Source organism: Pseudomonas sp. GW823-FHT06B06 (assembly GCF_058795195.1).
Window position 1 is genome coordinate 1 of record NZ_JBXAHO010000031.1, and the last position, 57,671, is coordinate 57,671.

Sequence of the window (57,671 nt, forward strand, 5' to 3'; positions counted from 1 at the left end):
CCAAGGAGTTTTCCGTTTCGACTGCGCCGGAAGTGGGGCGAATTATAGGCTTCCAGAATCTGCCGTCAAGCATTGATCTGGTTTTTCTATCGAGAACACAAAAACAGCGCTTATATATAGACGCGCCTGCACCGATTGCGCAGTATATTGCCCAATACCAAGCACAACACTCAAGTTCCATACCTCGGACGGTGCCTCCCAATGAACGATCAGCCGCGCAGCCTTGCCTCGACCCTGTTTTCGGTCGGCCTGCTATTAATAGCCATGGCATCGATTCAGTCGGGAGCCTCGCTGGCCAAAAGCATGTTCCCCATTATCGGCGCCCAGGGCACCACCACCTTGCGATTGACCTTTGCCAGCGTGATCATGGTGTTGCTGCTGCGCCCATGGCGAGCGAAGCTCACCGCAAAATCACTGCGCACCGTCATTGTCTACGGCATGGCACTGGGCGGCATGAACTTCCTCTTCTACATGTCCCTGCGCTCTGTTCCCCTGGGTATCGCGGTCGCGCTGGAGTTCACCGGGCCATTGGCCGTTGCCATCTATGCTTCGCGCCGCGCCATCGACTTTTTGTGGATTGCCCTGGCCGCTGTCGGCCTGCTGCTATTGATACCGACGGGGGCCACGGCACAAGGGATTGATCTACTGGGGGCCGGTTACGCGTTGGGTGCAGGTGTCTGCTGGGCGCTGTACATTCTCTTCGGGCAGAAGGCTGGTGCCGACAACGGTGTACAGACCGCCGCCCTGGGGGTGGTGATTGCCGCCCTGTTCGTCGCCCCCATCGGCATCGTTCATGCGGGTGCAGCGCTGTTGACCCCGTCATTGATTCCGATCGCCATCGGTGTTGCCATCCTGTCCACGGCCCTTCCCTATACGCTGGAGATGGTTGCCCTCACGCGCATGCCGGCCAAGACCTTCGGCACATTAATGAGCATCGAACCGGCGGTGGGTGCCTTGTCCGGTTTGTTGTTCCTGCATGAATTCCTGTCTTTGTCACAGTGGATGGCCATCCTGTGCATCATCCTGGCTTCCGTCGGTGCCACCATGACGATGGGCAGTGCCGCCAAGCCCGCCGTTGCAGCCGATTGACGACCGGTTTTACACAGACTCTGGTATTTACCGCTCAATTAGGCCATGTTTAGGCCCGCAACCCAGTGCCAGAAATGGACTTTTTCAGGACAGGGACCTCAAAACGCTTCATGCGCAAGCGAATACTGCCAGACCGGGCGATAGATCCGGGAACGCTACAAGGATAGCAATGAAACGAATTTTGATACTGATCGCCGTTCTTGCAGTTGCGGGCTGCGCGGCGACCGCCAAACCCCAGATCAAACACGGAAAGAAAGGGATTCATATCAACTGTTCGGGGCTGTCGTCCTCGTGGGAACAGTGCTACACCAGCGCCGCCAACTCGTGCGCCCCCAAGAACTACAAGGTCATCGCCAAATCCGGCGATGCCGTGGAAGAGCCGGGTGATTATCCGTTCGGACTCAACCCCGCGGGCTATGCCAGCCGCAGCATGATCGTCATCTGTAAATGATCTGAGCCGTTGTCAGGTCCTGGGGCCTGCCAACTGGCGGCCGATCTCCTCATGGCTGGACTTCAGCACCCTGCGCTGCAGATCCGGCGTGATGAGCATTCGCGCCACCACCAGTGCACCGATGCATTGCGACAGAATCGCCCAAGCAAGACTGTCGCTCTCCAGCACCCGCGCCCAACTTTCCTGAAGCTGGCAGATCCAGTGCTCAGCCTGCTGTCGAATCAGCGGATCGGAGCGGGCGATCTCAGCCCCCAACGCCGGTAATGCACAACCTGTTTCCGGGTGCTCGACGTGGGACATGCTCAAGTAGAGCTTGAGGCAACGCTCGAATTTGTCGCGCCCCTGATCAGCCCCCAGCCGCTCCAGGCTCTGACGCAACTCACGCTCGACTATGGAAGCGAACAACGCGTCCTTCGACGCGAAGTGGCTGTAGAACGCGCCACCACTCAAGCCGATGGCTTTCATCAAACCGTCGACCCCCACCGTGGAAAACCCGGATTGCTTGGCCGACAGCGCGCTGCTTTGCAGCAGTTTCTCTCGGGTTTCCAGCTTGTGACTGGCTGAATAACGCATGGCCCTTCCCTCAGGTTCCGTGATCTTGACGCCTGTCGAATCGTAGCATAACGTTCGTTTAGTTAACGATCGTTTACTAAAGAGGTCCAGGCAATGAATAATAAGAAGGTCGTGCTGGTTGTCGGTGCGGGAGATGCCACGGGTGGCGCCATTGCCAAGCGGTTTGCTCAAGAGGGATTCGTTGCCTGCGTGACCCGTCGCAGCGCGGACAAACTCCAGCCACTGGTCGATGCCATCAGGGCTGGCGGCGGCGAAGCCCACGGCTTCGCCTGCGATGCCCGCAAAGAAGACGATGTGATTGCGTTGGTCGAGCAAATCGAAAGCGACATCGGCCCGATCGAAGCGTTCGTGTTTAACATCGGCGCCAACGTGCCTTGCAGCATTCTTGAAGAAACCGCCCGCAAGTATTTCAAGATCTGGGAAATGGCCTGTTTCTCAGGCTTTCTCAATGGTCGGGAAGTGGCCAAGCGCATGGCCAAGCGGCAACGGGGCACCATCCTGTTCACCGGCGCCACCGCCGGCTTGCGCGGCGCAGCAGGCTTTGCCGCGTTTGCCGGAGCCAAGCACGGGATTCGTGCGCTGGCACAAAGCATGGCTCGCGAACTGGGACCGATGAATATTCATGTCGCCCACGTCGTGGTCGACGGCGCGATCGATACTGACTTTATCCGTGAGAGCTTCCCCGAGAAGTACGCCACCAAGGATCAGGATGGCATTCTCGACCCCGAGCACATCGCCGAGAACTATTGGTACCTGCACAGCCAGCCCCGCGACGCCTGGACCTTCGAACTGGACCTGCGCCCCTGGAGCGAACGCTGGTGATCCGCCCCACCCTACGACAACAAGAAGAGTGCATCGACCATGAGCAAAACCGTGGAGTTTTATTTCGATCTGGGCAGCCCCGCCACCTACCTGGCCTATACCCAGCTACCGAAGATCTGTGAACAGACCGACAGCCAACTGGTCTACGTGCCAATCCTGCTCGGCGGAGTGTTCAAAGCCACCGGCAACGCCTCCCCGGCCACCGTCCCTGCAAAGGGCCGCTACATGTTCATAGACCTGGATCGGTACGCTAAACGCTACGGTGTCCCGTTGAAAATCAACCCGCACTTCCCGATCAACACACTGGTGCTCATGCGTGCCGTAACAGGTATGCAGATGCGCCACCCTGAGCGCTTTGCCGCGTTCGTCGATTGCCTGTTCAAGGCACTGTGGATCGAAGGTCGCAACCTCAATGATCCGGCCACCGTCGGGGCAGTACTGAGCGAAAACGGTTTCGACCCGGAAGAGATCCTGGCCCTGAGCGCCGACGAGGATGTCAAAAGCGCCCTCAAGGACACCACCGAAAAAGCCGTGCAACGCGGCGTATTCGGTGCACCGAGCATGTTCGTCGGCGAGCAACTGTTCTTCGGCCAGGATCGACTGGACTTTGTCAGCGAAGCCCTAAGTTAAAAACCTAGGGCCCAGTCGACAATATGAGCCCGGACGCTGGAGACAGCGCCCGGGCCAAAGTCGGTCAAACGGCCGCAGTTCGCGTGTTCAACCACTCCAGCGCAGCACCCTCGAGCAACGGGCTCAAGCGTTCGCGCACTTCGGCGTGGTAGGCGTTGAACCACTGTTTTTCCTCTTCGCTCAGCAGCGAGGTTTCAAGACAGCGCGTATCGATCGGGCACAGGGTCAGGGTTTCGAACTTGAGGAATTCACCGAATTCACTGCTGCCTGCCTCGCGGTTCATGGCCAGGTTCTCGATTCGCACACCCCAGCGTCCTGGACGGTAGGTGCCCGGTTCGATCGACGTGATCATGCCTGGCAGCATGGCGGTTTGCGGCGCGGGGGCGGCCTGGTAGGCAATCACCTGCGGACCTTCGTGGACGTTGAGGAAATAGCCGACGCCGTGACCGGTGCCGTGACCATAGTCGACGCTTTCGGCCCAGATCGGCGCCCGGGCAATGGCGTCCAGCAGTGGCGACAGAATGCCCTTGGGGAATTGCGCACGGGACAAGGCAATCACGCCCTTTAGCACGCGGGTGCAATCGCGTTTCTGTTCTGCCGTTGGTGTGCCGACCGCGACCATCCGCGTGATGTCGGTAGTACCACCCAGGTACTGGCCGCCGGAATCGATCAGCAACAAGCCGTCACCTTCGATCACCGCGTGCTCTTCTTCGGTGGCGTGGTAATGGGGCATGGCACCGTTGGCGTTGAATGCGGCAATGGTGTTGAAGCTCAGCGACACGTAACCCGGCCGGCGTTTACGTGCCGCGGTCAGTTTTTCGTCGATGGTCAATTCGGTAATGCGCTCACGGCCCCAGGCCGATTCGAGCCAGGTGAAGAATTCGCACAGTGCTGCGCCGTCCTGCTCCATGGCCTGGCGGATGTGTTCGGCGTCTGCCAGGCTCTTCTGGGACTTGGCCAGGGTAGTCGGGTTCAGGCCTTCGATCAGCTTGACAGCGCTATCGAGGTTACCCAGCAGGCCCGCCGTTACCCGCGCCGGATCGACCAGCAGGCTTGCACCCGCCGGTATGGCGCGCAAGGCGTCGGCCACTTCGCTGTAGTCGCGCAAGGTCACGCCGTCCTGCTCCAGGACCGCACGCAGCTGCGCATCGACCTTGCCTAGCGCGACAAACAGCGTCGCCTGCTGCTGGCTGATCAAGGCGAAAGAGATGAACACCGGATTGAATGACACATCGCCGCCACGCAGGTTGAACAGCCAGGCGATGTCATCCAGGGTGGCAATGAAATGCCAGTCGGCAACACGTGCCTGCAAAGTCTCGCGCAGCTTGGCGAGTTTTTCGCCGCGGCTGACGGTCGCTTGCGGCGGCAAGTGCTGATAGATCGGTTCGTTCGGCAGGCTCGGGCGGTCACTCCAGACTTGGCTCAACAGGTCGATGTCGGTGCGCAGGCGTGCGCCCCGCTCCTCAAGCTTGCTGCCCAACGTGCGTGCGGAAGCCACCGCCATCACCGCGCCATCGACTGCGACCACTCCACCCTGTGGGGTTTGCTCGGCCAGCCAGTCCAACGGCCCGGGTTGCCCAGGTTGCAGCTTGACCAGCTCAATGCCACTGCCCTTGAGTTCCTTGCTCGCTTGTTCCCAATAGCGGCTGTCGGCCCAGACGCCTGCGAAATCCGCGGTAACGATCAGGGTGCCAACGGAACCGTGGAAACCCGACAGCCATTGGCGCCCTTGCCAGTAACCCGGCAGGTATTCGGACAGGTGGGGATCGGCCGACGGCACCAGCAAGGCATGGATACCCTCCCGGCTCATCAGCTCGCGGGTTTGCGCCAGGCGCTGGGGCACTGACCCGGTGATCGTAAACTGCGTATTCATCGTGACTCCTGCTAACCACTTGTCATTATTGTTCAGTGCCGATCAGGGTCGGCGCCTGGTTGCCCTATTGCCAGAATGCCGGAGCACTGGCGCAGGCGCTTTTAATCAGCTGTACCGCTTGATCGATATCCTGCTCGGTGGTGAACCGCCCCAGGCTCAAGCGAATGGTGCGACTCGCCGTGCGGGCATCATGCCCCAAGGCCAGCAGCACATGGGATGGCGCATTACTGGCGGAATTACAGGCCGAGGTCGCGGAAAACGCCATCGAGGCGAGCAATGCCGCGGAGTTGAACTCGCCTTCACTGAAGGTCAGGCTCAGGGTATGCGGGATGCGCCGGGTGAGGCTGCCATTGAGCCGCACACCCGGAATGCTCAGCAATTGCTCAAGCAGGCGTTCACGCAGGCGCACGATCAAGGCTTTTTCTTCATGGAACGAGGCCGCCGCCAGGGCAAAGGCCGCGCCCATCGCGGCAATCTGGTGGGTCGCCAGGGTACCGGAACGCAAGCCGCCTTCGTGACCGCCGCCGTGGATCTGCGCCAGCAAGCGCTGGTGCGCACGCGGGCCGACATACAGCGCACCGATGCCTTTGGGGCCATAGAGCTTGTGCGCCGAGAAGGACATGAGGTCCACCGGCCACTGCGCCAGGTCGATCGCAACCTTGCCCGCGCCTTGCGCCGCGTCGACATGAAACAATGCATTGCGCTCGCGCACCACCTGGCCGATGGCCGGGATGTCGTTGACCGTGCCCAGTTCATTGTTGACCAGCATCAGCGACACCAGGAAGGTGTCCTCGCGCATGGCGTCGCTGACCGCTTGCGCGGTGATCAGGCCATCGGCATCCGGCACCAGGTACGTCACCGCCACGCCGCTGTCCTGCAACTGCCTGGCGGTATCGAGGATGGCCTTGTGTTCGATCTGGCTGGTGATGAGGTGGCCGCAGGCCGAGCCGCGCGCCTGGGCCACACCCTTGAGGGCAAGGTTGTTGGATTCGGTGGCACCCGAGGTCCAGACGATCTGTTCTGGCGTGGCGCCAACCAGTTCGGCAACCTGGCGCCGCGCCTGCTCTACCGATTGCCGGGCCTGTTGGCCAAAGGCATGGGAGCTGGAGGCCGGATTGCCGAAATTACCGTCAAAGCCCAGACACTCGACCATGATCTTGATGACTCGCTCATCCACCGGCGTGGTGGCGGCATAGTCGAAATACAGCGGACGTTTATTCATAAAAGACTCGCAGAGCGTGTTCCGGGATCAGGAAGCTCATGACTGCAAACGGCGAAACGCAGCCTTATGAGCTGCGTGCGGTTTTCAGAAGGTTACCAATACCTGATCGGATGCCGTTAAAGAAGAACAACTTCATTTAAAAGTGCGTCGGAACGCTCCTGATGAGCCAGCTTAACAGGCATCGGGCGAGCGGTTGAAGCAATGCGTCAGCTAAAGCTATCGAGCAAGATCGGATACAGCGACGCCACCAGCAGCGCGGCCATGCCCCAATTGAACAGGCGCAACCAGCGCCGGTCCTTGAGGACATTGCGCAGCAGCGTGCCGCAAGCGGCCCAGACACCGACGCTCGGCAGGTTGATCAGGGCGAACACCGCGGCAATCACAACCACGTTGGTGAAATAGCCCTGCATCGGTGTGTAAGTGCTGATGGCACCGATGGCCATGATCCAGGCCTTGGGATTGACCCACTGGAATGCGGCGGCGCCCAGGTAGCTGATCGGCTTGGGCTCGCCTTTGCCGCTGTCCGAGACAGGCCCGGAGTGCGCGATTTTCCACGCCAGGTACAGCAAATACGCCGCACCGACGTAACGCAGCACGGTGTAGAGCAGCGGATACGCCTGGAACACCGCGCCGAGCCCAAACCCCACTGCCACTACCAGCACGAAGAATCCGCAGGTGATGCCCAACATATGGGGAATGGTCCGCTGAAACCCGAAGTTCACCCCCGACGCCAGCAACATGGTGTTGTTCGGACCCGGTGTGATCGAGGTAACGAGGGCAAACAGGGCAAAGCCCAGCAGCAGATCGAGCGAGAGTGTCATGGGTGGCAGTCCATCGGGGTCAGTCAGGTATTGACCCTATCGCGAACGCCCGGGGAAACCCATGGACAGTTAGGCGAAAGTTCCAGCAGTACAGTTTTGGCTCAGCTCTGGCGACCGTGCAGCTGTACAGCTCGTTCGGCGTTCATCTCGCCCTGCTTGTCGAAACCAAAGGTTTTCCGTGGCTCGCCGAGCAGTTCGGCTTTTTTCGCGTGGTATTCATCGAAGGACAAGCCGCGACGATTCAGGGCTTCCAGCGCCAGCTCTCGGGTTTCTTCAGCAGTGTAAGGGCGCAATTCCGGGGAAACATGGCTGGCACATCCGGCAACTACGGAGACCGCGAGCAGCAAGAAAGTGGCGATTAAAGGTTTCATTTTCGGCGTCCTGGCGTTGTGTTCGGGGCAATGAACACAGGCTACTCGCGCCTTTAGCCGAGCAAAAATCAACGCTCTCGATAGTCGCTATCGGGTTTTTCTAATGCAGCCCGTTTGCAGCCTTTTTATCTCTTAATGATCTATAAATATCGTTTTATTGTATTTTGAGGAATAACAGACAAGCTTTATAACAATTGCCTCCACTGTTGCCCGAACAACTGTTTACCAGGCAACAGTCCTTCAACAAACAGCCCGTGGAAATCAACAGCGCGACCTGCCCGGAGCGCTGAAAGCCCGATAAATCGGGGCTTCAAGGGATTGGTACAGCTCTTGCTCAACCCGGTGACTACCCACTGCTCGCAGAGCTTCTGTTTAAAAAGGAACTGATCATGTCGCGCCCCTTGAAAGTCGTTGCCCTCTCCGGTGGTACCTGGCGTCCTTCGCGCACCCTGGTGCTGACCCAAGCGCTGTTGGCTCAGCTGGCCGAGCAACTGCCGATCGACAGCAAGCTGATCGAGCTAGGTGACATTGCCCGGCCTCTGGGCGCGGCGCTGTCGCGCCAGGAATTGGCAGCGGATATCGAAGCCGAACTGCAAGCGATCGAAAACGCCGACTTGCTGATCGTCGCCGCGCCGGTTTATCGCGGCTCCTATCCGGGTCTGCTCAAACACCTGTTCGACCTGATCGATCTCAATGCCCTGGTCAACACACCGGTCCTGCTGGCCGCCACCGGAGGCAGCGAACGTCACGCGCTGGTGCTCGATCATCAACTGCGGCCGCTGTTCAGTTTCTTCCAGGCCTTGACCTTGCCGATTGGCGTGTATGCCACCGAAGCCGATTTCTCCAATTACCAGATAACCAGTGAGCCCTTGAAGGCTCGCATCCGCCTTGCGGCAGAACGCGCGGCGCCGTTGTTCGGCGTGCACCCCAACCATCTGCTGAAAATCGCTTAAGGATTTGTTCATGGATGTTTTCTGGTTTCTGCCGACCCACGGCGACGGTCATTACCTGGGCACCACTCAAGGGGCACGCCCGGTAACGCTTAATTATCTGAAACAGGTGGCCCAGGCGGCGGACAGCCTCGGTTACCACGGTGTGTTGATCCCGACCGGGCGCTCCTGCGAAGACTCGTGGGTGATCGCTTCGGCGCTGGTGCCGCTGACTGAACGCTTGCGCTACCTGGTGGCTATCCGCCCGGGAATCATTTCGCCAACGGTTTCTGCGCGCATGGCCGCCACCCTGGATCGACTGTCCAATGGCCGCCTGCTGATCAATGTGGTGACGGGAGGCGACCCCGATGAGAACCGTGGCGACGGCAGTTTCCTCGATCACAGCGAACGCTACGAAGTTACCGATGAGTTCCTGAAAATCTGGCGCCGGGTGCTGCAAGGCGAATCTGTGGATTTCGAAGGTAAACACCTGCGGGTACAGAACGCCAAAGCGCTATATCCGCCGGTACAGAAACCCTATCCGCCGCTGTACTTCGGCGGTTCCTCCGATGCCGCCCATGACCTGGCGGCCGAACAGGTCGATGTCTACCTGACCTGGGGCGAGCCACCGGCGGCCGTGGCGCAGAAACTCGCCGATGTGCGTGAGCGGGCCGCGCGCAACGGGCGCACCGTGAAGTTCGGGATCCGATTGCATGTGATCGTGCGGGAAACCGCCGAAGACGCATGGAAAGCCGCTGACAAATTGATCGAACACATCAGCGACGAGACGATCGCCGCCGCACAGAAGTCGTTCTCGCGCTTCGACTCCGAAGGTCAACGGCGCATGGCTGCGCTGCATGACGGACGTCGCGACAACCTGGAGATCTCGCCCAACCTGTGGGCCGGTGTCGGGCTGGTGCGCGGCGGTGCCGGGACGGCACTGGTGGGCGATCCACAGCAGGTGGCCGCGCGGATCAAGGAGTATGCGGACCTGGGTATCGAGAGTTTCATCTTCTCCGGCTACCCGCACCTCGAGGAGGCCTATCGTTTTGCCGAACTGGTGTTCCCGCTGTTGCCCGAGCCGTATGCCAGCCTGGCCGGTCGCGGTGTCACCAACCTCACCGGACCGTTTGGCGAAATGATCGCCAATGATGTGTTGCCGGCCAAAGCCTGACGTCACCCGTCCTGTAGGAGCTGCCGCAGGCTGCGATCTTTTGATTTCAAAGATCAAGATCAAAAGATCGCAGCCTGCGGCAGCTCCTACAGGACCCACAAGAAAAGGATCCCCGCGTGACCGCCAAACCGCAAAGCGCCCTGATATCCCCGTTGCAGACCGCCCGCCAATTGGCCGCCGGGTTTGCCTTGACCGCCGTTGAGCGCGACGAGCGTGGCGGTACGCCCAAGACTGAACGCGATGCGTTGCGCCACAGCGGCCTGCTGGCGTTGAGCATTCCCAGACAGTTCGGCGGCCTGGGTGCGAGCTGGAGTGAAACCTTGGCCATCGTGCGCGAGTTCGCCAAGGTCGACAGCTCGATTGCCCATGTGTTCGGCTTCCATCACCTGATGCTCGCCACCGTGCGCCTGTTCGCCCGGCCCGAACAATGGCAGCCGTGGTTTGAACAAACCGCCCGCAAGAACTGGTTCTGGGGTAATGCCCTCAACCCCCTGGACACCCGCACCGTGGTGAAAAACCTTGGCGGCTGGCGTGAGTTTTCCGGCAAGAAAAGTTTTTGCTCCGGCGCCAGTGATTCAGAAATGCTGATCGCCTCGGCAGTGGATGAAAACGCCGGTGGCAAGCTGTTGATCGCCGCCATTCCCAGCGGCCGTAGCGGCATTACCCTGCACAGCGACTGGAACAACATCGGTCAGCGTCAAACCGACAGTGGCAGCGCGACCTTCGAACGGGTACGGGTCGAAGAGTCGGAACTGCTGCTCGATCCGGGTCCGTTGAGTACGCCGTTCGCCTGCCTGCGCCCGCTGATCGCCCAGCTCACGTTTACTCACCTGTTCCTCGGCATCGCCGAAGGCGCCTTCGAAGAGGCGCGGCAATACACACTGACCGAAACCCGGCCATGGCATAAATCCACTGCCAAGGAAGTGAGCCAGGACCCCTATGTGCTCGGTCACTACGGTGAATTCTGGGTGGCCCTCGAAGGCGTGCGTTTGCTGGTGGAGCGTGCCGCCGACTTGCTCGACAAGGCCTGGGCCAAAGGTCCTAGCCTCAGTGCCGAGGAGCGCGGATATCTCGCCACCGCCATCGCCGCGGCCAAGGTCGCGGCAACGCGCAATGGCCTGGAGTTGTGCAGCCGCTTGTTCGAGGTGACCGGCGCGCGTTCGACCCATGCCTCGCTGCGCCTGGACCGTCATTGGCGCAACCTGCGCACGCAAACCCTGCACGACCCGGTGGATTACAAACTCCAGGAACTGGGTGACTGGGCGCTGAACCAGGCCCTGCCGATTCCGACTTTCTATTCATAGCTTGCCCATCAAGGAGCGTGCCCCCATGCAACTGCTGACCTTACCGCCCTCGCCCGCTCTGGCCACGTCGATACGCGCCACGGCGCAGGTCTTCGAAGATCCGAAATCCCAGGCCTTGCTGGCGCATTTGCAACAAGTCGCACCCAGTGATGCCAGCGTGCTGATCATTGGTGAAACCGGCACCGGAAAAGAGTTGGTGGCGCGTCATATCCACAATCTCAGCGCCCGGCGTAACCGGCCATTCGTAGCGGTGAACTGCGGTGCGTTCTCTGAATCCCTGGTCGAAGCCGAATTGTTCGGTCATGAAAAAGGTGCATTTACCGGTGCCCTGAGCGCCAAGGCCGGCTGGTTCGAGGAAGCCAACGGGGGCACGTTGTTCCTCGATGAAATCGGCGACTTGCCGATGGCGATCCAGGTCAAGTTGTTGCGCGTGCTGCAGGAGCGAGAAGTGGTACGCCTGGGGTCGCGCAAGAGTATTCCCATTGATGTGCGCGTGCTCGCGGCCACCAACGTGCAACTGGAAAAAGCCATCAACGCCGGGCACTTTCGCGAAGACCTGTATTACCGGCTCGACGTCGTCAGCCTGGAACTGAGCCCGCTGCGCGATCGCCCGGGCGACATCCTGCCGCTGACGCGTCACTTCATCAATGCCTATAGTCAGCGCCTGGGTTACGGCGACATCACCATCAGCAAAGAGGCCGAACTGAAACTGCGCAGCTACAGTTGGCCGGGCAATATCCGCGAACTGGAAAACGTGATTCACCACACCCTGTTGATTTGCCGTAACGGCGTGATCGAACGCGATGACCTGCGCCTGTCGAACATGCGCATCGAGCGTCAGGACGACTATCACAGCCAGGTCGACGACTGCGCCGAAGCCCTGCTCGACCGGGCCTTCCAGAAACTCTTCGACCAACAGGCCGGCGCGCTGCATGAGAAAGTCGAAGATGCCTTGATGCGCGCCGCCTATCGTTTCAGCCATTACAACCAGGTGCACACCGCCGCCCTGCTGGGGCTGAGCCGCAATGTGACCCGCACGCGCCTGATCAAGATGGGTGAACTGGCGGTGAACAAACGCCGGCCCGCAGAAAACATTCAGGGTGAGCGCTTGGTGCAACTGTCGATCTAACCCACCAGCGTGCAGTGCAACCCGTGGTCGGGGCTGCGTTCCAGGCTGTGCAGCACCTGGAACGAGCCGAAGGTCACGGTCTTCGCCTGATGAGCGCGAATCAGTTGCCAGAAATCCTGTTCCCCGCTTTCGAACGCCTGAAACGCCGCCTCCCCCGCCTCGCGGGTTTGCCATTGCAGGTAGTTGAGCACCCGTCGCCCGTCTTCGCTGGCCTGGATGCTGGCACTCAGAAAGCCGCTGTGGTGCTGGGCCAGACGCTCGGTCTGCCGCGACAGCGCTGACACCAGGGCCGATTGCTGTTGCGGTTCGATTTCGAATTCGATCAGTTGGGTGAAGCTGCGATGTTTCGCTGGCGCGTGCATGAATAATCCCCCACTCAGGTGCAAGGCGAATCTTGCGATCCGAAGGTGTGCAGGGTAAAACCTCCAGTTAAGTAAAGGTCAAGAGGCATTTTTCAAATGATCACCTTGGAAAACCTGCATAAGGAACTCAGCGTCGGCCAATTGGCCGCCCGTAGCGGCGTCGCAGTCACGGCGCTGCACTTTTATGAATCCAAGGGGTTGATCAGGAGCAATCGCAACCAGGGCAACCAACGACGCTATCCAAGGGAAGTGCTGCGGCGGGTGGCGTTGATCAAGGTGGCCCAGCGGCTGGGCATTCCGTTGGCGGAGATTGGCGAGGCACTCAAGGCACTGCCGGATAACCGTGCACCGACGGCGGCGGATTGGAAGGATATGTCGGCGCAGTGGGGTCGGGATCTGGATGAGCGGATCAATCAGTTGACGTTGTTGCGCGACAAACTCAATGGCTGCATTGGCTGTGGGTGTTTGTCGATGGAGGCCTGTCCGTTGCGTAATTTTGGGGATGTGCTGGGGGAGCAGGGACCAGGGGCGCAACTGCTGGAATCGGGAATCGATCCAAGAATGAGTTGAGCCCTTCGCGAGCAAGCCCGCTCCCACATTCGACTAGGTTCCACCTGAAGAACTCGGTCAAAAGGTGGGAGCGGGCTTGCTCGCGAAGCGGTCTGCCAGGCGACGAAGATTAGAACCCCGGCGCGATCTGGCCTTTGTAACGAGTCAGGATGAAGTGGCGCACCTCATCGGAGTTCAACGCCTTGGCCAGTTTCCGCAGGCCCGGATCGTTGATGTTGTCCGGCCGTGCCACCAGGAACTCGATGTAAAGGCTCTTGCCCTTCTCCACGATCAAGGCACTGTTGGTATCGATCCCGGCCTCCAGGGCGTAGTTGGCGAAGACGAACGCCAGGTCGACCTGACTCACCGAACGCGCCAGCAATGCGCCCTCCAGTTCACGGATTTTCAGGTGCTTGGGGTTTTCAACGATGTCCCGCTGGGTCGCCAGGGTGTTGCCGGGGTCCTTGAGTTTGATCAGACCCGTTTCGTGCAAGAGCACCAAGGCACGACCGGTATTGACCGGGTCGTTGGGGATCGAAACGGTGGCGCCGTCCTTGAGCTCGGCGATGTTTTTGATTTTGGTCGAGTAAGCACCGAACGGCTCGATGTGCACGCCCACCACTGGCACCAGGTGGGTGTGACGGGTCTTGTTGTAGTCATCGAGGAACGGCCGATACTGGTAATAGTTGGCGTCGAGATTCTTCAGCGCCAGCTGCTGGTTGGGCTGGATGAAATCGGTGAACACCTTGATGTCCAGGTCTACGCCTTCCTTGGCCAGCGTCGGTTTGACGAATTCGAGGATTTCCGCGTGCGGCACCGGGGTGGCGCCGACGGTCAGTTTTTCGTTGGCGTGAACGCTCGCGTTCCGCATCTTGCTCCAGCAGGATGGCGGCGACCTGTTCAGCTACCCGCAGCGCTTCGGCTTCGTCGGCGATCCGGTGGGCGGCCGGCGGGTTGATCGGATAAACGGCAGATAGGGACATGCAAGACTCTCGATACCAGTGTTTATCGAAGGTCATTGCAGCTTCCGTGCCTGATGGCGCGGGTCCGTGTTCAAAGGGGGTTCAGGGTATTTTGAAGGTTTCTTCGTGACGAAGTCAGGCAATCTGCTGCTTCACTGTTGGTGGCTGAACAGTGTCGATGAACCCTCAGGTTCGGAGCGCGTCGGGACAATCTTTTTGGAAACTTGAAACATGCTGAAGATCAAAACAAAAGATCGCAGCCTGCGGCAACTCCTACAATTGTTCGGCTGGAGAGCGATCTTCAATCCACAAGAAAAGGGAGAACCATCATGAGCGTTAAACCGATTCCAGAGGGTTATCACAGCATCACCCCATACCTGGGCATTCAAAAAGCCGCCGAAGCCATCGAGTTCTACAAAAAAGCCTTCGGCGCCATCGAGGTCATGCGCCTGGCCATGCCCGATGGCGGCATCGGCCACGCCGAACTGCGCATCGGCGACTGCCCGATCATGCTCGGCACACCCTGCGATCAAGGGCCGCTGAGCAATCCAGACAACTCGCCGTCGGTAGGCTTGCATCTGTACGTGACCGATGTGGACAAGTCCTACAAACAGGCGATCGAGGCTGGCGGCATCGTGGTGTCAGAGGTCAAGGATCAATTTTACGGCGACCGTTCCGGGACCTTGAGGGATCCCTACGGGCACCTGTGGTTCCTGGCCACACGTAAAGAGGATCTGACCCAGGAGCAGATCGAGCAGCGGGCGAAAGAGATGTTTCAGCAAGGCTGACGCACTGTTGGCTTGTAGGAGCCAGGCTTGCCGGCGAACTGTTCGCCGCGGTGCACCTGACGGACCGCATTATCGTTCTTCGCGGGCAAGCCTACCTCCTACGACGAAACACGAAACACGAAACATTTTCTTTCATATCACCCTTCGGGATTTCGGGTGCTCATCCGTCCTATATAGATGCAGTCCTGTCGCGTGGGCAAAAGCCACGACCGGACCGTCCATGGACCTCATCGCTGCGAAGCCCGTAGCAGAGGCCCTTCATCGATATAAGACGCCTCAATCATGTCGAAGAAATCCCGCTCAAAAATCTGGTTCCTGGTCCACAGCTGGCTGGCACTGCCGATCTGGTTTTTCGTGCTGATCGTCTGTGTGACCGGCACGCTGGCGGTGGTCAGCCAGGAGATCGTCTGGCTGGCCAATCCGCAAATGCGTGCCAGCCAACCGGCGGATGACGCGCCACGGCTCAATTACGACCAGATCGTTGCCGCGATCAAGCAAGCCGAACCCGACATCATCGTCGACAGCATCAGCCGCCCCGACGAAGCACATTTCGCGCTGGACGTTCGCGTCAACTACCCCGATGGGCGTGAGTTGACGGTGTACGTCAACCCATACACCGGCGCCATCCAGGGCCCCGCCCCGCAATTCAACTTCCAGGCCTTCACCCGTGCCCTGCACGGCTGGTGGCTGGTGCCGTTCACCAACGGCTACAGTTGGGGCTGGTACTTGGTGTCGTTCCTCAGCCTGCCGATGCTGGCCTCCCTGGTGACAGGCCTGGTGGTGTACAAGCGCTTCTGGAAAGGCTTTTTCCGGCCAACCCTGCGCATTCGCCAAGGCGCACGGATTTTCTGGGGAGATTTCCATCGCCTCAGCGGCATCTGGTCGATCTGGTTCATCGCGGTTATTTCCATCACCAGCACCTGGTTCCTGATCGAAGCGTTCATGTTCGATAACCAGATTTCCATCTCCACCGCGCCGGTGGCGGCCGTGGTCCCGCGTGAAAGCGTGCCGCTCACCACCGATGGATCGCCCACGCCGATGATCAGCCTGGAGGCGGCGATCCGCGAGGCCAAGGCGCGCATCCCGGGGCTCGACGAGAGCTTTGTGAGTATGCCGGCCAACGCCTACAGCTACCTGTCGATGGGCGGGCGCAGTTGGTATCCGCTGATGTTCCAGACAGCCGACATCAATCCCTACACTGGCGAAGTCGCCGCCACGCGCCTGCTGTCGGACCGCTCGAGCCTGGAGTTCGTGACCGAATCCATGCGTCCGCTGCACACCGGTGATTTCGGCGGAATCTGGATCAAGCTGATCTGGTGCTTCTTCGGCCTGCTGTTGAGCATGATGGTGCTCAGCGGCCTGCTGATCTGGACCAAGCGCACCGCCCTGGCCACGGCCAACGCCCTCAAGCGCAGCAACAAACGACCACGCGACGAGGCTGCTACGGCGAGCAGCGCTGGAACCACGGAGATCAGCCAATGAGCCAGGTCCCCACGCACGCAACCCGTTCGACGCTGAGCCGCTTCTGGCACAAATGGCGTTTCCACATCAACGTTCTGCTGCTGCTGGTGCCGCTGGGTTTCATGCCCAAGTACTTCGCCGATGCCGCGCTGTTTCGCGGTGATACGGGCCTGGGCGAGCGGGAAATCGGCGAAGTCCAGGTCGGCCCCTGGAGCCTGCGCCTGGCCGAACTTCGTAATGAAGCACCACGGCCCGATGGCCCGGCCGGCTACATGAAGAGCTTCAACGCCGCGCTATGCGACAGCTGTCGCGAGCAGGTCAAGGCGACTTACCTGCGCATCGGCAAGCCCCGCAGCCTGCGCGCCGCCGGAGTGATTTTCTTCGGCACGCCCTACCGTATGGGCGCCATGCTGCCGGTCCCGGCAAAAACCAAGGCCGACGCCGAACTGTGGATCACCATGGAAGGCTGGGACGGCTCCATGCATCAGGCATCCATTCCTCTGAGCCAGGCCTCCCCCGCCACCCTCGCCTGGCTGTCCACCCAAGGAGGCAAACCATGATCAACCTCATCCGCCCTATGAGCGCCGCGTTGCTGGTACTTAGTGCCGGCTTCAGCGCCAGCGCCCTGGCGCACAACCCGATGTGCGAGTGCAAGGCCATCGACGCCGAGCAGATCAAGTGCACCGGCGGTTTTTCCGACGGCAGCGGTGCACCTGGCGTGACCCTGGACGTGATCGGCTACGACGAAACCATTTTGGTGCCGGGCAAGCTCGGGGCCGACTCGACCTTGACCTTCAAGAAGCCCGGTGCCGAGTTCTATGTGCTGTTCGACGCAGGCCCCGGCCACGTAGTCGAGATCGACCAGGCGGACATCGAAAGCCCATGAGTACGCCAACCACGCACATCGTCCGCCCGGCCGGCGCCGGCCATGAAACCCTCTATGTATTGCTGTTGTGCCTGATGATCCTGGCGGTGGCAGGTTCAGTAGTCGCCTGGCGCGGCGAGTCGCCGCAAGTGAGCAGCGTCAACAGTCATCAACTGGATGCCCGCCGCGATCTGAGCGCTTCCGAACAAGGCATCTACGCCGATTTACGCGTGACGCTGGATGAGATTCACCTGCTGCGCCAGGAACAACACAGCCTGCCGACACCTGAAAGCCTCGCCGATGAAGGATTTGCCCCCTTTGCCCGGGACGCCAGCTCGGTCAGTCGTGGTGGCCATGCCTGGCAATTGCTCGAGGCCGGGGCGTACTTCGGGCAGAGCCAGAGCGTCGACATGGCGGGCTCGTTCCTGATGCGCCTGAGTGCGAACGACGACGCCCCGGACATCTGGCTCAACCGCGCCGCCGACCTCAAGGCCCCTGTCGACCTCAGCGATGCCACGCTTGAAGGCGCCGGCTGGCAACAGGTCGTCGCGCAATTCGATGCCGGCGTGACCCGCCAGCACCGGCACTGAACCTTCGCCTTCATCCGAGAGAAGACCGCTTTCCCATGCCTATTTCATCGCTACGTTCTTTCCTGCGCCTGTCACTGATCGGCCTGCTGGCCTGCCTGTTGACACCCCTGGCCAGCGCCGATGAGGCCAAGCGCCTGCGCATCGGCATCACCCTGCACCCGTATTACAGCTATGTGGCCAACATTGTCGGCGACAAGGCCGAGGTGGTGCCGCTGATTCCCGCCGGCTTCAATCCCCATGCCTACGAACCACGGGCCGAGGATATCAAGCGTATCAGCGGGCTCGACGTGATCGTGCTCAACGGCGTCGGCCATGACGACTTCGCCGACCGTATGATCGCTGCCAGTGAAACGCCGAACGTGCCGGTGATCGAGGCCAACGAAAACGTGCCGTTGCTGGCTGCCACCGGCGTCGCCGCGCGTGGCGCGGGCAAAGTGGTCAACCCGCATACCTTCCTGTCGATCAGCGCCTCGATTGCCCAGGTCAACAATATCGCCCGTGAACTGGGAAAACTCGACCCGGCCAACGCCAGGACCTACACCGAGAACGCCCGCGCCTACGGCAAGCGCCTGCGCAAGATGCGCGCCGACGCCCTCGCCAAATTGACCGCGGCGCCGAACGCCGAGTTGCGCGTGGCCACGGTTCACGCCGCCTACGATTACCTGCTGCGCGAATTCGGCCTGGAAGTGACTGCGGTGGTCGAGCCGGCCCACGGCATCGAACCCAGCCCAAGCCAGCTGAAAAAGACCATCGACCAACTGCGTGAGCTGGACGTTAAAGTGATCTTTTCGGAGATGGATTTCCCCTCCACCTATGTCGACACCATCCAGCGCGAATCCGGGGTGAAGCTGTATCCGCTGTCGCATATCTCCTACGGCGAATACACCGCCGACAAGTACGAAAAGGAAATGACTGGCAACCTCAACACCGTGGTGCGGGCGATTCAGGAGTCCGGGGCATGACATCAAAAGCAACCATCCCGGGCGATGCACAATCCCCTGTGGGAGCGAGCCTGCTCGCGAAGGCGTCCAGCCAGGCGATATCATCATTGAATGACACAGCGCAATCTCGAGCAGACTCACGCCTGCAGGTTTCGGGTCCGACCCTGGATTTCGCCGACATCAGCCTGACCCTCGGTCGCACGACCATCCTCGACCACGTCACGTTTCAAGTGAGGCCCGGTAGTGTGCATGCGCTGGTAGGCCCCAACGGCGGCGGTAAAAGTTCGTTGATCAAGACCCTGCTCGGACAGATGCCGCACCAGGGCCGCTTGAGCCTGCAATGGCCAGGCGAGCCGGGAACGATCGGCTACGTGCCCCAGGCGCTGGAATTCGATCGCGGCCTGCCAATGACCGTTGACGATTTCATGGCCGCGATGTGCCAGCGACGCCCGGCGTTCCTTGGCTTGAGCAAGCACTACGCGAAGGCGATTGGCGACGCGCTGGAGCGGGTCGGCATGCAGGACAAGCGCAAGCGGCGCATGGGCGCGCTGTCGGGAGGCGAGCGTCAGCGGGTGTTGTTGGCGCAAGGACTGATTCCGGCGCCGCAACTGCTGGTGCTCGACGAACCGATGTCGGCCCTTGATGAAGCCGGCATCCGCGTGTTCGAACGCTTGCTGGACGATTGGCGTGCGGCGGGCATCACCGTGCTGTGGATCGAGCACGACCTGGAAGCGGTCGGACGCCTGGCCGATCACGTCACCGGGCTGAATCGCCGCGTGCTGTTCGACGCCACGCCACGACAAGCGCTGACCCCCGATCGCCTGCTCTCCTTGTTTTCGACCCATCCACGGAGCGCTGCCTGATGAGTTACGAAGCCTTTCGATTGATGGTCCAGGGGTGGGCCTCGTCGGGTTATCTGCCTGAGGCGCTGGCCTATGGATTTGTCGTCAACGCCTTGCTCGCCGGCCTGTTGATCGGCCCGGTGCTGGGCGGTCTGGGCACCCTGGTGGTGGTCAAGCGCTTCGCGTTTTTCTCCGAAGCGGTGGGCCACGCGGCACTGACCGGCGTGGCCATCGGCATCCTCCTGGGCGAACCCTACACCGGGCCATACGGCAGCTTGTTCGGCTACTGCCTGCTGTTCGGCATCTTGCTCAACTACCTGCGCAACCGCACGGGCCTGGCGCCGGATACGTTGATCGGTGTGTTTCTGTCCGTGTCGTTGGCGTTGGGTGCCAGTCTGCTGCTGATCCTGGCGGGCAAAATCAACGTGCACATCCTCGAGAACGTACTGTTCGGATCGGTGCTGACGGTCAACGGCAATGACCTGCTGGTGCTGGCCATCGTCGGTTCGCTGGTCATGGCCCTGGCCTTGCCACTGTACAACCGCATCATGCTCGCCAGCTTCAACCCGCAATTGGCGGCAGTGCGCGGGGTGGCGGTGAAGTCCCTGGATTATCTGTTCGTAATTCTGGTAACGCTGATCACTGTCGCCGCCGTGAAAGTCATCGGCGCCATCCTCGTTGGTGCGTTACTGGTGATACCGGCCGCGGCGGCGCGCCTGCTCAGCCAGTCACTGAAGGGCTTCTTCTGGTGCTCGGTACTGATCGCCACCGTGAGCACGCTGTGCGGGATTCTCGCACCGATTGTCTTTGACCTGCCGATCCCGTCCGGTGCGGCGATCATCCTGGTGGCCGGTATCGCCTTTGCCCTGGCCGCCATCGCGCGCGGCGTCGTCCCCAGCCTCAAAGGGAACCTTGGATAAATGTCATTTTCTCTGCGACAACTGACCCTGGCGCTCGCCCTGTGCGGGCTGGCCACAACCGCCATCGGCGCTGACAGCAGCAAACCTTTGCGGGTGCTGGCTTCATTGCCGATCACCTACGGCCTGGGCGAAGTGCTGCTCAGAGGCACCGATGTCAGCCTTGAGCGCGCGGCGCCAGCCAACCTGCCTGGCAGCCGCCAGACCGCCTACTTCACCGGACGTGGCGCTCCGGCGCTGGCCAAGCTGGCGACCGGCGCCGATGCGGTGATCGGCTTGCGCTCGCTGTGGCCGGACGATCCGCTGTACCCGATTTCCCGGCGCAGCAACATCCGCATCATCGAAGTCGACGCCGCGCGTCCAGTGGATGGCGCCCTGCCCGGCATTGCCGTGCAGCCGGGCAGCAAGGTCGATGGCTTGAACAGTCAGCCGTGGCTGGCCAGCAACAACATGGGACGCATGGCCGACGTGATGGCGGCGGACCTGGTGCGCCTGGCCCCCAAGGCCAAACCTGCGATCGAGGCGAACCTGGCGACGCTGAAACAGCGGTTGCTCAAACTCAGCGCCGACAGCGAAGCGCGCCTTGCTGCCACGGACAACCTCAGCGTGATGAGCCTCAGCGATCACCTTGGCTACCTGATCAGCGGACTCAATCTGGAGTTGGTTGGGCTCGATGCACGGCCGGATGCCGAATGGACGCCAGAGGCGCTGAAGGTATTGGAGGCGACGCTCAAGGACAATGATGTGGCGGTGGTGTTGCATCATCGGCAGCCCTCAGACGCGGTGAAAGCGGCGATTACGGAGGCCGGGAGTCGGTTGGTAGTGTTGAGTGTCGACGCCGCTGATCCGGTGGCGGAACTGGAAGGAAATGTGGATCTGCTGATCAAGGGGTTGAGCGGTGCATAGCACCAGATACACCGCTTTATCGTTCTTCCCGGAGGAGCCAGGCTTGCCGGTGAAGAACGATAACGCGGTATGACAGATAATCCGCAGTGTCTGGTTCGCGGGCAAGCCTCGCTCCTACAGGCGAAGAACGATAACTCAGTGTGACAGCTACGCCGCAGCGCCTGGTTCGCGGGCAAGCCTCGCGCCTACAGGCGGAGAACGATAACGCGGTGTGACAGCTACACCGCAGTGTCTGGTTCTCGGGGCCTCATCGCTCGCTCCTACAGAATGAAAAAGCCCGCTGACCAGACCGGCTCAGCGGGCTTTTTGTTTGCAGGCGTTGACTCAGTGCGCCACAGCCACCTGCTCATCCATCTTCTGGCGCAGACTCAGCGGACGCATATCGGTCCAAGTCTCTTCAATATAGGCCAGGCATTCTTTTTTCAGCCCGCTTTTGCCCACGGTACGCCAGCCCTCGGGCACGGCTTTGTAGTCGGGCCAGATCGAGTATTGCTCTTCATGGTTGACCACGACCTGAAAGAGGATGTCCTCGCGGTCGAATACTGACGTCATGCTGTCTCTCCATCGCTGCAGGGTCGGCTGTACGCTGTGTGCAGCCGCTATATGGAAGGAACGTTCCAGGGCTCTGGAAATTTAGAGACTGGCGGTGGCAGCGGCCAATGCCCTGCCGAAAATCTCGGCCACTCGATCAATTTCCGAGGCGGTGATCACCAGCGGTGGCAGAAAGCGAACCACGGCACCCAGGCGGCCGCCCAGTTCAAGGATCAAGCCGCGCTTGAGGCATTCACGCTGCACCAACGGCGCCAGTCGCGCAAACGCCGGAGGATGACCCAGGGCATCCGTCACTCCGGTCGGATCGACCAGCTCCACACCGAGCATCAGGCCTCGACCTCGAATATCACCCAGTTGCGGGAAGTCACGCTGAAGGATGCGCAGGTGCTCGTTCAGGCGTTTGCCCATGGCGGCGGCATGTTCGCAAACCTTGTGTTCGACCAGGTAACGCATCACGGCGGAACCGGCGGCCATCGCCATCTGATTGCCGCGGAAAGTCCCGGCATGGGCGCCCGGCAGCCAGGTGTCGAGCCAGTCGCGATAGACCACCACGGCTAATGGCAAGCTGCCGCCGATTGCCTTGGACATGACTACCACGTCCGGAATGATCCCGGCGTGCTCGAAAGCGAACATCTTGCCGGTACGGGCAAAGCCGCTCTGAATCTCGTCGACGATCAACGCCACGCCGGCTTTTTCGGTAATCCGGCGCAAGCCGCGCAACCAGTCGAGATCGGCCGGGATGACCCCACCCTCCCCCTGCACTACTTCGACGATCACTGCAGCCGGCAGCTGCACGCCGGCCTCGGGATCGTTCAACAGGTTTTCCAGATAGTGGAGGTTGGCCTTCACCCCCTGAGCGCCACCCAGGCCAAACGGGCAACGGTAATCGTAAGGGTACGGCATGAACTGCACGCCGCTACTAAGCAACGCACCCAGGGGCTTCTTCGGCCCAAGGCTGCCCATCAGGCTCAACGCGCCCTGGCTCATGCCGTGGTAACCGCCCTGGAATGACAGCACGGTGCTGCGGCCGGTGGCCGTACGCACCAGTTTCAGCGCGGCTTCCACCGCATCGGTGCCGGTGGGACCGCAAAACTGGATCTTCGCTTGTGCAGCCAAGGCTTTTGGTAACAAGCCGAACAGGTCCTGGACGAATTGATCCTTAACCGGCGTGGTCAGGTCCAGGGTGTGCAGCGGCAGTTCGTCGGCCAGCACGCGCTGGATCGCTTCGATCACCACCGGGTGGTTGTGCCCCAGGGCCAGCGTCCCGGCGCCGGCCAGGCAATCGATGAACGTGCGACCCTCAACATCTTCGACATACAGGCCCTTGGCGCGCTTGAGTGCCAGGGGAATACGGCGCGGATAGCTGCGGGCGTTGGACTCCTGCTGGCTTTGACGCGCCAGCAACGGCGATTCGTTGAACTGATAAAGCGTGTCGGCCGGCACCGGAGTAAACCGGGCCGACTGGTCTTGCACAAGCCTGGTAGCGACGGCCATCTCTCGACCCCTCAATAAGGTTTTCCTGTTCTGGAAACGCACCGGGAGCCCGAGGATTTAGACCACAGCCAACGCTTTGTGCATGGGGATGGCATAGAGACCCGCTACCGCGAACGCCTGGGCGTAGGCCCGATAACCCAGGCGCCGGTAAAAAGCCTCGCCGGTGCGGGTGCTGTTGAGTCGTGAATGCCGCAGCCCCTGACCGATCAACCAACCTTCGAGATCGCGCACCAGCGCTTTCCCGATCCCGCGACGAAACCATTCCGGCAGTACGTAACAGAACGCTACCTTGCCGTTGCTGGAGGCCATGGCGACACCCACGGGTTTGTCCTGCAAGAGCGCGATGTTCAGGTACAACCGCCGGTCGGTGAACCAGGGAAGAATGTGTTCGATGGTCTTGTTATGGGTCCAGTTGGCAACGGTTCGCAGGTTGTTGCGGTGGTCGGGCACGCAACCGACCCGGATGGAGCGCTTTATGATGCGACAAATGATGCCGGCGTCCGCCGGGGTTGCCTGGCAGGTGTGTAGCGAAGCTTCCATGATGCTGTGACCTCAGTCCGTTGAGTCTGAGCAACGATAGTCGTGGAAGGTCCGGGCGGCCAATACCGAGAAGTTACATCTCATGTGCACACAAACCCAATGCAGGAGCAGCCTTCGGCAGCTCCTGCAGGGGTGTTCAGGTCGGCTGCAACGGCATCGTCAGTTCCACCCGCAAGCCATCCGGCCGGCTGTCGAAATGCAGGGTGCAACCACAGCGCTGGACGATCGCCTGGACAATCGCCAGGCCGAGGCCGCACCCGTTGCTCTGGCCGTTGCGCCAGAAGCGTTGGGTCAGGTGTTGCAGGTCGTCATCGGCAATGCCAGGGCCATGGTCCCGCACCACGAACTGCACGCGGTTACCGCTGGTTTGAAGGCTCAGCTCCACCGGCCCCTCGTCGGGTGTATGGCGCAAGGCGTTGTCCAGGAGGTTACGCAGTGCGGCAATCGACAGCACCGCGGGCATTTTCACCGGGGCATGGGAGACCCTGGTCGGCAGCTGGAGCCTGATGCGCTGACGATCACCACCGGCCGCATCCTGTATGGCGAGTTTCGCCACCTGCTCGGCACTGCACTGCACACCATCGTCAAACGACAGGCTGCCCTCGACTCGCGCCAGCAACAGCAGTTGTTCGAGGGTGCGATGCAGACGGTCGGCGCCCTCTTCGGCCCGGGCCAGGGATTGATCCCGTGCCGCGCCTTCGGTCATGCGCGCCACTTGCAGGTGAGTCTTGATGGCGGTCAGCGGGCTGCGCAATTCATGGGCTGCGTCACCGGTCAGCCGACGCTCGCGTTCGATGGTCTTGCCGATGCGCTGGAACAACTGGTTCTGCGTGTCGAGCAAGGGCTGCAGTTCACTGGGCAACGGCTGGACCTGCAAAGGCTCAAGCGAGTCAGGGCTGCGGCGCATCAAGGCGTCGCGCATGCGATTGAGCGGCGCCAGTCCCTGACCGATGCCGAGCCAGAGCAGGCACAGGCAACCGAGCAGTGCCACGCCCACCGGCACAGAAGCGGCCAGCAGGATCGACATGTTCAGCGCCTCGCGTTCGATTTGCCGGTCGGCCGTGGTGATCCGCAGGTCGCCACGGGCCAGGGTGAAGCTGCGCCACGGCGCACCGTCGATGATCTGGTCGTGGAACCCCATTTTCTCGGCTTCCAGGGTTTGCCCCGGATCACTGTGGCTGCGGGCGAGGATTTCACCCCGTAGCGAACTGACCTGACACGCCATGCCGCCGGGAATATTCAGTTGCTCGGCACTGAAATGGGTACCCTCGCCCTTGCTCGGCAACGCCGGCAATTGCTCCATGAGCCCGGCGACCATACGTGCCGAGGCCACCAGGCGCTGGTCGAGGGAAAACATCATCTGGTTGCGCAAATCGCTGAGCATCCAGGCCGCTGCCAGGGCCCAGATCAGGGCAAAAGCGCCGCCGAGCGTCAGGCTCAGGCGCAAACGCAGGCTCATCACTTTTTCAGTTCCCCTGCCCCATCAGCCGGGCCCAGGCGATAACCCAGGCCGCGCACGGTCTCGACGATGCCGTTGCCGAGCTTGCGCCGCAGGTGATGGATATGAACGTTGAGGGCGTTGCTTTCCAGTTCGTCGTTAAAACCATAGACGCTGTCCTTGAGCTGCTCGGTCGACAGCACCCGGCCACGGTTATGCAGCAGCGCCTGCAACAGTGACTGCTCACGGCGCGACAGGTCCACCGGCTGGCCGGCCAGGGTAGTTTCACGACTGCTCGGATCGTATGTCAGCGGGCCATGCTCGATCAAATTGACGCTGCGCCCCGCCACCCGCCGCAACAGTGTGTGCAAGCGGGCGGCCAGTTCACGCAGATCGAAAGGCTTGAGCAGGTAATCATCCGCACCCGCCTGCAAGCCGTCGACACGATCCGTTACCGAGTCGCGGGCGGTGAGGATCAGCACCGGGATCTCCAAGCCGCTGTGGCGCAACTGCTGCAATAGCTTCAGGCCGTCTTCATCGGGTAACCCGAGGTCGAGCACCATCACGTCGAATTCCGCGACCTTGAGCATCGCCCGGGCAGCGGACGCCGTGGCGACGTGCTCCACGGTCAACCCCTGGGCGGTGAGACCGGCAACGATGCCGCTGGCGATCAGCTCATCGTCTTCGCAAACCAGTACGTGCATGGGCGCTCCAGAAATAAAAACCTGAGTGAAACAGCTCAGGATTAAGGCGTAATTATGTCAACTGCGACGACTGACGAACAGCCCGGCTGTCTGTCACCCCCATTCGTTATATTACAAATAGTTTAGTTGCATGACGATACAAACATCACTAAAAACCATTTCCTGCAAAATAAACCAGAGCGATAAACTATTTACCATACGAACACTACAATCCAACCATCAAATCAAAACCACCAATCCCTGAAGACCCTAATCGACAAACGAAAGAGCCTTCACCCGCTGAAAGGAATCAGCCCATGCCAAACTTCAACAACTTCGTCGCTACAGATTGGCGCTCCGGCAAGGACCGCATTTACTTTTTCTTCAAAGATACCAACAAATACACCCGATTTGACCTTGGCGATCGTCAAGTCCCTGACAGCTTTCCTAGAGAAACCACGCAATACGCGTGGCCCGGTTTCCACGAAAATGCCGAGCACCTGCGGTTTGGCTTCACCACCACGGGCCTGGATACCAGAATCGCCGGTGGTTCCGACGACTTTTCCTGGTTTTTTTATTACGACGGCAAGACCCCAATGGTCTGTAAATACGACCAGGATCAAGATAAGACTTTGAACAACTACCGTGTTGAAAACTCAATATGGGCGCCGATATTTCCCTATTTCGAGCGCATTGTAGCGGGCACCTGGTGGCAACTTACAGGTAAAAAATTCCTGTTTCGCTTCCTCCTCAATGACGGACATTACCTGTCTTTCGACTATCAAAAAAAACGACTGACACACGAAGAAATCACCGCCACCTCCATGCCTGGATTAGAGCGTTTTAAACACCGAATCATAACGGCCGCGCAGAATGACAGAACTTTTGCCGATAGTTTTTACTATATTTTTCTAAACCGAGGTCAGTTCCTCATCTACAACATCCAGCAAAACCATCTGCATTCCGGTCCGCACGGGATGAACGATGAGGCGTGGCCCGGCCTGTTCCGAGACTGAGTATTCGTGAAGGCGCGGTTAATCATCGGTTAATCGCCAACCGCCAATGTGCACCTCACTTGCACAGGGACAAGGCTTACCCATGCGTCGACTATTTTTGTTGTTTGTTCTCTTGATCTCGGGTTTGGCCCAGGCAGGGACTAATCCGTTTGAAACCCAACCTGAATTCCTGCCCGTGGACAAGGCGTTCGTCTTCACTTCCGAGCGCCTTGAATCAGGGGAAACACAGCTCTATTGGCAAATCAACGATGGCTACTACCTCTATCAAAAACGCTTGAAATTTGATGGGCTGCCTGCGGATCAACAGCCTTTGTTACCGGAAGGTGAATCCCACAGCGATGAGTTCTTCGGAGAACAGCAGGTCTATCGTCAAGGCCTCGAACTGAAAATTCCCGCGGGCGCCAGCGGTCAGATAAAGGTCGGCTTCCAGGGCTGTGCCGATGCCGGCCTGTGTTATCCGCCACAAACCCAGGTCGTGGATCTGGGCGGGCAATCCCTGACGGGCACGGCAGACGAAGCGCCGGACCAGGCCTTGGCCAGCAATCTGCAGCAACGAGCACTGGGCTGGAGCCTGCTGGTGTTCTTCGGTCTGGGCTTGCTGCTGGCGTTCACCCCGTGTTCGCTGCCGATGCTACCCATACTGGCCGGGTTGATCGTCGGCAGCGGCGCTACGCCCAGGCGCGGCGTGGCCCTCGCCAGCAGCTATGTGGTGAGCATGGCGCTGGTGTATGCGGCAATGGGTGTGTTGGCTGCATCTTTAGGGGCAAACCTGCAAGCCTGGTTGCAGAACCCTTGGCTGCTAGGCACTTTCGCGGCGATCTTCGTGCTGCTGGCGTTACCGATGTTCGGCTTCTTCGAGCTGCAACTGCCGGTTGCCGTGCGGGATCGCCTGGAAAACGTCTCGCGCAATCAGCGCGGTGGCAGCCTGGTCGGCGCTGGAGCGCTAGGCGCGTTGTCCGGCCTGCTGGTCGGCCCGTGCATGACCGCGCCGCTGGCCGGCGCGCTGCTCTACATCGCACAGAGCGGCAACGCACTGCACGGCGGGTTGATCCTGTTTGCCATGGGCATCGGCATCGGTGTGCCGTTGTTGCTGCTGGTGACGGTTGGCAATCGCTTCCTGCCCAAGCCTGGCGCCTGGATGAATCTGCTCAAAGGCATCTTCGGCTTCCTGTTTCTTGCCACGGCGTTGCTGATGCTGCGCCCGGTGCTGGATGAATCGCTGTGGGTCGGCTTGTGTGGTGCATTGCTGCTGGTCGCGGCCTATAGCGCGTGGAAGCAGTCGGATGGGTTTGGACGCATCGCTCATCTGTTCGGTGCCAGCTCGCTCCTGCTGGGTTTATGGGGCAGCCTATTGCTGATCGGCGCGGCGGCGGGCAGTGATGATCTGTTCAAGCCGTTGCAAGTCTTCCGCGCTTCCAGCTCGGCCGTCGCCACTGTGCCAAGCGGCCACGACGCCTTTACCACGATCAAGGACCCTGCGGTCCTGCAACGGGAACTCGATGCCGCGCAAGCGCAGGGCCAGTGGGTGCTTCTGGACTACTATGCCGACTGGTGCGTGTCGTGCAAGGTCATGGAAAAACAGGTGTTCGGCAAGGCGAAAGTGCTGGAGGCCCTTAGCGACGTGCGCTTGCTCCGACTGGATGTCACCGCCGACAATGCCGCCAGCCGCGAACTGCTCGGCCGTTACAAAGTGCCGGGGCCACCAAGCTTGCTGTGGATCGGCACCGACGGTATCGAACGACGCAGCCAGCGCATCACCGGCGAGGTCGATGCCGACACTTTCCTGCAACGCTGGACCACCACCCGAGACGCCCGTTAATGCTGACTTTTACCCTCGGCACCTTTGCCATCGCGCTTAACCATCTGCTGCTGATCAGTGCCTTGGTGTTAGCGACATTCGTCGGCTGGCGGGTGGCCAAGCGTGGTGGCGAGAACCCCGAGTCGGTGCTGTTCGGCCTGTTCCTGATCGGCATGCTCGCGGCGCGAATCGGTTTTGTCGCCGTTTACTGGACGCACTATCGCAGCGACCCCTGGCAAGTCATCGACCTGCGCGACGGCGGTTTCCTCGCCTGGCCTGGGGTCATCGCACTGGTGCTCGCCACACTATACCGTGGCTGGCGTCGCCCGGGACTGCGTCGTCCCTTGGGCTTCGGCGTGGCCAGCGGCCTGGCATTCTGGTTGCTGGCGACCTTTTCGCTGACCATTTTTGAACAGGGCACGCGCCTTCCGGACATCACCCTGCGCAATTCCGCCGGTGAAACCGTGCAATTGGCGGACTACAAGGGTGGCCCGTTGGTGATCAATCTCTGGGCTACCTGGTGCCCGCCCTGCCGCCGGGAAATGCCGGTGCTGGAGCACGCACAGCAACAGCGCCCCGACCTGACCTTCCTGTTCGTAAACCAGGCCGAAAGCATGCAAAGCGTCAGCACGTTCCTGGAAACCCAAGGCCTGAGCCTGTCCAATGTGCTGTTCGACGGCGGCGGTCGCCTGGGCCAGGCCGTCGGCTCCATGGCATTGCCAACTACGCTGTTCTATAGCCCCGAAGGCCGCCTGTTGGGCAGTCATCTGGGTGAACTGTCACAAGCCAGCCTGGCTCGCGCGCTGGAAAACTTCGATTCCGTTCCTGCCACTTCTTCAAGGAAACTGCCATGTCCCGCCTCCGCCACCTGCTGACCCTGAGCCTGGGTGCCGCCCTCCTGCACCTGCCATCGGTGCAGGCCGAAGAGTTGCCCGAGGCGATCAAGAAGATCGAAGCCAAGGGTGCGAAAATTGTTGGTCAATTCGACGCCCCCGACGGCTTGCGCGGCTACGCGGCGCAATACCAGAACCGCGGCATGGCGCTGTACCTAACGCCCGATGGCAAGCACGTTTTGCTCGGCAATCTGTACGACGCCGAAGGCAACGACCTGAGCAGCGCACCGCTGCAGAAACTGGTGTACGCGCCAATGTCCAAGGAAGTCTGGGGCAAGATGGAGGCAAGCAACTGGATTGCCGACGGCAAGAAGGATGCACCTCGGATCGTCTACATGTTCAGTGACCCTAACTGCCCATACTGCAGCATGTTCTGGGAACAGGCGCGGCCATGGGTCAAGGCTGGCAAGGTGCAGTTGCGGCACATCATGGTCGGAATCATTCGTGAGGACAGCCCGGGCAAATCCGCCGCCCTACTCGCTGCCAAAGACCCGCAAAAAGCCCTGTACGACCACGAAGCCGCTGGCAAGGGCAGCACGCTCAAGGCCTTGAAGGATGTTCCGCCAGCGATCCAGGCGAAGCTCGCCGCCAACATGCAATTGATGGAAGAGCTGGAGTTGTCTGCCACCCCAGCGATTTTCTACATGGACAGCAAGGGTGAACTGCAACAGCAACAAGGCGCGCCGTCGCCGGATAAGTTGGTGAAGATACTCGGACCCAAATAATGGAATCGAACGCAATGGCGCACACCGGCCATTGCGACCGCTCAGATCCGCGTGCAGATTCAACTCCTGGGGCCCTGCCCTTTGCTCACAACTAACGCCTCTAATTGCGATTTTTTTACGCTATGAATGCACGTGAGCCAAGAGAACTGGATAGTCCGTAAGACATCCATAAACAATTAACAACAAGCAAATTCCGCACCACAAAAACACACCAAACACTAATACATCTGCTAGTTTACTTACCTAAATATAGGTGAGATAAGTTGTTTCGCATTAGAAAAAATGATTTAAAACCGCCAAGAAACCTTCATAACCATACAGACAATAAATGATTGAAACTTCAGGATGGAAAAATCATGAACATCAAAACCGAAACCAGAAACAACAACGAAGCCCCGATAATTGAAAACCTCAACATTACGTGGAACTCCATCAGCCTGAGTATAACGCCAAATCCGTTTTATCCTGTAACCACCATAACCGAGAATGGTATAGCTAAAGAGTGGTATCGCGGAAACGGAGGTAACGTTACCATTAATAATCTAACAAGAAACAGAATGTACTCCTGGGAGGTAGTCGGGCTAGACCCTATTATTGGCCAGACAAAGTCATTTATGCTGAATTTTTCTACGCTCGACAGAAAAAAACCAACACCTGTGGACTACTTGGATTATTATGATCTTAAACCCAGTAGCGTTTCATTTTTTTGGCACGGCGGCACAGTAGACGGCGGAACTGCTAAATATGAAATAAAACGAGATGCCGTACTACTCGACACACCCCTTAGGCCCCCCTACATCGACACCACTCCAGCAGAAGGGCGTAATCACACTTACTGCATTCGCACCTTTGATGACGAGCTTAGTTTTTCCGACCCTGTGTGCGTAGAAGTATATTTTGAAGACCTCACCAAACCAACCGACCCCACTAATTTAGTAACAAGCTCCCTTGCCCTGACATTAAGCTGGGAGGAGTCTTACGACAGCTCCGGTACAATTCGTTATCTAATCGATCAAGGTATTGGCAACGATCTGGGGACCACGGTCGAAACCCAGTTTGCTGTTGATCACCTGGAAGCAGATAAGCGATATGAGTTCGGTGTGACAGCAGAGGACCCAACGGGTCATAAGTCGAATCGAGTGATTGTGCACTATCCCCCACTGGGCGTTCCTTTCAAAGGAAAACGATAGCCTCTCATCTGTTGATGGCAGGTGCCACGCAATAAAAAAGGCGCTGAGTGGAATATCCACCCAGCGCCCTTTACCGAGATCATGAAGTTCTTAACTCCCCTTTACCTCAACTGGCGTCTTGTTCTGGTCTTCGATCAAATTGTAGCGATAGACGCGACCTGCTTCCTTGTTGAACGTAAAATCATTTCCTGGAATCAGGTGAACCTTTTTCGTCGGCCGGCATTTATCGTCGTTCTTCGCTTCACAGTCCTTGAAGGCGTCGATAACCACTACGCTATTGCCATTGTTTTGCACTTGATAGCGAACAGCGCTGTTATCGACTTTTGTATCAAACCGGGTGTTGGCCGGGCGAACAAAAAATACCATGCCATAACCGGCCATCACGTTAAACCCGGCAGACATCTCCTTTTCATAGGATTCGCGTTCACTGTCGGAGACGGCAAATTTATCTTCCTTTTCAGGTACGACTGGCATAAAACGGACCCGAAAATAACGCTCTATGCTCCGGTCACCGGTGTACAGCAGGCGGGTTCCCTGGGTTCCCTTGGCCGGTACGATAAGCCGGGCCGGGCTGGCGACCAGACCATCACGGGTGCTGCCCTCGACCATCTTCAATGGTTCTTCGCGGGAAGCGCCGTTCTTTTGGTAAAAAATCTCCTTGATCTCGACTTTGACAAACGCCGTCGAGGTACCGCCGTTACGAATGCGTTTTAGATAACTACTTTGGTTACCTCCCATAAAGTCGTAGAACGTACCAATTTGCAGGCTGGGACCGGCATAAGCCCCCATACTGAACAACGATGTGCAGAGCAGTGTATAAATAAATTTCATGATATAAAGCCTCGTGCTAGAAACTAGCCTGAGTAAGCCTCGGGCCGTGCTACTGCCGTTAGATGTCCGCGTCAAATTTAATCGTAACGGTTCCGCGATAACTACTGTCACTTACCATATGTTCGACTTCGCTGGCGGGTACCTCAAAGTGCAATAAGCTGGGGTTTCTATTGGGCACCCCCAAAGATTTTATGTGTGGAATACCGGTATCCGCATTCAGTGAACGCCGTTCTACTGTATTCCCCACATCGTCCACCCAAGGACTTGGCAGGCTCACACTAATATCGACCGGCACCTGATGAGTTCCGTTACTGATCTCACATCTATTACCCGCCAAACGCTCACAACCGAGCTCCATCTTGAAGGGCGTGCTAGACAATATGAAAAACCGCAGATCAGCCAATAACTTCTCGTTTTGTCGACCATGATTGATCCAATCCATCCAGCCGCCCTTGGGGGCCAAACTAACCCTATCGGTGGACATTTCGACCTTGACGTCTTGCTTCACCGCAAGGTTCAAGTCGAACGTCATCATGGATTGGCTCGGATTCAAACTTCCCATGTTGAAGTCGCTCCCTGGGCCGCCTACCGTGTAGTGCACTGAACCCTGATAACCGCCACTTATCAGCCTCTCTGGTCGTACAGCGCGTAACTCATAATGAACGTCGAGCTTCTGCAAAACCAGGCCGGGAATATTGCGATCGGCATCCCTTGGACATGTATCGACGATTTCATTCGTTGCCCAAAATGCTGAAAAACTGCGTCCGTCATGAGCAGCGGTTTGCTCACTGCCAGCGACTTTAGTGCAATTGCCGGTCTTCTCCGACCACGACGGCGTCCAAAGAAAGGCATGAGCATCAAAATCAGAATATCCTGGTTGTCCAATAAGAGTTTGTGCGGTTTGCCCCATGGTATAACGGGTACCCACCCCGCCAATTCGAATTTGGATCTCTGCAGTTTCGCCAGGAATGCTGTTATGGGTAACCGTAAACGTGCGCCATCTTGCGTCAATACCAAAGGGGATTACGTCACTGGTATTGAAACTCCCCGGCCACGTCAGGGTAATGGGAAATTCGTTACTTCGAATTTTTGCGATGTTACATCGCGAACTAAAGATTGGATTCGCGCAATAGCCGGTAATCGGCGTGTTATTTATAATCACTGCGCTTCCAGGATTACTCGGATCGGGTTTTATTTCTGCGTCCACCACCAATGCATTGGCAGAAGCCGTATAAAATCCACAGAGTGTCGATAACAACACCAGGCGGCTCATTAGCTTGTTCATTTGACTTTCCTGTGTACGCCATGTTCTGGCTGCTATTGTATAAGTGCCTATCAACTGGCTTTCTCAGACTTATAAGCAGCTTCGGCCAAAGTGTCTGGATGACACCGCAGATCGCCTACCATCAGCACATCATTCTCTCGCTGGGAGGTTGGATCGAGCCTGAACTGACATAACAACTGACTGTCGTGCCGCACTTCAAGTGTAGGCGATTTTTCACTAAGTTCCATGGAGAAGAACCCATCGACTTCGCTGACGCCACGACTGGCATGGTTGATAACATGATGGCCTTTCAACGGTTTTCCACTGGCATCCACCAGACGGCCCATCACCGTCACGGTCTTGAGGATACGCACCTGGCGATAATCCACGCCGCCCTTATTCAAGTGATAAGTGGTACGCGCAGGGTGAATGGATGCGGCGGGCACGTCTGTACCGTTGAAATCAAAATTCACCGTGCCGTTCTTGTAGGCCGACACCGGAATGAAATTACGTCCTGGACGTAACGTGGTGCTGGTGCCGGACAAATCGTCGGCGCGCATCTGGATATCATCCACCTCGCTTTCGACATCAATGATCATTCCCGCCTGCCTCGTCGAGGCCTGACCGCTGAGAACAGCCTTTTGGCCACTGACTGCCAGGGTGCTGTCCAGATTCAAACCACCGCTGACGTGACCGTTGTAGGAAGAACGTTGTACATGCATGGAGCCGTTGACCTGATCGGTGATGAAATCGGCCGTGCCCGCCAGCCCCGTCCCGTAGACATCCCTACTGGCGGTTGCAGAAACACTTTGCAGTACGTGATCCTTGAGGTCCCGACGATAGGAAACCGATGCGTTGGAATCGCGCCCACCGTCACGCGATGTGCGCTGACCGACGCTACCGGACACTTGGTGACCGTCTGAGCCCAGCGCCAGGCGCAGGCTGATATCGACCCCCCTGTTGCGCTGATCAGCCGTGCCAACTGTCCCCGGCCGGTCAAATACCGCCACGCGCCAGTCGGCGTTATGGCCAAACAGCTGTGCATTACGGGTCCAACTCAGGTCGATGCCCAAGCCCTCGGAGTACCCTTCGCTATGGGAGACTTGCGCGCTGACCGAACTCTTGCTGTTCAGGCGCTGGTTTACCGCCAGCGACGTGTTGCTGGTTTGCCCGTTATAGGTATTGCGCTGGCGAATATGGGTCCCGTCCGGCAGCTGTTCGTAAGTATTGCGCGTGTCCAGCCAACTGCGCTGATGGCGCAATACCAGGCTACCACCGTTGTATTGATGCACAGCTTGCAGCTCCATCCCCGTGCCTTGGCCCTTGGTCTGGGAAACGCTGCTATAGAAAGAGGTCCTGTCGCCCGCCGTCCACTCGGCGGAAGTGCCTAACTGCATTTGCTCCTTGACCTGTCGCGCGGACAAGCCCAGGACAACTCGCGGATGCAATAGAAAGTTGAAGGCTGCGCCCGCGGTCAAATCACCATCATCGCGTTCCTGCCAATTGCTGAGCAACTTGCTTTCGCGACCGGCGAAAAGGTTGTAACGCCAGCGATTTTCCGGGTTGTTCCAGTTCCTGGGCTTGTAGATAAGTTCCCGGTTGCTGGAGATCAACTGGCCGTCTTCGATCAGGCGCACTTCCACCTCGTAGATCCCGCCCGGCAACGGACGCGTGTCCAGCGTCTGAAGTCCGCTGGCTACCTGCTGGCTATTGATCAGCACGCCGTTGCGATAAATTTCGACCATCGCTTGGCGATTGGCGGTCACGGAAATCGGATAGAGGCTGGGTTTAGGGTTATCAATTGCCAGGCTGTCAGAACTGCCATACATCATGCCCAACACCGTATCGGGGCCAGAGCCGATGGTGCGCATTGGCCGAGTCAGGCCTTGCGCGCTGGGTGTAAAGTAACCGGCACGAAAGAAGGTGCCTTCCAGTTCCCGCTGGGTATGCAGTTCGTGGACCGCATGCTTGATGCCCGTGTCGGCACCCGACATACGCGAGAGTTGCGCGTTGAAGGTGTTCGTCCAGTTAGCCAGACTCGCGCTCGCTTCCAGGCCATAACGACCGGCCGGGTTCTGCTCTTGTCCACCACTGATGTTCAGTTGATTGCGCACAATCAGGCCGACGCTGCCGCCTTCCGGCTGATCGTGAAACTGGCGAGCTTGCGGATCGCGTTCGGCGTTGGCCGTTACCAGCGACACCGTGGAGTCTTCAAGGCTGTAGTGAACCGTCAGCAATTCCCGAGGGCAGCCGCTTTTGCACGCGCCCAACGCCACGCCCTGGATCAAGAGAGCGGCCCACTCATCGCGCTCGCTGGAAGTCAGGTCACTGTCTCGTGTGTCGGTAAAGTTGATCAGTGTCACCCGCTCGTCACGGCTTAACAGGATCATTGCTTCGCCTAGAAACTGTTGATCAACTTCCACCCGGACTGCCAATGGAACATCAAAAAAGAATTCATGAAAATCTGCAGGCAAGCCTTCAGCCTGTTGAAGCAAACTAACGGACTGGGCCGCTGGCTTGGTTTCACTGGCAAGCGCGCCCGCGCAAATAATTAGCGCAAGCGCTCCCGCGATAGGAGTCTTCGAAAACATGGAAGTTTATCTCAAGTTAGCGCTTGCTTGTGCAAGTTAGAATGCGGCCGACGAAGCGTGTCGACCACACAGATAGCTTATGGATTGGGAGTATTTATTTAACTATTATGGAGCATCAAATGTAACATTGACGTTGCCGCGATAGTTACCTTCAGGGTAGCCGCCACCTGGTTTAACTGCACTAACTTCCATATCCGCATTCATTTCACTTACCGCGGCATCAGCATCAACGACACTCGTCGGGGCACCATCAACCAATGTTACACCGTTGAATTTCACATTCAGATCGATAGTATTGGCGCCCGAAACCATGTTAGTTGGGCCATTAAGGGTTGCCATGATCGCAGGGCCGGTCGTACCACCAGCTGCACTTTTTGCCTTGAACTTAAGGACCATATCTTTCACTTCAGGAGCCGCCGGATCGGAAGCATCCACAATAAAGCGCTGCGGCAGTGTTACAGTGTCGACTGACACAGGCTGAACATAGAAGTCAGCACTTGGAATATCGGCAATCACTTCAATATCATGAGTTTGGGGAGTAGCCAGTGCGGCCGAAGAAGCAAAAGCCATAGCCAGCACGGAAGTAGACATTGCAATTTTCTTGAACATTAATTTCACCTTTAAGCATCAAAATAATAGTGCAAGCTTCAGCCAAGCGACAAAAGTCCACACCGGATTGTTTATCAAGTTGGTTATAATGCAACACTGCATTCAACGGGGCGCATCTTCGCGCTTTCTGAAGGACCGGTATGCCGGATTTTTCTGTACTTCTTGTAGGACTTATCCTGACGCCTGAAGGACCAACCTGTAAGCTACCTCTATATTGCTGGTAGGAATTTTCGTATGGTATAGCTGATCCCAAGCCTGGCACGATTACGGCCAGGAGCGGTCATCCGACGTTTCAAGAACAGCAGGCCCAAGCTACGAGAACCGGTGCCTGGGACAATAGAAAGATCATGGCATGTGCACATAGCAGTGCGGCTGGGACACAACTGACGCTTGAAGAAAATTCTGAGCCTGAGATCAACCCGTCAACTACCACCCGATTGGCCAGTGCTCCACGGAAAAGGGGACTGCGAATAAAAAAAATCCCGATGCACAGGCATCGGGACTGGGTGAAGCGCATCAAGCCAACTGCGTCAAAAAGTTACTGTTGGTGTTTGAAAGGAAAACCGATCGGAGGGGAACTGTCAAAAGACTCATCCCACTTTAGAATCAAAGTAAGATGCGAAGTTGACAGATTGGCTGGATCAGTGGGCGCGGTAAAGTCATCGAAACACACGGTGACAGTAGTTTTCTCGGAAAGATTGAACTGATCATCCATGGTTAGGCCATTATAAGGGCCTCCAAATGAGGCTGCGGCTTTTCCTGATGGCCACAGATCACCAGCGTGGTCGCTGCATCCAACTCACCCAGTCGCTGCAACAGATCATCCCGGCCAAAAGAAAACCCGCCCCATCAGTACGATACTTTCACGCAAACGATCCTCAGGCAAAACCGCCCAGGAAGCACGGAATCAAAGCCCCTCCAGCTCAGCCATCAGATCATTCAACCGCTCCACCTTCTCCTCGGTAATATCGCTTGTCGCCAACCCGTCGATGTACTCGGCCAGCTCCTCCACCGTGGTGCACTCGAACATCGCCCGCAGCGGCACATCACGCTGCAGGGTTTTCTGCACCCGCGAAGCGATCTGCGTGGCCAGCAACGAATGCCCGCCGAGCTCGAAGAAGTTGTCGCGGATGCCGACTTTCCCGACCTTCAGCACCTCGGCCCAGATAGCCGCCAACGTCTGCTCCAGGTCGTTGCGCGGCGCCTGGTAATCCTGGCTTTGCAACAGGCCGATCTCCAGCGCCGGCAGGGCCTTGCGATCCAGTTTGCCGTTGGCGTTGCGCGGCAGCTTGTCGAGCCACAACCAGTGCAGCGGCACCATGTATTCCGGCAGCTCGGCGCGCAGGCGTTGCTTGATCTGCTCCAGGCAATGAGCAGGATCGAACGTTGAATCCGCCGCCACCAGATAACCCACCAGATGCTTGCCATTGATCCCCTCCTGCACGCCGACTGCCGCGTCGCGCATTTGCGGCTGTTCATGCAGGCGCGCTTCGATTTCACCCAATTCGATACGGTAGCCGCGGATCTTCACCTGATGGTCGATGCGCCCGACGTATTCCAGCATGCCGTCACTGCGACGGCGGGCCAGGTCGCCGGTGCGATACAGGCGCTCGCCTGGGGCACCAAACGCATTGGGCACAAACACCTGGGCCGTGCGCAGCGGATCGCTGACGTAGCCGCGCCCAACCCCGGTGCCCGCCACGCACAACTCGCCCACCGCACCCAGCGGCACCAGCTGCAGCGCACCATCGAGCAGGTACAGGCGGTTATTGTCGGTCGGCGTACCGATCGGCAAATAGCTGCCGCGGGTGGAGGCCATGTCGACGCGAAAGAACGCCACGTCATCCGAGCATTCCGCCGGGCCATAGGCATTCACCAGCCCGATCTCCGGGTAACGCAGCAGCCATTGATGCGCCAGTTCCGGCGGCATCGCCTCCCCCGTCGGCAACATCCAGCGCAGGCCATCGAGGCGCATGCGTTCCTGGGCGAGCATGCCCTGGATCAGCGACGGCACGCTCTCCAGCACCGTGATGCCTTGCGCCGAAACATGCGCCAGCAAACCCTGCGGATCGTGGGCAATGCTGTTCGGCACGATGTCCACCCGCGCGCCGAACAACGGCGCGGCGAGGAACTGCCACACGGAAATATCGAAGCTTTGCGAAGCGGTCTGGGCAATCACGTCAGCCTCGCCGAGGCTCAGGTACGGTACCTTGCTCAACTGGTTGTTGAGCATGCCGCGCTGCTCGACCATCACGCCCTTGGGCAAACCGGTGGAGCCGGAGGTGTAGATCACGTAGGCCAGGTTATCCGGCCCGCTGTGGATGCCCGGATTGGCCACCGATACATGGCTCGCCTGTACCTCTTCCCAGACCAGCAACCGAGGCCGACTGGCGCAACCGAATTCATCCAGCAACGCCAGTGCTTGCGCGTGACAGGCTCGAGTGCACACTAGCAACGGCGTGCGACTCAGGTCGATGATGCGACTCAAGCGCTGGCCCGGTAGCCCCGGATCCAGCGGCAGATAACCCGCCCCCGCCTTGAAACTGCCAATGATCATGCCGAGCAAATCGAGGCTGCGTTCGGCCAACAGCGCCACCGGTTGATCCAGCCCGACGCCAGCGGCAACCAGTGCATGGCCGAGGCGGTTACTGCGCTGGTTCAGTTCCAGATAGTTGTAGTGCTGATCCAGACAACTGGCGGCAATACGCAGCGGGTGGGCAGCCACTTGCGCTTCAAACAAGGCAACGTAGCTCTGCTCCAAGGGGTATGCATGTTCGCTCTGGTTGCAGCCGTGGATCAGGAATTCATGTTCCTCAGTGCCCAGCAACGGCAGGTCCGCCATGTCACCATGGAAACCTTCGACCAACGCCAGCAACAGGCGCTTGAACTCGCCAAGCATGCGCTCGACCGTGGATTCATCGAAATAACGCTGGTCATAGGACAGGTGCAAACCCAGGTCATCACCCGGATAGCACACTGCCGTCAGCGGGAAATTTGTGTGGGTGCGGCCCGAATCCGACGTCGCATTCAGGCTTTGCGCACGGTCGAGCACCGAGACTTCCACCGGGGCGTTTTCGAATACGAACAGGCTGTCGAACAGCGGCTGGCCCTTGGGCAGTTCGCTGTTTTCCTGAATGCTCACCAGCGGCAGGTACTCGTACTCACGCAGTTGCATGTTGCTGTCGAGTAAAGCGCTCAGCCATTGGCGCACACTGCAACGCTGATGGTCGTCAGGGATTTTCACCCGCAGTGCGATGCTGTTGATGAACAGGCCGACGGTGCGTTGCATCTCTGGCATCTCGACCGGACGTCCAGCCACCGTGACCCCGAACAGCACGTCGCGATCTCCACTCAGCCTGCGCAATACCAGGGCCCACGCCGCCTGGGCAAAGGTATTGATGGTCAGCTGATGCGCCTGGGCCAGTTCACGCAGCCGTGCACCGTCACGGGCATCAAGGCGGGTGTAGCGGTCGCCGACGATCATGCCGCCGCTGTCGCCGGCATGTTCGCGCAGGAACGGCCGGTCGCTCGGGATCGGCGTGGTCCGCTCGAACCCTTGCAGGTTGGTTTTCCACCATTGCCGCGCTTGGGCCAGGCTCTGGTGTTGCAGCCAGGCGATGTAGTCGCGGTAACGCGGCGCTACGGCCAACTGCGCTTCCCGGCCTTCGCCGAGGGCGGTGTAGATCTCGAAGAAGTCGTTCATCAGCAGGGAGCGGCACCAGGCATCGATCAGGATGTGGTGGTTGCTCATCATGAACCAGTAACGTGCCGCACCCACCCGGATCAGGCGCAAGTGGAACGGTGCCTGGTTGAGCAGGTCGAACCCGGCCTCGCGCTCGGACTTGAGCAGGGCTTGCAGCTTCGGCTCCTGCTCGGCGGCGGCGATCTTGCTCCAGTCCAGATATTCGATCGGCGTGCTGCCCGGTTTGTGGATAACCTGCAGCATGCCTTCGCCGACGTTCCAGCAGAACGAGGCGCGCAAGGCTTCGTGGCGGGCGATAACCGCCTGCCAGGCCTGGACGAAACGCCGCGCATCGAGCTCGCTGTCGATGCGGTAGCGATCCTGCATGTAGTACAGGCCCGTGCCCGGTTCCAACAGGGTGTGCAGCAGCATGCCTTCCTGCATGGGCGTCAGCGGGTAGACGTCTTCGATCAGCGCTGCAGAAATCGGCAGTGCATCCAGTTGCGCCTGGTTTAGTTTCGCCAGCGGGAAGTCTGACGGCGTCAGGCCGCCCGCGTCATCGCGCAGGCAGTGCTCGATCAGGCTGCTCAACTCACACAAGTAAGCATTGGCCAATTCGCTGATGGTCTGGGGCGCATAGCGTTCGGCGCTGAAGGTCCAGCGCAGCACCAGTTCGCCGCCGTAGACCTGACTGTCGACGCTCAATTCATTCGGCAGCGGCGCCTGCGCATCAAAGGCCGCGCCAACCGCTTCATCCAGCGGATGGAACAGTGCATCGGCCGCAAAGCTCTGGTCGAACTGACCCAGGTAGTTGAAGGTAATCGGCGCCGCCGGCAGCTCGGCCATGCGCTGGCGGGTAGGCTCATCGGCCAGATAACGCAGCACGCCATAGCCCAGCCCTTTGTGCGGTACGGCGCGCAATTGCTCCTTGATCGCCTTGATCGAGGCGCCCTGCCCGGCCACCTCCTCGATGTTCGCGGGTGTCAGGCGCAGCGGGTAGGCGCTGGTGAACCAGCCGACGGTGCGGGTCAGGTCGATGTCGTCGAACAGCGCCTCGCGACCATGGCCTTCAAGTTGAATCAGCGCCGACGCGTGACCGCTCCATCGGCACAACACACGGGCCAATGCAGTCAGCAGCAGGTCGTTGACCTGGGTGCGATATGCACTCGGCGCCTGTTGCAGTAATTGCCGGGTGCGCTCGCTGTCGAGGCGCACGCTGACGGTTTGCGCATGGCGATGCTGGCGACCACCCTGCGGTCGATCGCAGGGCAACTCGGCGCTCGGCCCGGCCAATTGCGCCTGCCACCAGCCCAGTTCTTCACGCAGGGATTCGCTGCCGGCATAGGCCTGCAAGCGGGCGGCCCAGTCCTTGAAGGCACTGGTCTTGGCCGGCATTTGCACCGGCTGTTGTGCGTCAAGTTGGCGATAGACGCTCTGCAGATCTTCCAGCAGCACGCGCCATGAAACGCCGTCGGTTACCAGGTGGTGAATCGCGATGAACAAGCGCTGCTGACCTTCGGGACCGTCGACCAGCAACACCCGCAGCAACGGCCCCTCTTCGAGATCGAGGCTGCGCTGGGCGTCGGCGAACAGGGCGGCGCATTGGTCCATGGACGCGACGCGCACTTGCCACAGCACCGGCACATCGGACATCGCCTGGTGCCGGGCTTGCCACTGACCGCCCACCTGGCGGAAGCGCAAGCGCAACGCATCGTGCTGTTCAATCACCGCCAGCAAAGCTTGCTCCAGGCGATGGGGTTCCAGGGCCTCGCTCGGTTGCAGCAGCAACGCCTGGTTCCAGTGTTGGCGCTGGGCAATGGCGGTGTCGAAGAACCAGTGCTGGATCGGCGTCAGGCGCGACTCGCCGCTGAGCAAGCCTTGCTCGGCGGTGACCTGCCCGGTGCGGGTCGCCACGGCGGCAAGGGTCTGCACGGTCTGGTGCTGGAACAGGTCGCGGGGGCTGAAGTAAATGCCCTGCTGGCGCGCGCGGCTGACCACCTGGATCGACAGGATCGAGTCGCCACCAAGCTCAAAGAAGTTATCGTTGCGCCCGACCTGTTTGATGTTCAGCACTTCGCACCAGATCTGCGCCAACGTCAGCTCCAGCGCGTTGCTGGGTGCCACATAGTGCTGGCGATTAAGCTCCGTGTCTGGTGCAGGCAGTGCGCGACGGTCGAGTTTGCCGTTGGCGGTCAGCGGCATGCTCGCCATCAGGATCAGGTGCGTGGGCACCATGTAATCCGGCAGCTGGGACTTGAGGTGCGACTTGAGTGATTCACGCAGTGCGGCTTGATGCGACTCGTCCTGTTCGGCGACGTCGGATACCAGATAGCCAACCAGTTGTTTGCCGCTCGGTGCATCGAGCGCCAACACCACCGCTTCACGTACCGATGGATGTTCCAGCAAACGGCTTTCGATCTCGCCCAGTTCAATGCGGAAACCGCGAATTTTCACTTGATGGTCGATTCGCCCGAGGTATTCCACCAGGCCATCGGCGCGCTGGCGCACCAGGTCACCGGTACGGTAGATACGCCCGCCGTCGCCGGCAAACGGATCGGCAACGAAGCGCTCCGCGGTCATGCCTGGACGTTGGTGATAACCCTGGGCCAGGCCGGCACCACCGACGTACAACTCGCCGGTCGCACCCTGTGGCAGCAACGCCAGGTCGGCATCGAGAATGTACGCCACGCGGTCGCCGATCACGCTGCCGATCGGTACGCTGCCGGCGCCTTCTTCCAATGCTTCGGGGGCCAGGCTGGCCAGCGGCATGACCACGGTTTCCGTCGGGCCGTAGGCATTGAAGAACAGGCTCGGCTTGAACGCCGCACGAATCCGCGCCAGGTGTTCGCCGGTCAGCGCTTCGCCACCGGTGATAATCATGCGCACCGGCAAGGTTGCGTTCTGCGTTGCCAGCCACTGCGCCAACTGGCTGCCGTAGCTCGGGGTGAAACCGAGGATATTGATATGGTGGCGACGGATCAGTTCGCAGATCTCTTGCGCGTCCCACTGGCCCTGGGCACGCAGCACAACCTGTGCACCGCTCAGCAGCGGCGCCAACAAGCGCTCGGAGGCGGCGTCGAAGTTGATCGAATAGAAGTGCAACTCGCAGTCGTCCGGGCGCATGCCGAAACGCTCGATCACCGCGCGGCAATGCATGGCGATTTCGCCGTGGGACACCACCACGCCTTTGGGTTTACCGGTGGAACCCGAGGTGTAGATCAAGTAAGCCTGATGTTGCGGCAGGCTGCTGTCAGGCAGTTCGCAGACGGGATAATTGGCAAGCGCCGCAGAGTCTTCCTCCAGGCACCAGCGGCCGACGCCCGCGGGCAAATCGCCAAGGGCCTGGAACATCGCCGCGTCACTGAGCAGCAAACCGACGCCGCTGTCTTCGATCATGTAGAGCAAGCGATCCAGCGGGTATTCCGGGTCCAGCGGCACGTAGGCGCCGCCGGCCTTGAGGATCGCCAGCAGGCCGATGACCATCTCCAGCGAACGCTCCAGCGCCAGGCCCACCCGCACCTGCGGGCCCACGCCGCGCTCGCGCAGCATCCAGGCCAGGCGATTGGCGCGGCTGTCGAGTTCGGCGTAGCTCAGGGTGTGCCCGGCAAACGTCAGGGCCGGCGCATCGGGACGCGCCCGGGCCTGTTCGCTGAACAGCTGATGGATGCACTGGTCGAGTCGATGCGCGCCCGGCTCGACGCCCAGGCTGTCGAGCAACTGTTGTTGCTCGCCGGCTTCGAGCAACGGCAACTCACTGAGGCGCTGCTGCGGATCGGCAATCAGCGCCTCCAGCAGGTTGCGCCAATGGGCGGCCATGCGCGCAATGCGCGGCTCGTCGAACAGGTCGGTGCTGTAGGTCAGGCAGCAACCGAGGCGATGGTCGAGGTCGGTGACTTCCAGGTTGAGGTCGAACTTGGTCGCGCGGGCATCGTTGGCCAGGTATTGTACGGTCATGCCAGCCAGGCTGCGGCTCTGCTGGAATTCCCAGCGCTGCACGTTGCACATTACCTGGAACAGCGGGTTGTAGGCGGCGCTGCGCGGTGGCTGCAAGGCTTCCACCAGATGATCGAATGGCAGGTCCTGATGGGACTGGCCCTCGATCACGGTGTGGCGAACCTGCTCGAACAACTCGCCGACGGACATCTGCCCATCGAGCTGGCAACGCAGCACCTGGGTGTTGAGGAACGCGCCGATCAGCCCTTCGCTTTCCGGGCGAATGCGGTTGGCCACCGGCGCGCCGATGCGCAGGTCGGTCTGGCCGCTATAGCGATACAGCAGCGTGGCCAGGGCGGCGGTCATGGTCATGAACAGGGTCAAGCCGTTTTGCGCATTGAAGGCACGCACCCGTGCCGCCAGATCGTCGCTCAGGTCGAAACGGTACAACTCGCCCTGGTGGCTTTGTACCGGAGGACGCGGACGGTCGGCCGGCAATTCCAGCAGCGGATGCTCGCGGCCCAGTTGCGCCGTCCAGTAGTCGAGCTGGCGCTGGCGTTCACCGGACTCCAGCCATTGCCGCTGCCAGACGCTGTAATCCAGGTACTGCACCGGCAACGGCGCCAGCGGTGATTCGCGTTCCTCGACGAAGGCTTCGTAGAGCACACTGAGTTCCCGGGCAAAGATGTCCATCGCCCAGCCTTCGGTGACGATGTGGTGCAGGGTCAGCACCAGGTAGTGCTCCTGTTCGGCTGTCTTGACCAGGCAGGCGCGCAGCAGCGGGCCGGTTTCCAGATCGAAGGGTTTGTGCGCCTCATCGTCGGCCAGTTGCTGGACTTGCCACTCACGGCCATCGGCATCCAGCGCGGTGAAGTCCTTGCAGTCGATGCGCACTGAGGTTGAGGCATGCACCTGTTGGCGCGCGACGCCATCGACACTGGGGAAAGTGGTGCGCAGGGTTTCGTGACGCATGATCAGCGCCTGCAACGCGGCCTCGAAACGCTCGACATCGAGCACCCCGCGCAGGCGCGCCATGCCACCGACGTTGTAGGCCGGGCTGTCCGGTTCCATCTGCCAGAGGAACCACATGCGCTGTTGGGAATAGGACAACGGCACCGCTTGGCTTCGGTCGACCTGGGCGATTGGCGGCTGTTCGTTGGTACGACCGCTGGCCTGGATCAGGCGCACCTGTTCGGCAAAGGCGCCCAGCCCGCTGTTTTCGAACAGGGCGCGCAAAGGCAACTCGACGTCGCAGGCCTGACGCGTGCGGGAGATGATTTGCGTGGCCAGCAGCGAATGGCCGCCAAGGGCGAAGAAGTCATCGCCCAGGCCGACTTGCCCCAGGCCCAGTACTGCACGCCAGATGTCGGCGATTTGCCGTTGCAGTTCGGTCACCGGTTCGACGTGTTCGCGCACCTGCCACTGCGGTTCCGGCAAGGCACGACGGTCGAGTTTACCGCTCGGGCTGAGGGGCATCTCGTCCAGGCGCATCAGCTGTGACGGGACCATGTATTCCGGCAGTTCCGCCGCCAGCACGTTTTTCAGGCGGGTGCTTTGGGCTTCTTCGGATTCAGTAGAGTCGGCGGTGTAGTAACCGATCAACTGGCCGCCGGCGGACGTTTCGCGCACCAGCACCACCGCCTGGGCGACACCTTCTTGCGCCAACAACCGCGCTTCGATTTCTTCCGGCTCGACACGGAAGCCGCGCAGCTTGACCTGCTGATCGAGACGTCCGAGGTATTCGATCACCCCATCGGTAGTCCAGCGCGCACGGTCACCGGTGCGGTACAGACGCGCGCCCTGCTCGCCCAGTGGATCGACGACAAAACGCTCGGCGGTCAGGCCCGGACGGCCCAGATAACCGCGGGCCAGGCCGATGCCGCTGATGCACAGTTCACCCGGCACGCCGGCCGGCAGGGGATTCAGATCAGGGTCGAGTACGCGGCAGATCACGTTGCCCAGCGGCCGGCCAATCGGCGAGCGATCGCCATCGGCGCTGGAGCAATGCCAATGGGTCACGTTGATCGCGGTTTCGGTCGGGCCGTAGCGGTTGTGCAATTGCACGGCCGGCAGTCGCTCCAGCACCCGATTGCGCAGGTCGGCGGGCAGCGCTTCGCCACCGGAGAACAACCGACGCAGGCTGGTGCATTCGGCGCTGAGCGGTTCGTCGATGAACAACGCCAGCAGCGGCGGCACGAAGTGCAGCGTGGTCACGCCGTAGGCTTGAACCAGCTGCGCGATGCGCTGCGGATCGCGGTGTTCACCCGGCCCGGCCAGCAGCAGCCGGGCCCCAGTGATCAGCGGCCAGAAGCACTCCCACACCGACACGTCGAAACTGATCGGCGCTTTCTGCATCAGCACATCGGTTTCATTCAGGCGATAGGTGTCCTGCATCCATTGCAAACGTTCGGCGAGGGCCGCGTGGGTGTTGCCGACGCCTTTCGGTTGCCCGGTCGAGCCGGAGGTGTAGATCACGTAGGCCAGGTTGTCGCCGTGCAGGTGCAGGCCCGGCGTGTGGCTTGGCCAGTTTTCCAGGTGCAGGGCGTCCATCGCGATCACGCTGACGCCGTCGGTCGCTGGCAAGCGCTCGAGCAATTGAGTGTGCGTCAGCAGCAACTCGACGCCGCTGTCGCTGAGCATGTAGGCCAGCCGTTCGGCGGGGTAATCCGGATCGAGTGGCACGTAGGCGCCACCGGCCTTGATGATCGCCAGCAGTCCGATCAACAGTTGCGGCGAGCGCTCGCCGGCAATGGCCACGCACACATCCGGACCGACGCCTTTGTCGCGCAGGTAGTGGGCCAGACGATTGGCCTGGGTGTGCAGTTCGGCGAAATCGAGGCTGCCACCGTCCCACAGCAGCGCGGTGCGTTCCGGTGTCTGACGGGCTTGTTGGTTGAGCAGTTCCGGCAGCCACTGGCTGGCGGGTGGGCACGGAGCCACGGCCCATTCGGCTTGCTGATTTATTTCAGTTCCGGTCAGCAGTGGCAGATCACCGATGGCGGTTTCAGGTTGTTCACTAATGACGCGCAACAGGCGGCTGTAGTGCTCGACCAGGCGTTCGATGGTCGCGGCATCGAACAGCTCGCTGGCGTAGTCGAAGGACAGGCTCAGGCGCCCGTTGCGATCTTCTTCGCTGTGCAACTGCAGGTCGAACTTGGCCTCGCGACTGTGCCACGGCAGTTCCTCGGCAAGCAGCCCGGGTAGGCGTTTCAAGGCGCTGAGATCCCGTTGCTGGTGGTTGAACATGACCTGGAACAGGCCCTGTTCGCGCGCCTGGGGGAAGGCCTCGAGCAGTTGCTCGAACGGCAGATCCTGATGCGCCTGCGCCCCCAAGGCAGCCTGTCGGGTTTGTGCCAACAACTCAACGAATGGCAGGCGCGAATCCACCTCGGCGCGCAGCACCTGGGTATTGATGAAGAAGCCGATCAGGCCTTGGGTTTCCAGGCGTGGGCGGTTGGCATTCGGCACGCCGATGCGGATGTCGCGCTGCCCGCTGTAGCGATGCAACAGGCTCTGAAACGCGGCCAGCAAGAGCATGTACGGCGTGGCTTGATAAGCCTGGGCAGTATGGCGAATATCATCGCTCAAGTCCGCCCCCAGGCGCACGGTATGGCGGGCGGCGCTGTGCAGCTGTTGCGCCGAGCGCGGGTGGTCGGTGGCCAGGTTCAGGGTTGGATGCTCATCGCCCAACTGCGCCTTCCAATAAGCCAGTTGGCGCTCGCCCTCCCCTTGCGCCAGCCATTGGCGCTGCCAACTGCCGTAGTCGGCGTACTGGGTCGGCAGTGGCGCGAGCGTGGCTTGTTGTCCTTGGGCAGCCGCCGCGTACAGCCGGGAAAATTCGTCGATCAACACATTCATCGACCAGCCGTCAGCGATGATGTGATGCAGCGTCACCAGCAGTTGGTGATCTTCGTCGTCGAGGCGCACCAGCGTTACCCAGAGCAACGGCCCCTTCTCCAGGTCGAACTGAGTGCGCGCTTCGTCCTCGCGGATTTGCCGAGCCTTGGCTTCACGCTCGGCCAGCGGCAGATCGCTGATATCGATGCGTTGCAGATTGAATTCAGCGGCCGTAACGACCTGCTGCAGCGCCACCCCGTCACGCTCGAAGAAACGTGTGCGCAGGGATTCGTGGCGCTCGATCAACTGCTGGAAACTGCCGCGCAGGGCGTCTTCGTCCAGTTCGCCGCGCAGGCGCAAGGCACCGGGAATGTTGTAGGCGCTGCTCTGCGGGTCGAGCTGCCAGGTGATCCACAGGCGATTCTGCGCCAGGGATTGCGGCATGGCCTCGCTACGCGACAGCGCGCTGATCGCGCCTTGGGCGAGGCCACCGTCCTGCTGTTGCCGCGCCACCGCGTCGGCGAAGGCACCAAGGGTCGGCGCTTCGAACAGCAGGCGCAGGTTCAGCTCCAGGCCAAGTTGTTCCCGCAGACGCGCCACCACTTGCGTGGCCGCGATGGAGTTGCCGCCCAGCAGGAAGAAGTGATCGTCGGCAGCGACCTGCTGGACCTGCAATTGCTCGCACCAGATCTGGCCGATCAGGCTTTGCAACTCACAGGCGGACTCAACGTTGCCTGTGCTTTCTGTGACCGCCGAAGGGAACAGCGCATAACTGTCGAGGCTGCCTTCGGCCAGGCGATTGCGGCACGCCGAGCGTTGCAGTTTGCCGCTGGAAGTCTTGGGCAAGGCGCCCGGATTGAGCAGCACCACCACGCTCGGCGCTTCCTGGTACGCCTCGGCCACGGCCTGGCGGATAGCCTTGATCAAGGCCTCGGGCGGGAGGATTTTTTGCACACTGCGGCTGATCTCCGCAGCGATGCCGATGCCTTCCTGGCCATCGATATTGACCGCAAAGGCGGCGACGCGCCCCTTGCGCACCACTTCCACTTCACGCTCGACGGTCTGTTCGATGTCTTGTGGATAAAGGTTGTGCCCGCGCACGATCAGCATGTCTTTCAGGCGCCCGGTGATGAACAGCTCACCGTCGCGCGTGAAACCCAGGTCACCGGTGCGCAGCCATTTTTTACCTGCGTGCTGGACGAAGGTCTTGGCCGAGGCTTCGGGGTTGCGCCAGTAACCGTGGGCGATGCTCGGGCCGCTGGCCCAGACTTCGCCGACCGCGTTGTCAGCCAGTTCGTTGAGCGATGCCGGGTCCATGATCAACACCGTGTGATCCGGCTGGCTGACGCCGCAGCTCATGATCGCGCTGCCCTCGCCGGCTTCGGCACGGTTTTGCGCCAGGGCCCGGTCGTCCACTCGCAAATTGCCGATGCCTTGGCCGCGCGGAGTACCGGCGACGAACAGCGTGGCTTCCGCCAGACCGTAGGAGGCCATGAAACTGTCTTCGCTGAAACCGCAGCTGGCGAACTTCTCGGCGAAACGTTCCAGGGTGTCGAGGCGAATCGGTTCCGACCCGGAATAGGCCACGCGCCAGCCGCTCAAGTCGAGGCGTTCCAGGGCCGACTCACTGACTCGTTCACTGCACAGGCGATAGGCAAAATCCGGCCCGCCACTAATGGTGCCGCCGTATTCACTGATCGCTTCCAGCCAGCGCAGCGGCCGGCCGAGGAAGTACGCCGGCGACATCAACACGCACGGCACGCCACTGAAAATCGGCTGCAACAGGCCGCCGATCAGGCCCATGTCGTGATACAGCGGCAACCAGCTGACGATCACGTCGTCGGGGTTCAGGTCGATACCGAAACCGTGGCGGATCAGCAATTCGTTGGCCACCAGGTTGCCGTGGCTGACCTGCACGCCCTTGGGCAATGCGGTGGAACCAGAGGTGTATTGCAGGAAGGCGATGTCAGCGTCTACCAGGGCTGGCGCGACCCAGCGTTCGGCGTGGGCGCTGTCGAGGGTATCGACACACAACAGCGGCGGCGCCCCTTCGATTTGCAGCAGCGAATCGCGCAGGCCGGCACTGGTCAGCAACAGGCGCGGTTCGGCATCGCCGATGATCGACCGCAGCCGCTCCTGGTGATGCCGACGCGCCGACTCCGGCGGATAGGCCGGCACCGCGATCACCCCGGCGTACAGGCAACCGAAGAATGCCGTGACGTAATCCGGCCCGCTGGGAAACAACAACACCGCGCGCTCGCCAAAGCCGGCCTTGGCCTGCAACGCGCCGGCAATCGTCCGCGCCCGCTGATCCAGCTCGCGATAACTGAGCACCACAGCCTGGTCCCGGGTTTCGGCGAGAAAACGCAAGGCCACCCGATCCGGCGTCAGGGCCGCGCGGCGCTGGAGGGCTTGGACCAGTGTGCTGGGGATTTCGAACGCGTCGGTCATGAGGTTTCCTGCCTGAATTCGGCTTGGTAGGAGCGAGCCTGCTCGCGAAAATCCGGAGAACGCCGCGGGGTGTCAGGCGCCCATCGTCATCATTGACGACCATCGCGAGCGAGCTCGTTCCTACGGGGTGATGAGGGTTGCGCTGTGCAATTTCTTCCTTGAGAACGGATGACGCCTGGAAATAATTAGTCGCCAGGCATGAGCGCCAACCGGGCCGTGGCGCGACAGCGTGTCGCAGTTCTCACTCTGCACCTTCAATGCGCATTACTTCTCTTTCTCAATTGACAATCATTATCATTCAGCATAATTTGTCGCTCGATGTGTAGGGCGGCCCCGGCCTTCTTGTCGTCCCACTAACCTATTGGCAGCAAGGTGATTTCCAATGACGGAACAAGCGTCCACAAGCAGGTGCGATTCGCCGCTACTTCAAGCCTTCGTCGACAATCGACTGATACTGGTCAAGATTGCAGCCCGCATCACCGGCTGCCGCTCGCGCGCCGAAGATGTGGTGCAAGATGCTTTCTTCCGCCTGCAATCGGCGCCGAACATCACCTCCTCCTTCAAGGCGCAGCTCAGCTACCTGTTCCAGATCGTGCGCAACCTGGCCATCGACCACTACCGCAAGCAGGCCCTGGAACAGAAATACTCCGGCCCTGAAGAAGAAGGCCTCAACGTGGTCATCCAGGGCGCCTCCCCGGAAACCTCGCACATCAACTTCTCCACCCTGGAAAACATCGCCGACGCCCTGACCGAACTGCCAAGCCGCACGCGTTATGCCTTTGAGATGTACCGCTTGCATGGCGTGCCGCAGAAGGACATTGCCAAGGAGTTGGGGGTGTCACCGACGTTGGTGAACTTCATGATTAGGGATGCGTTGGTGCATTGCCGGAAGGTGTCGGGGAGTCGGGGGGATACGTTTGCCCAGCGTTGAGGCTTGATCGTGGGATCAAGAAGGCCGTTCTGAGATTCGGGACGAATCAGTCGTCATGCAGCAAACCTGAACTGTATTCGCTGAAACTGCTGACAAGCGCACTGCCCTTTCAGTATTGCTGGGGTCTCAACTAAAAAGGACGTCACTCAGGGACGTCCGTCTGTTTATTACCACTCACTTCCGGTTGCCGCCCGTGCCTTCATACACTGCTGGGCGGGTCGACGTGCGCGCAGGTGTGGAAGACCGGGAATCCAGGAACCCGGCGCACCCGAAAGTGCCCCGCACACAACCGCCATAATTTAACAGCACACATGAAAAAAGTGACTGCATAAATTCAGGTGGCGCCTGTGCGTCTAGATCACGTGAAGGGCTAGGAAAAATAAATCGGTCCCCTTTTCGGTCCCTGATCATCGTTGTTCTCCCGTAACCCGTGTTTTGCTCTTCGTTAAAGTCAGGCTCAACAGGACGGAAACCAAGATGATGCCGCCGACTGTGGTCAGCGACCATTGGATCGGCACGTGCCACCACGGCGCGACCAGCATCTTGCCGCCGATGAACACCAGTACGATGGCCAGGCCATATTTGAGCAAGTGAAAGCGGTCGGCCATGTCGGCAAGCAGAAAATACAGTGCGCGCAGGCCCATGATGGCGAAGATGTTGGAGGTGAACACGATGAACGGGTCCGTGGTGACGGCGAAGATAGCCGGGATGCTATCCACCGCGAACACCAGGTCGCTGGCCTCGATCAGTACCAGCACCAGGAACATCGGCGTCGCCCAGCGCAGGCCGTTCTGGCGCACGAAGAAGTGCTCGCCGTGAAAGCCGTCGGTGATGCGAAGATGGCTACGCAGCCAGCGCAGCAAAGGGTTCTTTTCGAGGTCTGGCTGCTGGTTGGCGAAGATCAGCATCTTGATGCCGGTGATGACGAGGAAAGCACCAAAGACATAGAGTAGCCAGGCAAACTCCTGCACCAGCCAGACGCCGGCGAAAATCATACCGGCGCGCATGACGATGGCCCCGAGCACGCCATAGAGCAAGACACGGCGCTGCAACTCTGGCGGCACGGCGAAGTAGCCGAAGATCATGACGAAAACGAACATGTTGTCGATCGACAGCGACTGTTCAATCAGGTAGCCGGTGAGAAATTCGAGCGTTGTACGCTGGGCCACTTCGGCACCGACATGGCTGTGCAGATACCACCAGAGCAGAGCGGCGAAGACCAGTGCCAGGCTGACCCAGGCGATGACCCAGGCCAGCGCTTCGCGGACCGAAACACGATGCGCCTTGCGCCCGCCGAAGACGAACAGATCGAGCGCCAGCATGGCAAGGACGAACACGATGAAGGCGGCCCACATCCAGGGTTGGCCGACGCTGATGGCCGTCATCTACTGTCTCCGCATGAAGCAGCAATAGGCTGGAGGGGTCATGCTAGCGAGCCTGTTACCACAACAAAAATCGTTTATTCGTTGCGAATAGTTCGTTTTTTACGAAGTATTGATTCAGGTGCTCAACTACCAGCAACCGCATTGGTTATGCTCCGTGGTCAAGGCGGGTGGCGTGGCGCGCGCTTCCAGCAGTCTCGTCTCTTGCTCGATCGTGATGGAAAGGTCTGCTACACCCTTCGACAGTCTTGGCAACTGGTAAGCCGGTGATGCTGGCGTATATTGATAGTGTCGATCCAGGTAGTTGAGGCGATAAAAGATCGCCAATGGTGGGACAAGCGAGAGTGCTGGGGGCGCTAGCGGATAACCCGGAACGTTGGAGGTGTCATATGAGGCAGTATCAACGACTCTTTCTGATCGCAGGTCCCACCATGCGTCACTCGCCGGCGATGGAGCGGGCAATCGCATTGGCCGACGCTACAGGCGCAGCGCTGCATATTGCGGTGTTCATCGAAGACTTCGACCTTATGCGGTTAATGAGCAACAGTGAACAGCTTCGTGAGAGTTGCCGGCAGGAGAACCTGCAGTGGCTGACGGATGAGGCCGAACTCATGCGCAGGAAGGGCATCACTGTGACCACCGAAGTTGCATTGACCCGTGACCCGCTGCAAGAAATCCTTGGGCATGTGGCTGAAATGCAGCCTGACCTGATTATCAAGGACGTACACCATGAATCAGCGCTCAAACGTGTATTCATCACGCCTTTGGATTGGCAGTTGTTACGCGAATGTCCGAGCGCTGTACATCTGGTCAGCGAAGTCAGGTGTCCGCTTCCTCGAGTAATAGTGGCGGCGGTTGATCCATCGCATCCTGAGGGTCAGATCAGCGCAATCAACGACAGTATCATTCAGGCGGCGAGCGAAATGGCCGCGCAATGCGAAGCTGAATTGCACATGTTGTATGCCTATGAACTAACCCACACACATTTCTCTGATGCAGGTGCTGGCGCCGTGACGATGCCAGGCTTCGCCAACGACGTGCGCCGGTCACTTGAAAAGTGCTTCGTTGCCTTGGCCGGACGCCACGGCGTGCCACCTGAGCGACAACATTTCATTGCTGGGCCGCCAACGAAAGCGATGGCCGACTTTGCCACTCATACTCGAGCGGATGTCTTCGTAATGGGAAATACCCATCACAAAGGGGTGGACAAGCTGATTGGCAGTACCACGGAGCATGTTCTGTATCAGGTGCCCTGCAGCGTTTTGGCCATCAAGGGAGAAGCGGATCACTGAACGAAAAAACGGCAGGGGAAAAGGGGAAAAGTTTTTTGTAGAACACCATTGGCGTAAGAATAGTCTTCTACCCCAGTGGTGCTTTACAACGACTTCGCAGCCGAAGGGCGCGAAAGCCCCCCCTCGCCCAAAAAACGTGGCTACTCAGTTGAGTCGAGTCGATCCAACGCCCGTTCACAGCCAGCTCACCTGACATGATGACCTGCGCAATGCCCAGCAAGGATTTGCGACTCGTCCCCTGCGCGCGATCCGCCAGATCCAGGGTCATGACATTGGCCGACGCCAGCGACTCACAAGCATGGGCCAGCAGGGTTTCGGTATCGAGCTCTGGGTTGACGATGATTATGGTGTCGGGTGTGCGCGGAGTGTCCATGATGGGGATGTCCGGCTTCAGGTGATCGTCGAGGGCGCGTTCGGCGACTTCGTGGTTTTTTTGAATCGAGCGCTTCGTAGGGGGATGCCGGATCAGTGTCCGACGGATTGGATGTGACCTTGAACATGGATGGAACTCCGATGCTATTTAGAAAGGAGCCATCACCGCCTGCGTCATCGAGTCGATCAACATGAGCCTGCGCAAGGTCACCAAAAGCAGAGCCTCATTCCCGACTGACGATGCGGTAATGAAGCTCTTTATCTGGCGCTGAACAACATCAGTAAGAAGTGGACAATGCCAATCAGGGACTGGGCGGGAGCCTTGAACAGGTTCAGTATCCAGTTCGAAGACAGGCTTTTGCAGGATTACCAGCCACCCCCGTTTACACAGGATTCATTACACCCCCCGCTTATCCTTAAGAGAAACACCGATTGCGGGATAATGAATGACTTCTCGATCTGACTTGTTGTCGGAATTATCGATCGCTGTCACACCAAACTCGTATCGCACCCCCGGTTCCAGCCTGGTAATGGCAAATTCCAGTTGTTTCGTGTGCCCCAATACATTACCGACACCTTTATCGACGATATAAGTAATATCCCCAGAACTGTCAAATGACTCCTCCCAGCTCAACTGCAAGCCCAAATTTGAAGTTCTTAACCCTGTAGGCTTGGTGGGCGCGGTAAGATCCTCGAAGTAGACACTGACACAAACAGGCTTTGAGAAATTTAATCCATCATCAAAGGTACGAATGCAGTAGGAGTGGTCCCGCCCCTGTTCTGGAGTGGTATCGGTGTAGGGAGGTGTTTTTGGGGTATCGAGTAAACTCGTATCTCGGCGTATCTCATAACGAGGCTCACCACCTTCAACTTCACCGGGACTCCAAAAAAAGGAAACCTGATCGAGAGTCTGATTGAAGGGCTCGAAGAAGCTTGGAGGCTTGGGTTGCATTCTGTCGGGGGTTGTAATCTCGATCAAGGCTGGGTCCGTTATTCCATGCGGCGGAAAGAACCCAACGAACGTAAAACTGTAGTTCGTATTTTTCGTCAAGTTATCTAAGGTAACTCTTCCACTCCTCCCTCTATACCGCTCAACTGGACCAGCAGGGGTATTTTCAGTAAGCATATATTCAAGCGCAGGCGTCGTCGCTTCCACCTGAAAAGTAGTCCAGGTTATATAATTGATTTGATACTCCAAAGGAGGCAAATTAGCTTCAGCGTTCATACACATTCTCCAAAATTATAAATAGGTGCTCTTCAGCACTTGTTATTCAAGAGCGCATTAACAAAACAGCCCGCATGAAATCAGTACAAACTTATCTAATCACAAAAATACAATTAAGAATACTAGCAATTCTGCTAGTAATTAATCACAACCTGAAACTCCCACTCGTGTTAACGCCCCTCAATCATTCGGTCGAGCCCCTTATCCCAAGGAACACAAAGAGAACATTCAATACTCTTGATCATCTGTTCGCCCTCATCTGAAAATTAATGATACGTTCGTATTTTCACTGCACATTCGACTCTTGGGCACTGTAAGAAATGCCAGTTTTTAGACCCTATCGAAATTACGGCCATCATCAAATCGTAAAATCCGGCCAAATAAATACAAACCGAATGGGCATATATATTTTTCCGGCTCCGTTTACCCGCCTGTCCATAATGAAACCTTGCTGAGTGACACCTTTGGGTGATGGCAAAGTGCGCTAGGGGGGGCCAAAGCGAGTGCAAGACTCACCAAACCCCCACAACCCCAATCCTGATAAACTCCCCCACCTCCCAGCCTCACCGATTCCAGATCCCCCATGTCCGTATCCAACGCCACACCCGCCCCACTCTCCCGCCGCTTCTCCGTCGCCCCGATGATGGATTGGACCGACCGGCACTGCCGTTTCTTCCTGCGCCTGCTGTCGAAGAACGCCCTGCTCTACACCGAAATGGTCACCACCGGTGCCTTGCTCAACGGCGATCACGAGCGGTTCCTGCGCCACAACGAAGCCGAGCATCCGTTGGCGTTGCAGTTAGGTGGCAGTGTGCCACTTGACTTGGCGGCGTGTGCGCGGATGGCGCAGGAGCATGGGTACGATGAGGTGAATCTGAATGTGGGCTGCCCCAGTGACCGGGTGCAGAACAATATGATCGGGGCGTGCCTGATGGGGCACCCGCAGTTGGTGGCCGATTGTGTGAAGGCGATGCGCGATGCGGTGTCGATTCCGGTGACGGTGAAGCATCGGATCGGGATCAATGGCCGTGACAGTTATGAAGAGCTGTGCGATTTCGTTGGTACGGTGCGTGATGCCGGTTGCACCAGTTTTACCGTGCATGCGCGGATTGCGATTCTGGAGGGGTTGTCGCCGAAGGAGAACCGCGATATTCCGCCGTTGCGTTATGACGTGGCTGCGCGGTTGAAGGCGGATTTTCCGGAGCTGGAGATTATTCTCAACGGCGGGATCAAGAGCCTGGAAGCCTGTCACGAGCATTTGCAGACGTTCGATGGGGTGATGCTCGGGCGTGAGGCTTATCACAACCCTTACGTGATGGCCGAGGTGGATCAGCAGTTGTTTGGCAGCACGGCGCCGGTGATCACGCGCGC

45 protein-coding genes and 4 pseudogenes (1 of these 49 running past the window's edge) are annotated in these 57,671 nt (G+C 59.4%); 27 read left to right on the forward strand and 22 right to left on the reverse strand.

Annotated elements, in window-relative coordinates; translation table 11 throughout:
• Positions 1-201 precede the first annotated feature (201 nt).
• Together rhtA and AC1Q8Q_RS23695 are read left to right on the forward strand one after the other, a co-directional pair.
• The gene (gene rhtA, locus AC1Q8Q_RS23690) at positions 202-1,089 is read left to right on the forward strand and encodes a threonine/homoserine exporter RhtA (protein WP_020795980.1); all 888 of its coding nucleotides are present in this window, start codon (positions 202-204) and stop codon (positions 1,087-1,089) included.
• 169 nt (positions 1,090-1,258) lie between these two features.
• A complete protein-coding gene (locus AC1Q8Q_RS23695; protein WP_033045385.1) occupies positions 1,259-1,540 on the forward strand; it encodes a hypothetical protein in 282 nt (93 codons plus the stop codon).
• A gap of 12 nt (positions 1,541-1,552) precedes the next feature.
• On the opposite strand, the gene AC1Q8Q_RS23700 is transcribed toward AC1Q8Q_RS23695, so the two are convergent.
• A complete protein-coding gene (locus AC1Q8Q_RS23700; protein WP_033045387.1) occupies positions 1,553-2,113 on the reverse strand; it encodes a TetR/AcrR family transcriptional regulator in 561 nt (186 codons plus the stop codon).
• 93 nt (positions 2,114-2,206) lie between these two features.
• Here AC1Q8Q_RS23700 and AC1Q8Q_RS23705 point away from each other — a divergent pair, with 93 nt between their 5' ends.
• Together AC1Q8Q_RS23705 and AC1Q8Q_RS23710 are read left to right on the forward strand one after the other, a co-directional pair.
• Positions 2,207-2,935 (forward strand): SDR family oxidoreductase, encoded by a 729-nt coding sequence (locus AC1Q8Q_RS23705; RefSeq protein WP_020795977.1) that lies wholly within the window; start codon positions 2,207-2,209, stop codon positions 2,933-2,935.
• Between the two features lie 39 nt (positions 2,936-2,974).
• A complete protein-coding gene (locus AC1Q8Q_RS23710) occupies positions 2,975-3,565 on the forward strand; it encodes a 2-hydroxychromene-2-carboxylate isomerase (protein ID WP_492615562.1) in 591 nt (196 codons plus the stop codon).
• A gap of 64 nt (positions 3,566-3,629) precedes the next feature.
• On the opposite strand, the gene AC1Q8Q_RS23715 is transcribed toward AC1Q8Q_RS23710, so the two are convergent.
• From AC1Q8Q_RS23715 to AC1Q8Q_RS23730, 4 genes are all read right to left on the reverse strand, one after another.
• The gene (locus AC1Q8Q_RS23715; protein ID WP_492615563.1) at positions 3,630-5,438 is read right to left on the reverse strand and encodes an aminopeptidase P family protein; all 1,809 of its coding nucleotides are present in this window, start codon (positions 5,436-5,438) and stop codon (positions 3,630-3,632) included.
• Between the two features lie 64 nt (positions 5,439-5,502).
• Positions 5,503-6,660, reverse strand: a complete 1,158-nt coding sequence (locus tag AC1Q8Q_RS23720) for an aminotransferase class V-fold PLP-dependent enzyme (protein WP_020795974.1) — start codon at positions 6,658-6,660, stop codon at positions 5,503-5,505.
• Between the two features lie 206 nt (positions 6,661-6,866).
• Entirely contained in the window at positions 6,867-7,481 is a 615-nt protein-coding gene (locus AC1Q8Q_RS23725) for a LysE family translocator (RefSeq protein WP_020795973.1), read from the reverse strand.
• Positions 7,482-7,582: 101 nt separating this feature from the next.
• Positions 7,583-7,852: a hypothetical protein gene (locus AC1Q8Q_RS23730; RefSeq protein WP_492615564.1), complete on the reverse strand. Its 270-nt coding sequence runs from the start codon at positions 7,850-7,852 to the stop codon at positions 7,583-7,585.
• A gap of 389 nt (positions 7,853-8,241) precedes the next feature.
• Between AC1Q8Q_RS23730 and msuE the strand changes: the two genes are divergently transcribed.
• The 4 genes from msuE to AC1Q8Q_RS23750 all read left to right on the forward strand — a co-directional run bounded on the left by msuE (position 8,242) and on the right by AC1Q8Q_RS23750 (position 12,388).
• On the forward strand, positions 8,242-8,805 hold the full coding sequence (gene msuE, locus AC1Q8Q_RS23735; RefSeq protein ID WP_168758701.1) for an FMN reductase: 564 nt from the start codon (positions 8,242-8,244) through the stop codon (positions 8,803-8,805).
• Between the two features lie 10 nt (positions 8,806-8,815).
• A complete protein-coding gene (gene ssuD, locus AC1Q8Q_RS23740; RefSeq protein WP_168758702.1) occupies positions 8,816-9,955 on the forward strand; it encodes an FMNH2-dependent alkanesulfonate monooxygenase in 1,140 nt (379 codons plus the stop codon).
• 116 nt (positions 9,956-10,071) lie between these two features.
• A complete protein-coding gene (locus tag AC1Q8Q_RS23745; protein WP_492598471.1) occupies positions 10,072-11,259 on the forward strand; it encodes an acyl-CoA dehydrogenase family protein in 1,188 nt (395 codons plus the stop codon).
• Between the two features lie 25 nt (positions 11,260-11,284).
• Positions 11,285-12,388, forward strand: coding sequence for a sigma-54 interaction domain-containing protein (locus tag AC1Q8Q_RS23750; RefSeq protein ID WP_020795968.1), 1,104 nt, complete (start codon positions 11,285-11,287; stop codon positions 12,386-12,388).
• Here AC1Q8Q_RS23750 and AC1Q8Q_RS23755 read toward each other — a convergent pair.
• The gene (locus AC1Q8Q_RS23755; protein ID WP_020795967.1) at positions 12,385-12,750 is read right to left on the reverse strand and encodes an antibiotic biosynthesis monooxygenase; all 366 of its coding nucleotides are present in this window, start codon (positions 12,748-12,750) and stop codon (positions 12,385-12,387) included. The genes AC1Q8Q_RS23750 and AC1Q8Q_RS23755 overlap by 4 nt on opposite strands.
• A gap of 96 nt (positions 12,751-12,846) precedes the next feature.
• Between AC1Q8Q_RS23755 and soxR the strand changes: the two genes are divergently transcribed.
• A complete protein-coding gene (gene soxR / locus AC1Q8Q_RS23760; RefSeq protein WP_020795966.1) occupies positions 12,847-13,320 on the forward strand; it encodes a redox-sensitive transcriptional activator SoxR in 474 nt (157 codons plus the stop codon).
• Positions 13,321-13,429: 109 nt separating this feature from the next.
• On the opposite strand, the gene AC1Q8Q_RS23765 is transcribed toward soxR, so the two are convergent.
• Positions 13,430-14,170, reverse strand: coding sequence for a MetQ/NlpA family ABC transporter substrate-binding protein (locus AC1Q8Q_RS23765; RefSeq protein WP_492615565.1), 741 nt, complete (start codon positions 14,168-14,170; stop codon positions 13,430-13,432).
• A pseudogene (locus AC1Q8Q_RS23770) lies at positions 14,145-14,282 on the reverse strand (SfnB family sulfur acquisition oxidoreductase); the annotation flags it as partial. The pseudogene AC1Q8Q_RS23770 and the gene AC1Q8Q_RS23765, both read right to left, overlap by 26 nt.
• Positions 14,283-14,590: 308 nt before the next feature.
• Between AC1Q8Q_RS23770 and AC1Q8Q_RS23775 the strand changes: the two are divergent.
• The 9 genes from AC1Q8Q_RS23775 (at position 14,591) to AC1Q8Q_RS23815 (ending at position 21,571) form a co-directional block, all read left to right on the forward strand.
• On the forward strand, positions 14,591-15,049 hold the full coding sequence (locus AC1Q8Q_RS23775; protein ID WP_020795964.1) for a VOC family protein: 459 nt from the start codon (positions 14,591-14,593) through the stop codon (positions 15,047-15,049).
• Positions 15,050-15,331: 282 nt separating this feature from the next.
• The gene (locus AC1Q8Q_RS23780; RefSeq protein ID WP_492615566.1) at positions 15,332-16,531 is read left to right on the forward strand and encodes a PepSY-associated TM helix domain-containing protein; all 1,200 of its coding nucleotides are present in this window, start codon (positions 15,332-15,334) and stop codon (positions 16,529-16,531) included.
• Entirely contained in the window at positions 16,528-17,070 is a 543-nt protein-coding gene (locus tag AC1Q8Q_RS23785; RefSeq protein ID WP_020795962.1) for a PA2404 family protein, read from the forward strand. The genes AC1Q8Q_RS23780 and AC1Q8Q_RS23785 overlap by 4 nt, the downstream gene beginning before the upstream one ends.
• On the forward strand, positions 17,067-17,396 hold the full coding sequence (locus AC1Q8Q_RS23790) for a hypothetical protein (protein WP_033041967.1): 330 nt from the start codon (positions 17,067-17,069) through the stop codon (positions 17,394-17,396). Before AC1Q8Q_RS23785 ends, AC1Q8Q_RS23790 begins: the two co-directional genes overlap by 4 nt.
• Positions 17,393-17,965, forward strand: coding sequence for a DUF6162 family protein (locus AC1Q8Q_RS23795; RefSeq protein WP_151142956.1), 573 nt, complete (start codon positions 17,393-17,395; stop codon positions 17,963-17,965). The genes AC1Q8Q_RS23790 and AC1Q8Q_RS23795 overlap by 4 nt, the downstream gene beginning before the upstream one ends.
• Before the next feature lie 35 nt (positions 17,966-18,000).
• On the forward strand, positions 18,001-18,927 hold the full coding sequence (locus tag AC1Q8Q_RS23800) for a metal ABC transporter substrate-binding protein (RefSeq protein ID WP_151142958.1): 927 nt from the start codon (positions 18,001-18,003) through the stop codon (positions 18,925-18,927).
• Positions 18,924-19,769: a metal ABC transporter ATP-binding protein gene (locus AC1Q8Q_RS23805; RefSeq protein WP_033041973.1), complete on the forward strand. Its 846-nt coding sequence runs from the start codon at positions 18,924-18,926 to the stop codon at positions 19,767-19,769. The genes AC1Q8Q_RS23800 and AC1Q8Q_RS23805 overlap by 4 nt, the downstream gene beginning before the upstream one ends.
• Positions 19,769-20,668, forward strand: coding sequence for a metal ABC transporter permease (locus AC1Q8Q_RS23810; protein WP_033041974.1), 900 nt, complete (start codon positions 19,769-19,771; stop codon positions 20,666-20,668). Before AC1Q8Q_RS23805 ends, AC1Q8Q_RS23810 begins: the two co-directional genes overlap by 1 nt.
• Positions 20,669-21,571, forward strand: a complete 903-nt coding sequence (locus tag AC1Q8Q_RS23815) for a metal ABC transporter substrate-binding protein (protein ID WP_492615567.1) — start codon at positions 20,669-20,671, stop codon at positions 21,569-21,571.
• Positions 21,572-21,895: 324 nt separating this feature from the next.
• Here AC1Q8Q_RS23815 and AC1Q8Q_RS23820 read toward each other — a convergent pair whose 3' ends face one another.
• The 5 genes from AC1Q8Q_RS23820 to AC1Q8Q_RS23840 all read right to left on the reverse strand — a co-directional run bounded on the left by AC1Q8Q_RS23820 (position 21,896) and on the right by AC1Q8Q_RS23840 (position 26,299).
• On the reverse strand, positions 21,896-22,123 hold the full coding sequence (locus AC1Q8Q_RS23820; protein WP_033041979.1) for an MbtH family protein: 228 nt from the start codon (positions 22,121-22,123) through the stop codon (positions 21,896-21,898).
• An 81-nt stretch (positions 22,124-22,204) separates the two neighbouring features.
• Positions 22,205-23,617: an aspartate aminotransferase family protein gene (locus AC1Q8Q_RS23825; RefSeq protein ID WP_492615568.1), complete on the reverse strand. Its 1,413-nt coding sequence runs from the start codon at positions 23,615-23,617 to the stop codon at positions 22,205-22,207.
• Positions 23,618-23,674: 57 nt separating this feature from the next.
• Positions 23,675-24,157, reverse strand: coding sequence for a GNAT family N-acetyltransferase (locus tag AC1Q8Q_RS23830; protein ID WP_020795953.1), 483 nt, complete (start codon positions 24,155-24,157; stop codon positions 23,675-23,677).
• Positions 24,158-24,293: 136 nt separating this feature from the next.
• Positions 24,294-25,619: an ATP-binding protein gene (locus tag AC1Q8Q_RS23835; RefSeq protein WP_432668455.1), complete on the reverse strand. Its 1,326-nt coding sequence runs from the start codon at positions 25,617-25,619 to the stop codon at positions 24,294-24,296.
• On the reverse strand, positions 25,616-26,299 hold the full coding sequence (locus AC1Q8Q_RS23840; protein WP_020795951.1) for a response regulator: 684 nt from the start codon (positions 26,297-26,299) through the stop codon (positions 25,616-25,618). Before AC1Q8Q_RS23840 ends, AC1Q8Q_RS23835 begins: the two co-directional genes overlap by 4 nt.
• 296 nt (positions 26,300-26,595) lie before the next feature.
• On the opposite strand from AC1Q8Q_RS23840, the gene AC1Q8Q_RS23845 reads away from it, so the two are divergent.
• The 5 genes from AC1Q8Q_RS23845 (at position 26,596) to AC1Q8Q_RS23865 (ending at position 31,900) form a co-directional block, all read left to right on the forward strand.
• Complete coding sequence (locus AC1Q8Q_RS23845) at positions 26,596-27,294, forward strand: hypothetical protein (protein ID WP_168758708.1); 699 nt, start codon at positions 26,596-26,598, stop codon at positions 27,292-27,294.
• Positions 27,295-27,376: 82 nt separating this feature from the next.
• Complete coding sequence (gene dsbD, locus AC1Q8Q_RS23850; protein WP_492615569.1) at positions 27,377-29,113, forward strand: protein-disulfide reductase DsbD; 1,737 nt, start codon at positions 27,377-27,379, stop codon at positions 29,111-29,113.
• Positions 29,113-29,967 (forward strand): TlpA disulfide reductase family protein, encoded by an 855-nt coding sequence (locus AC1Q8Q_RS23855; RefSeq protein ID WP_020795948.1) that lies wholly within the window; start codon positions 29,113-29,115, stop codon positions 29,965-29,967. The genes dsbD and AC1Q8Q_RS23855 overlap by 1 nt, the downstream gene beginning before the upstream one ends.
• The gene (gene dsbG, locus AC1Q8Q_RS23860; RefSeq protein WP_020795947.1) at positions 29,943-30,710 is read left to right on the forward strand and encodes a thiol:disulfide interchange protein DsbG; all 768 of its coding nucleotides are present in this window, start codon (positions 29,943-29,945) and stop codon (positions 30,708-30,710) included. Before AC1Q8Q_RS23855 ends, dsbG begins: the two co-directional genes overlap by 25 nt.
• A gap of 356 nt (positions 30,711-31,066) precedes the next feature.
• Positions 31,067-31,900, forward strand: coding sequence for a fibronectin type III domain-containing protein (locus AC1Q8Q_RS23865; protein WP_492615570.1), 834 nt, complete (start codon positions 31,067-31,069; stop codon positions 31,898-31,900).
• Positions 31,901-31,990: 90 nt separating this feature from the next.
• Here the strand turns inward: AC1Q8Q_RS23865 and AC1Q8Q_RS23870 are convergent, their stop codons facing one another.
• From AC1Q8Q_RS23870 to AC1Q8Q_RS23895, 6 genes and pseudogenes are all read right to left on the reverse strand, one after another.
• A complete protein-coding gene (locus AC1Q8Q_RS23870) occupies positions 31,991-32,731 on the reverse strand; it encodes a molecular chaperone (protein WP_168758710.1) in 741 nt (246 codons plus the stop codon).
• Positions 32,732-32,789: 58 nt separating this feature from the next.
• The gene (locus tag AC1Q8Q_RS23875; protein ID WP_492615571.1) at positions 32,790-34,016 is read right to left on the reverse strand and encodes a hypothetical protein; all 1,227 of its coding nucleotides are present in this window, start codon (positions 34,014-34,016) and stop codon (positions 32,790-32,792) included.
• A gap of 50 nt (positions 34,017-34,066) precedes the next feature.
• Positions 34,067-36,586 carry a TcfC E-set like domain-containing protein gene (locus AC1Q8Q_RS23880; RefSeq protein ID WP_492615572.1) on the reverse strand — a complete coding sequence of 840 codons (2,520 nt, stop codon included), beginning with the start codon at positions 36,584-36,586 and terminating at the stop codon, positions 34,067-34,069.
• Between the two features lie 105 nt (positions 36,587-36,691).
• Positions 36,692-37,195 (reverse strand): CS1 type fimbrial major subunit, encoded by a 504-nt coding sequence (locus AC1Q8Q_RS23885; RefSeq protein WP_042955239.1) that lies wholly within the window; start codon positions 37,193-37,195, stop codon positions 36,692-36,694.
• A 720-nt stretch (positions 37,196-37,915) separates the two neighbouring features.
• A pseudogene (locus AC1Q8Q_RS23890) lies at positions 37,916-38,102 on the reverse strand (alpha/beta fold hydrolase); the annotation flags it as partial.
• Positions 38,103-51,098 (reverse strand): non-ribosomal peptide synthetase, encoded by a 12,996-nt coding sequence (locus AC1Q8Q_RS23895; RefSeq protein WP_492615573.1) that lies wholly within the window; start codon positions 51,096-51,098, stop codon positions 38,103-38,105.
• A 382-nt stretch (positions 51,099-51,480) separates the two neighbouring features.
• Here AC1Q8Q_RS23895 and AC1Q8Q_RS23900 point away from each other — a divergent pair, with 382 nt between their 5' ends.
• A complete protein-coding gene (locus AC1Q8Q_RS23900; RefSeq protein WP_020795936.1) occupies positions 51,481-52,029 on the forward strand; it encodes an RNA polymerase factor sigma-70 in 549 nt (182 codons plus the stop codon).
• Positions 52,030-52,436: 407 nt separating this feature from the next.
• Here AC1Q8Q_RS23900 and AC1Q8Q_RS23905 read toward each other — a convergent pair whose 3' ends face one another.
• Positions 52,437-53,414, reverse strand: coding sequence for a TerC family protein (locus AC1Q8Q_RS23905; RefSeq protein WP_020795935.1), 978 nt, complete (start codon positions 53,412-53,414; stop codon positions 52,437-52,439).
• A 386-nt stretch (positions 53,415-53,800) separates the two neighbouring features.
• Between AC1Q8Q_RS23905 and AC1Q8Q_RS23910 the strand changes: the two genes are divergently transcribed.
• Positions 53,801-54,703, forward strand: coding sequence for a universal stress protein (locus AC1Q8Q_RS23910; RefSeq protein ID WP_020795933.1), 903 nt, complete (start codon positions 53,801-53,803; stop codon positions 54,701-54,703).
• Positions 54,704-54,843: 140 nt separating this feature from the next.
• Here AC1Q8Q_RS23910 and AC1Q8Q_RS23915 read toward each other — a convergent pair.
• Positions 54,844-55,203, reverse strand: a pseudogene (locus AC1Q8Q_RS23915) (DUF6124 family protein).
• Between the two features lie 36 nt (positions 55,204-55,239).
• On the opposite strand from AC1Q8Q_RS23915, the pseudogene AC1Q8Q_RS23920 reads away from it, so the two are divergent.
• Positions 55,240-55,439 (forward strand): annotated as a pseudogene (locus tag AC1Q8Q_RS23920) (transposase); the annotation flags it as partial.
• A 33-nt stretch (positions 55,440-55,472) separates the two neighbouring features.
• Here AC1Q8Q_RS23920 and AC1Q8Q_RS23925 read toward each other — a convergent pair.
• Positions 55,473-56,300: a fibronectin type III domain-containing protein gene (locus AC1Q8Q_RS23925; protein ID WP_492615574.1), complete on the reverse strand. Its 828-nt coding sequence runs from the start codon at positions 56,298-56,300 to the stop codon at positions 55,473-55,475.
• Positions 56,301-56,883: 583 nt separating this feature from the next.
• Here AC1Q8Q_RS23925 and dusA point away from each other — a divergent pair.
• A protein-coding gene (dusA, locus tag AC1Q8Q_RS23930; protein WP_033045456.1) for a tRNA dihydrouridine(20/20a) synthase DusA crosses the window boundary here: on the forward strand, positions 56,884-57,671 show its 5' portion. 208 nt of this gene lie beyond the right edge of the window; the window shows 788 of its 996 coding nt (coding positions 1-788); its start codon is at positions 56,884-56,886; its stop codon lies off the right edge, out of view.

Bases quoted from the DNA above. Each gene is read 5' to 3' on its own strand.
- rhtA (WP_020795980.1), top strand. From the start codon at position 202: ATGAACGATCAGCCGCGCAGCCTTGCCTCGACCCTGTTTTCGGTCGGC.
- AC1Q8Q_RS23695 (WP_033045385.1), top strand. From the start codon at position 1,259: ATGAAACGAATTTTGATACTGATCGCCGTTCTTGCAGTTGCGGGCTGC.
- AC1Q8Q_RS23700 (WP_033045387.1), bottom strand. From the start codon at position 2,113: ATGCGTTATTCAGCCAGTCACAAGCTGGAAACCCGAGAGAAACTGCTG.
- AC1Q8Q_RS23705 (WP_020795977.1), top strand. From the start codon at position 2,207: ATGAATAATAAGAAGGTCGTGCTGGTTGTCGGTGCGGGAGATGCCACG.
- AC1Q8Q_RS23710 (WP_492615562.1), top strand. From the start codon at position 2,975: ATGAGCAAAACCGTGGAGTTTTATTTCGATCTGGGCAGCCCCGCCACC.
- AC1Q8Q_RS23715 (WP_492615563.1), bottom strand. From the start codon at position 5,438: ATGAATACGCAGTTTACGATCACCGGGTCAGTGCCCCAGCGCCTGGCG.
- AC1Q8Q_RS23720 (WP_020795974.1), bottom strand. From the start codon at position 6,660: ATGAATAAACGTCCGCTGTATTTCGACTATGCCGCCACCACGCCGGTG.
- AC1Q8Q_RS23725 (WP_020795973.1), bottom strand. From the start codon at position 7,481: ATGACACTCTCGCTCGATCTGCTGCTGGGCTTTGCCCTGTTTGCCCTC.
- AC1Q8Q_RS23730 (WP_492615564.1), bottom strand. From the start codon at position 7,852: ATGAAACCTTTAATCGCCACTTTCTTGCTGCTCGCGGTCTCCGTAGTT.
- msuE (WP_168758701.1), top strand. From the start codon at position 8,242: ATGTCGCGCCCCTTGAAAGTCGTTGCCCTCTCCGGTGGTACCTGGCGT.
- ssuD (WP_168758702.1), top strand. From the start codon at position 8,816: ATGGATGTTTTCTGGTTTCTGCCGACCCACGGCGACGGTCATTACCTG.
- AC1Q8Q_RS23750 (WP_020795968.1), top strand. From the start codon at position 11,285: ATGCAACTGCTGACCTTACCGCCCTCGCCCGCTCTGGCCACGTCGATA.
- AC1Q8Q_RS23755 (WP_020795967.1), bottom strand. From the start codon at position 12,750: ATGCACGCGCCAGCGAAACATCGCAGCTTCACCCAACTGATCGAATTC.
- soxR (WP_020795966.1), top strand. From the start codon at position 12,847: ATGATCACCTTGGAAAACCTGCATAAGGAACTCAGCGTCGGCCAATTG.
- AC1Q8Q_RS23765 (WP_492615565.1), bottom strand. From the start codon at position 14,170: ATGCGGAACGCGAGCGTTCACGCCAACGAAAAACTGACCGTCGGCGCC.
- AC1Q8Q_RS23775 (WP_020795964.1), top strand. From the start codon at position 14,591: ATGAGCGTTAAACCGATTCCAGAGGGTTATCACAGCATCACCCCATAC.
- AC1Q8Q_RS23780 (WP_492615566.1), top strand. From the start codon at position 15,332: ATGTCGAAGAAATCCCGCTCAAAAATCTGGTTCCTGGTCCACAGCTGG.
- AC1Q8Q_RS23785 (WP_020795962.1), top strand. From the start codon at position 16,528: ATGAGCCAGGTCCCCACGCACGCAACCCGTTCGACGCTGAGCCGCTTC.
- AC1Q8Q_RS23790 (WP_033041967.1), top strand. From the start codon at position 17,067: ATGATCAACCTCATCCGCCCTATGAGCGCCGCGTTGCTGGTACTTAGT.
- AC1Q8Q_RS23795 (WP_151142956.1), top strand. From the start codon at position 17,393: ATGAGTACGCCAACCACGCACATCGTCCGCCCGGCCGGCGCCGGCCAT.
- AC1Q8Q_RS23800 (WP_151142958.1), top strand. From the start codon at position 18,001: ATGCCTATTTCATCGCTACGTTCTTTCCTGCGCCTGTCACTGATCGGC.
- AC1Q8Q_RS23805 (WP_033041973.1), top strand. From the start codon at position 18,924: ATGACATCAAAAGCAACCATCCCGGGCGATGCACAATCCCCTGTGGGA.
- AC1Q8Q_RS23810 (WP_033041974.1), top strand. From the start codon at position 19,769: ATGAGTTACGAAGCCTTTCGATTGATGGTCCAGGGGTGGGCCTCGTCG.
- AC1Q8Q_RS23815 (WP_492615567.1), top strand. From the start codon at position 20,669: ATGTCATTTTCTCTGCGACAACTGACCCTGGCGCTCGCCCTGTGCGGG.
- AC1Q8Q_RS23820 (WP_033041979.1), bottom strand. From the start codon at position 22,123: ATGACGTCAGTATTCGACCGCGAGGACATCCTCTTTCAGGTCGTGGTC.
- AC1Q8Q_RS23825 (WP_492615568.1), bottom strand. From the start codon at position 23,617: ATGGCCGTCGCTACCAGGCTTGTGCAAGACCAGTCGGCCCGGTTTACT.
- AC1Q8Q_RS23830 (WP_020795953.1), bottom strand. From the start codon at position 24,157: ATGGAAGCTTCGCTACACACCTGCCAGGCAACCCCGGCGGACGCCGGC.
- AC1Q8Q_RS23840 (WP_020795951.1), bottom strand. From the start codon at position 26,299: ATGCACGTACTGGTTTGCGAAGACGATGAGCTGATCGCCAGCGGCATC.
- AC1Q8Q_RS23845 (WP_168758708.1), top strand. From the start codon at position 26,596: ATGCCAAACTTCAACAACTTCGTCGCTACAGATTGGCGCTCCGGCAAG.
- dsbD (WP_492615569.1), top strand. From the start codon at position 27,377: ATGCGTCGACTATTTTTGTTGTTTGTTCTCTTGATCTCGGGTTTGGCC.
- AC1Q8Q_RS23855 (WP_020795948.1), top strand. From the start codon at position 29,113: ATGCTGACTTTTACCCTCGGCACCTTTGCCATCGCGCTTAACCATCTG.
- dsbG (WP_020795947.1), top strand. From the start codon at position 29,943: ATGTCCCGCCTCCGCCACCTGCTGACCCTGAGCCTGGGTGCCGCCCTC.
- AC1Q8Q_RS23865 (WP_492615570.1), top strand. From the start codon at position 31,067: ATGAACATCAAAACCGAAACCAGAAACAACAACGAAGCCCCGATAATT.
- AC1Q8Q_RS23870 (WP_168758710.1), bottom strand. From the start codon at position 32,731: ATGAAATTTATTTATACACTGCTCTGCACATCGTTGTTCAGTATGGGG.
- AC1Q8Q_RS23875 (WP_492615571.1), bottom strand. From the start codon at position 34,016: ATGAACAAGCTAATGAGCCGCCTGGTGTTGTTATCGACACTCTGTGGA.
- AC1Q8Q_RS23880 (WP_492615572.1), bottom strand. From the start codon at position 36,586: ATGTTTTCGAAGACTCCTATCGCGGGAGCGCTTGCGCTAATTATTTGC.
- AC1Q8Q_RS23885 (WP_042955239.1), bottom strand. From the start codon at position 37,195: ATGTTCAAGAAAATTGCAATGTCTACTTCCGTGCTGGCTATGGCTTTT.
- AC1Q8Q_RS23895 (WP_492615573.1), bottom strand. From the start codon at position 51,098: ATGACCGACGCGTTCGAAATCCCCAGCACACTGGTCCAAGCCCTCCAG.
- AC1Q8Q_RS23900 (WP_020795936.1), top strand. From the start codon at position 51,481: ATGACGGAACAAGCGTCCACAAGCAGGTGCGATTCGCCGCTACTTCAA.
- AC1Q8Q_RS23905 (WP_020795935.1), bottom strand. From the start codon at position 53,414: ATGACGGCCATCAGCGTCGGCCAACCCTGGATGTGGGCCGCCTTCATC.
- AC1Q8Q_RS23910 (WP_020795933.1), top strand. From the start codon at position 53,801: ATGAGGCAGTATCAACGACTCTTTCTGATCGCAGGTCCCACCATGCGT.
- AC1Q8Q_RS23925 (WP_492615574.1), bottom strand. From the start codon at position 56,300: ATGAACGCTGAAGCTAATTTGCCTCCTTTGGAGTATCAAATCAATTAT.